The sequence below is a fragment of the Streptosporangiales bacterium genome (assembly GCA_009379955.1).
Taxonomy (GTDB): domain Bacteria; phylum Actinomycetota; class Actinomycetes; order Streptosporangiales; family WHST01; genus WHST01.
In genome coordinates this window covers 1-57,671 of the sequence record WHST01000013.1, presented here as the reverse complement: position 1 = coordinate 57,671, position 57,671 = coordinate 1, and the positions used below count along the sequence as shown (strand labels likewise).

At 69.9% G+C, this 57,671-nt stretch carries 50 protein-coding genes, 1 tRNA gene and 2 pseudogenes; 30 read left to right on the top strand and 23 right to left on the bottom strand.

The annotated features are described in order from the left end of the window. Positions 1–499: 499 nt before the first annotated feature. Positions 500–1,549, bottom strand: a complete 1,050-nt coding sequence (locus GEV10_06150; protein ID MQA78048.1) for a GntR family transcriptional regulator — start codon at positions 1,547–1,549, stop codon at positions 500–502. Between GEV10_06150 and GEV10_06145 the strand changes: the two genes are divergently transcribed. Next, the gene (locus GEV10_06145) at positions 1,537–3,048 is read left to right on the top strand and encodes an amino acid permease (GenBank protein ID MQA78047.1); all 1,512 of its coding nucleotides are present in this window, start codon (positions 1,537–1,539) and stop codon (positions 3,046–3,048) included. The genes GEV10_06150 and GEV10_06145 overlap by 13 nt on opposite strands. Before the next feature lie 63 nt (positions 3,049–3,111). Next, a pseudogene (locus GEV10_06140) lies at positions 3,112–4,250 on the top strand (agmatinase). Here GEV10_06140 and GEV10_06135 read toward each other — a convergent pair. Both GEV10_06135 and GEV10_06130 read right to left on the bottom strand, forming a co-directional pair. Then, positions 4,216–4,470, bottom strand: coding sequence for a hypothetical protein (locus tag GEV10_06135; GenBank protein MQA78046.1), 255 nt, complete (start codon positions 4,468–4,470; stop codon positions 4,216–4,218). The pseudogene GEV10_06140 and the gene GEV10_06135 overlap by 35 nt on opposite strands. Positions 4,471–4,576: 106 nt before the next feature. Next, positions 4,577–4,837: a hypothetical protein gene (locus GEV10_06130; GenBank protein MQA78045.1), complete on the bottom strand. Its 261-nt coding sequence runs from the start codon at positions 4,835–4,837 to the stop codon at positions 4,577–4,579. 351 nt (positions 4,838–5,188) lie between these two features. Between GEV10_06130 and topA the strand changes: the two genes are divergently transcribed. The 6 genes and pseudogenes from topA to GEV10_06100 all read left to right on the top strand — a co-directional run bounded on the left by topA (position 5,189) and on the right by GEV10_06100 (position 10,226). Further along, positions 5,189–7,888 (top strand): type I DNA topoisomerase, encoded by a 2,700-nt coding sequence (topA, locus tag GEV10_06125; protein ID MQA78044.1) that lies wholly within the window; start codon positions 5,189–5,191, stop codon positions 7,886–7,888. Positions 7,889–8,152: 264 nt separating this feature from the next. Then, positions 8,153–8,488: a metalloregulator ArsR/SmtB family transcription factor gene (locus GEV10_06120; GenBank protein MQA78043.1), complete on the top strand. Its 336-nt coding sequence runs from the start codon at positions 8,153–8,155 to the stop codon at positions 8,486–8,488. Continuing rightward, the gene (locus tag GEV10_06115; protein ID MQA78042.1) at positions 8,481–8,915 is read left to right on the top strand and encodes an SRPBCC domain-containing protein; all 435 of its coding nucleotides are present in this window, start codon (positions 8,481–8,483) and stop codon (positions 8,913–8,915) included. Before GEV10_06120 ends, GEV10_06115 begins: the two co-directional genes overlap by 8 nt. A 29-nt stretch (positions 8,916–8,944) precedes the next feature. Beyond that, on the top strand, positions 8,945–9,304 hold the full coding sequence (locus GEV10_06110) for a nuclear transport factor 2 family protein (protein ID MQA78041.1): 360 nt from the start codon (positions 8,945–8,947) through the stop codon (positions 9,302–9,304). A 7-nt stretch (positions 9,305–9,311) separates the two neighbouring features. After that, positions 9,312–9,665 carry a hypothetical protein gene (locus GEV10_06105; GenBank protein MQA78040.1) on the top strand — a complete coding sequence of 118 codons (354 nt, stop codon included), beginning with the start codon at positions 9,312–9,314 and terminating at the stop codon, positions 9,663–9,665. After that, positions 9,662–10,226: pseudogene (locus tag GEV10_06100) on the top strand (DUF2461 family protein). The gene GEV10_06105 and the pseudogene GEV10_06100 overlap by 4 nt, the downstream one beginning before the upstream one ends. A 55-nt stretch (positions 10,227–10,281) precedes the next feature. Here GEV10_06100 and GEV10_06095 read toward each other — a convergent pair. From GEV10_06095 to GEV10_06070, 6 genes are all read right to left on the bottom strand, one after another. Continuing rightward, the gene (locus GEV10_06095; GenBank protein MQA78039.1) at positions 10,282–11,016 is read right to left on the bottom strand and encodes an alpha/beta fold hydrolase; all 735 of its coding nucleotides are present in this window, start codon (positions 11,014–11,016) and stop codon (positions 10,282–10,284) included. A gap of 192 nt (positions 11,017–11,208) precedes the next feature. Then, complete coding sequence (locus tag GEV10_06090) at positions 11,209–11,640, bottom strand: protein phosphatase (protein ID MQA78038.1); 432 nt, start codon at positions 11,638–11,640, stop codon at positions 11,209–11,211. Positions 11,641–12,728: 1,088 nt separating this feature from the next. Beyond that, positions 12,729–13,556: an ABC transporter permease subunit gene (locus tag GEV10_06085; protein ID MQA78037.1), complete on the bottom strand. Its 828-nt coding sequence runs from the start codon at positions 13,554–13,556 to the stop codon at positions 12,729–12,731. Positions 13,557–13,560: 4 nt separating this feature from the next. Continuing rightward, the gene (locus GEV10_06080) at positions 13,561–14,358 is read right to left on the bottom strand and encodes an ABC transporter permease subunit (protein MQA78036.1); all 798 of its coding nucleotides are present in this window, start codon (positions 14,356–14,358) and stop codon (positions 13,561–13,563) included. Positions 14,359–14,478: 120 nt separating this feature from the next. Then, complete coding sequence (locus GEV10_06075) at positions 14,479–15,873, bottom strand: extracellular solute-binding protein (protein MQA78035.1); 1,395 nt, start codon at positions 15,871–15,873, stop codon at positions 14,479–14,481. Between the two features lie 281 nt (positions 15,874–16,154). Beyond that, on the bottom strand, positions 16,155–17,468 hold the full coding sequence (locus GEV10_06070; GenBank protein ID MQA78034.1) for an extracellular solute-binding protein: 1,314 nt from the start codon (positions 17,466–17,468) through the stop codon (positions 16,155–16,157). Positions 17,469–17,943: 475 nt separating this feature from the next. Here GEV10_06070 and GEV10_06065 point away from each other — a divergent pair, with 475 nt between their 5' ends. Beyond that, entirely contained in the window at positions 17,944–20,031 is a 2,088-nt protein-coding gene (locus GEV10_06065) for a dTMP kinase (protein ID MQA78033.1), read from the top strand. Positions 20,032–20,074: 43 nt separating this feature from the next. On the opposite strand, the gene GEV10_06060 is transcribed toward GEV10_06065, so the two are convergent. From GEV10_06060 to GEV10_06020, 9 genes are read right to left on the bottom strand one after another with little or no spacing between them, the layout of a single operon-like run. Then, complete coding sequence (locus GEV10_06060; protein MQA78032.1) at positions 20,075–20,470, bottom strand: cupin domain-containing protein; 396 nt, start codon at positions 20,468–20,470, stop codon at positions 20,075–20,077. Positions 20,471–20,473: 3 nt separating this feature from the next. After that, positions 20,474–21,529, bottom strand: coding sequence for a gfo/Idh/MocA family oxidoreductase (locus GEV10_06055; protein ID MQA78031.1), 1,056 nt, complete (start codon positions 21,527–21,529; stop codon positions 20,474–20,476). A 7-nt stretch (positions 21,530–21,536) separates the two neighbouring features. Next, entirely contained in the window at positions 21,537–22,427 is an 891-nt protein-coding gene (locus GEV10_06050) for a creatininase family protein (protein ID MQA78030.1), read from the bottom strand. After that, positions 22,424–23,389 (bottom strand): C-terminal binding protein, encoded by a 966-nt coding sequence (locus GEV10_06045; protein ID MQA78029.1) that lies wholly within the window; start codon positions 23,387–23,389, stop codon positions 22,424–22,426. The genes GEV10_06050 and GEV10_06045 overlap by 4 nt, the downstream gene beginning before the upstream one ends. 29 nt (positions 23,390–23,418) lie before the next feature. Further along, positions 23,419–24,450 carry a hypothetical protein gene (locus tag GEV10_06040; protein MQA78028.1) on the bottom strand — a complete coding sequence of 344 codons (1,032 nt, stop codon included), beginning with the start codon at positions 24,448–24,450 and terminating at the stop codon, positions 23,419–23,421. A 54-nt stretch (positions 24,451–24,504) separates the two neighbouring features. Next, the gene (locus tag GEV10_06035) at positions 24,505–25,065 is read right to left on the bottom strand and encodes a hypothetical protein (protein MQA78027.1); all 561 of its coding nucleotides are present in this window, start codon (positions 25,063–25,065) and stop codon (positions 24,505–24,507) included. Then, complete coding sequence (locus GEV10_06030; GenBank protein MQA78026.1) at positions 25,062–26,609, bottom strand: hypothetical protein; 1,548 nt, start codon at positions 26,607–26,609, stop codon at positions 25,062–25,064. The genes GEV10_06035 and GEV10_06030 overlap by 4 nt, the downstream gene beginning before the upstream one ends. 49 nt (positions 26,610–26,658) lie before the next feature. Next, positions 26,659–26,955 carry a 4Fe-4S dicluster domain-containing protein gene (locus GEV10_06025; protein MQA78025.1) on the bottom strand — a complete coding sequence of 99 codons (297 nt, stop codon included), beginning with the start codon at positions 26,953–26,955 and terminating at the stop codon, positions 26,659–26,661. Continuing rightward, positions 26,952–28,664, bottom strand: a complete 1,713-nt coding sequence (locus tag GEV10_06020) for an FAD-dependent oxidoreductase (GenBank protein ID MQA78024.1) — start codon at positions 28,662–28,664, stop codon at positions 26,952–26,954. Before GEV10_06020 ends, GEV10_06025 begins: the two co-directional genes overlap by 4 nt. Before the next feature lie 233 nt (positions 28,665–28,897). On the opposite strand from GEV10_06020, the gene GEV10_06015 reads away from it, so the two are divergent. From GEV10_06015 to GEV10_05985, 7 genes are all read left to right on the top strand, one after another. After that, the gene (locus GEV10_06015) at positions 28,898–29,941 is read left to right on the top strand and encodes a substrate-binding domain-containing protein (GenBank protein MQA78023.1); all 1,044 of its coding nucleotides are present in this window, start codon (positions 28,898–28,900) and stop codon (positions 29,939–29,941) included. A gap of 151 nt (positions 29,942–30,092) precedes the next feature. Further along, on the top strand, positions 30,093–30,911 hold the full coding sequence (locus GEV10_06010; protein ID MQA78022.1) for an ATP-binding cassette domain-containing protein: 819 nt from the start codon (positions 30,093–30,095) through the stop codon (positions 30,909–30,911). 2 nt (positions 30,912–30,913) lie between these two features. Further along, entirely contained in the window at positions 30,914–31,732 is an 819-nt protein-coding gene (locus GEV10_06005) for an ABC transporter permease subunit (protein MQA78021.1), read from the top strand. Next, a complete protein-coding gene (locus GEV10_06000) occupies positions 31,729–32,556 on the top strand; it encodes an ABC transporter permease subunit (GenBank protein MQA78020.1) in 828 nt (275 codons plus the stop codon). The genes GEV10_06005 and GEV10_06000 overlap by 4 nt, the downstream gene beginning before the upstream one ends. Next, a complete protein-coding gene (locus tag GEV10_05995) occupies positions 32,553–33,671 on the top strand; it encodes a hypothetical protein (GenBank protein MQA78019.1) in 1,119 nt (372 codons plus the stop codon). Before GEV10_06000 ends, GEV10_05995 begins: the two co-directional genes overlap by 4 nt. Before the next feature lie 4 nt (positions 33,672–33,675). Continuing rightward, on the top strand, positions 33,676–34,845 hold the full coding sequence (locus GEV10_05990) for a hypothetical protein (GenBank protein ID MQA78018.1): 1,170 nt from the start codon (positions 33,676–33,678) through the stop codon (positions 34,843–34,845). Between the two features lie 29 nt (positions 34,846–34,874). After that, positions 34,875–35,885: an amidohydrolase family protein gene (locus GEV10_05985; GenBank protein ID MQA78017.1), complete on the top strand. Its 1,011-nt coding sequence runs from the start codon at positions 34,875–34,877 to the stop codon at positions 35,883–35,885. An 86-nt stretch (positions 35,886–35,971) separates the two neighbouring features. Here GEV10_05985 and GEV10_05980 read toward each other — a convergent pair whose 3' ends face one another. Further along, on the bottom strand, positions 35,972–37,048 hold the full coding sequence (locus tag GEV10_05980) for a substrate-binding domain-containing protein (GenBank protein MQA78016.1): 1,077 nt from the start codon (positions 37,046–37,048) through the stop codon (positions 35,972–35,974). A 136-nt stretch (positions 37,049–37,184) separates the two neighbouring features. Next, a complete protein-coding gene (locus tag GEV10_05975; GenBank protein ID MQA78015.1) occupies positions 37,185–38,378 on the bottom strand; it encodes a M24 family metallopeptidase in 1,194 nt (397 codons plus the stop codon). Between the two features lie 40 nt (positions 38,379–38,418). Between GEV10_05975 and GEV10_05970 the strand changes: the two genes are divergently transcribed. From GEV10_05970 to GEV10_05915, 12 genes are all read left to right on the top strand, one after another. Next, the gene (locus GEV10_05970; GenBank protein ID MQA78014.1) at positions 38,419–39,480 is read left to right on the top strand and encodes an alpha/beta hydrolase; all 1,062 of its coding nucleotides are present in this window, start codon (positions 38,419–38,421) and stop codon (positions 39,478–39,480) included. 64 nt (positions 39,481–39,544) lie between these two features. Next, the gene (locus tag GEV10_05965) at positions 39,545–40,600 is read left to right on the top strand and encodes a hypothetical protein (protein ID MQA78013.1); all 1,056 of its coding nucleotides are present in this window, start codon (positions 39,545–39,547) and stop codon (positions 40,598–40,600) included. Positions 40,601–40,613: 13 nt separating this feature from the next. After that, positions 40,614–41,399 (top strand): ATP-binding cassette domain-containing protein, encoded by a 786-nt coding sequence (locus tag GEV10_05960; protein ID MQA78012.1) that lies wholly within the window; start codon positions 40,614–40,616, stop codon positions 41,397–41,399. Further along, entirely contained in the window at positions 41,392–42,159 is a 768-nt protein-coding gene (locus GEV10_05955) for an ABC transporter permease subunit (GenBank protein ID MQA78011.1), read from the top strand. The genes GEV10_05960 and GEV10_05955 overlap by 8 nt, the downstream gene beginning before the upstream one ends. 106 nt (positions 42,160–42,265) lie before the next feature. Next, positions 42,266–43,066 (top strand): ABC transporter permease subunit, encoded by an 801-nt coding sequence (locus GEV10_05950; protein ID MQA78010.1) that lies wholly within the window; start codon positions 42,266–42,268, stop codon positions 43,064–43,066. Between the two features lie 82 nt (positions 43,067–43,148). After that, entirely contained in the window at positions 43,149–44,408 is a 1,260-nt protein-coding gene (locus GEV10_05945) for an extracellular solute-binding protein (GenBank protein MQA78009.1), read from the top strand. Positions 44,409–44,418: 10 nt separating this feature from the next. Beyond that, positions 44,419–45,381 carry an ABC transporter permease subunit gene (locus tag GEV10_05940; GenBank protein ID MQA78008.1) on the top strand — a complete coding sequence of 321 codons (963 nt, stop codon included), beginning with the start codon at positions 44,419–44,421 and terminating at the stop codon, positions 45,379–45,381. A gap of 10 nt (positions 45,382–45,391) precedes the next feature. Next, positions 45,392–46,255: an ABC transporter permease subunit gene (locus GEV10_05935; protein MQA78007.1), complete on the top strand. Its 864-nt coding sequence runs from the start codon at positions 45,392–45,394 to the stop codon at positions 46,253–46,255. A 57-nt stretch (positions 46,256–46,312) separates the two neighbouring features. Beyond that, positions 46,313–47,470, top strand: coding sequence for a DNA polymerase III subunit delta' (locus tag GEV10_05930; protein MQA78006.1), 1,158 nt, complete (start codon positions 46,313–46,315; stop codon positions 47,468–47,470). Between the two features lie 16 nt (positions 47,471–47,486). Next, the gene (locus GEV10_05925) at positions 47,487–49,766 is read left to right on the top strand and encodes a penicillin acylase family protein (GenBank protein MQA78005.1); all 2,280 of its coding nucleotides are present in this window, start codon (positions 47,487–47,489) and stop codon (positions 49,764–49,766) included. A 50-nt stretch (positions 49,767–49,816) separates the two neighbouring features. Beyond that, a complete protein-coding gene (locus GEV10_05920) occupies positions 49,817–51,223 on the top strand; it encodes a selenium-binding protein (GenBank protein MQA78004.1) in 1,407 nt (468 codons plus the stop codon). Between the two features lie 4 nt (positions 51,224–51,227). After that, a complete protein-coding gene (locus GEV10_05915; protein ID MQA78003.1) occupies positions 51,228–51,848 on the top strand; it encodes a hypothetical protein in 621 nt (206 codons plus the stop codon). Positions 51,849–51,852: 4 nt separating this feature from the next. Here the strand turns inward: GEV10_05915 and GEV10_05910 are convergent, their stop codons facing one another. After that, positions 51,853–53,076, bottom strand: a complete 1,224-nt coding sequence (locus GEV10_05910) for an amidase (GenBank protein ID MQA78002.1) — start codon at positions 53,074–53,076, stop codon at positions 51,853–51,855. A gap of 166 nt (positions 53,077–53,242) precedes the next feature. On the opposite strand from GEV10_05910, the gene GEV10_05905 reads away from it, so the two are divergent. After that, positions 53,243–53,318: transfer RNA gene (locus tag GEV10_05905), tRNA-Thr, on the top strand. A 317-nt stretch (positions 53,319–53,635) separates the two neighbouring features. Here GEV10_05905 and GEV10_05900 read toward each other — a convergent pair. Both GEV10_05900 and GEV10_05895 read right to left on the bottom strand, forming a co-directional pair. Continuing rightward, a complete protein-coding gene (locus GEV10_05900; GenBank protein MQA78001.1) occupies positions 53,636–54,040 on the bottom strand; it encodes a DUF4440 domain-containing protein in 405 nt (134 codons plus the stop codon). Continuing rightward, positions 54,037–55,593, bottom strand: a complete 1,557-nt coding sequence (locus GEV10_05895; protein ID MQA78000.1) for an MFS transporter — start codon at positions 55,591–55,593, stop codon at positions 54,037–54,039. The genes GEV10_05900 and GEV10_05895 overlap by 4 nt, the downstream gene beginning before the upstream one ends. A 646-nt stretch (positions 55,594–56,239) precedes the next feature. Between GEV10_05895 and GEV10_05890 the strand changes: the two genes are divergently transcribed. Further along, positions 56,240–57,508, top strand: coding sequence for a lipase (locus GEV10_05890; GenBank protein ID MQA77999.1), 1,269 nt, complete (start codon positions 56,240–56,242; stop codon positions 57,506–57,508). Positions 57,509–57,671 lie beyond the last annotated feature (163 nt).

Below are 57,671 nucleotides of genomic sequence, written 5' to 3'. Positions count from 1 at the left end.
ACCTCGTCGTCGTGACGGTGGCGCCGGATCCCGGCGCCGACGGCATTATCGTGGTCGTGCGTGCGGTTGGCGACCGGCAGGCTCATGCGGAGCCAGACGGCGACGACACCGGGTCCGGTTCCCGCAGCCGGGTGAGGTCAGGAGGCTGTCGCGTGGTGATGACGCCCGATCCCGGTGACGAGGGCGGCGACGCCGCCTGCTGGGCCAACCGGGTCTGTCCGGCCTGCGGCCGGCTCGCCGACGACGAGCCGCCGACCCGGTGCGCGGACTGCGGCACGGAGGTCCCCGGGCCCGACGACTGAGGGTCACCGGTCACGCAGCGTGTGTATCGATGTTTCCTCTGTGAGCATGACGCCGGAGCCGTAAGCTGCCGCAACCGAGGAGCCGCCATCAGGTGGCCTCTCGGTCGCCGCCGCGTGAGGTGTCTCCGCGGTCGGAGGTGGGGCCGTGCGCTTCTCGGGGCCTTGCGGCGCACGGCCCCACGGGGCTTCCCGCCCGGTCAGCGGACGGTCAGGCCGGTGCTGAACCAGCACGCCTCGGTGTTGCTGCACAGCCGGAACTGCACCATGTCGCCGCGGTACTCGGCGCGGGCGAACTCCAGCGGTCGGCTGCCGCCCGGCGTGGGGACGTACTCCGTCGAGTGCACGAGGAAGACGCCGGACCGCACTGCGATGCCGAAGCGGTCGGCCTCGAACTGGCCGCAGTGGCTCGTCTCGATCGAGACGTGGGAGGTCGACAGCTCGAGATCGTGCTCCGCGAGCGTCAGGTCGGACGCGAGCGCCCGGCCCGCCTGCGTACGCCGGTCGAGCCAGTCGACGTCGTCGCGCCGGAAGAACGAGTAGGTGATGGCCAACGGCTTGTCGCGCAGGGAGAGCAGCGTGGTCACCCGCAGGATGTCGTCGTCGTCGCGCGCGTCGAGGTGGGTGCGGATGCTCTGCTCGACCACCGGGTGGCTCTTGTCGAGCACGAGGATGCACAGCTCCGGGTCGCGCGCCTCGGTCAGCAGCCGCGACAGGCCGCCGGCGGGCATGTCGATCTTCGGCTCGGTGACGAACGTGCCGCGACCCCTGATCCGGACGATCTGGTGGTCGTCCTCGAGGATCGCCAGTGCCTGCCGGACGACGACGCGGCTGACCTGGTAGCGGGTGGCGAGCGTCGGCTCGGACGGGAGCGCGTCGCCGGGACCCCAGACGCCGGATTCGATCTGCTCCTTGAGGATCTCCTGCAGCTGGTAGTACAAGGGGACGAAGCTCGACCGGACAAGGGTGTTCTCGGTCGCCGGCCCCGGTCGCTCCTGCCTGGTCGTTCGCACACCGGCACCTCCCGGCTCGGTTAGGACAACCGGACAAGTCTCCATCGGACAGGCCGCGATGTCACGTCGCGGGCGCCACGTCAGCTGGCCATTCCAGGTATTGACGCCGGATTCCGGCTCCCGTAGACAGAGCCACCAGACAACTGGTCCCAGTTGTCTGCAGCAGGTGACAGGCCCGAAGTGACAGGACACAGCGGGGGCCATGACGAAGGCCGGGTGCAGCCATGGACCGCTCACGTGAACGCGCGACCGCCGAGGCGACCGCCGCCCCCGACGACGAGAGGCTCCTGGAGGAGCTGGGTTATCGACAGGAGCTGCCCAGGATCCTGCGTTTCTGGACAAGCTGGGCGCTCGGGTTCGCGTTCATCTCGCCGATCGTCGGCCTGTACACCGTGGTCGCGCTCGGCGCGCAGACGGCCGGCCCGGCCTGGGTGTGGGCGATCCCCGTCGTGGTCGTCGGCCAGATCCTCGTCGGCCTGGTGTACATGGAGCTGGCCAGGCGCTGGCCGATCGCCGGCGGCATCTACCAGTGGTCGCGCCGCCTCGCCGGTCCCGCGTACGGCTGGTGGTCCGGGTGGATCTACCTGTGGGCGCTCATCCTGACCCTCTCGACCGTGGCGTACAGCGGCGGCTTCTTCCTCGGACACCTGATCGGCTGGCAGGACGACGCGCCCTGGGTCGGCGTGGTCCTCGCGCTGATCGTGATGGCGCTCTTCACGACGGTGAACGTGATCGGCCTCAACCTGCTGCGGTGGGTCGTGAACATCGGCATCGCCTGCGAGCTGGTGGCGAGCGTCGGCATCGGGATCGCGCTGATCTCGTTCTTCCGCGAGCAGCCGTTCGGCGTCCTCGTCGACACGCAGGCGACGCCCGGCAACGCGCCGTTCCTCCCCGCGTTCATCGCCGCGGTGGGCATCGCCGGCTGGGTGATCCTCGGCTTCGACTCGTGCGGCAGCGTCGCGGAGGAGACGCGCAACCCGACCCGCGAGGTGCCGCGAGCGATCCTCATCTCGCTGGTGACGGTCGGCCTCGTCGACCTCCTGGCCGCCGTGGCGCTGATCCTCGCCTCGCCCGACATCGGTGCCGTGCTGTCCGGCGCGGTCGCCGACCCGGTGTCCGTGGCGGTCGTCGCGGGTCTCGGGTCGTGGGCGGAGAAGCCGTTCCTCGCCGTCGTGGTCGTGGCGTTCGTCGCGTGCGGGATCGCCGTCCAGGCGACCGGCGTGCGCGTCGTGTACTCGTACTCCAGGGACGGCATGATCCCGCTGTCGAAGGTGTGGCGCCGCGTCTCGCGCGTCAACCAGTCCCCGGTCTACGCGGTGCTGCTCGTCGCGGCGCTCGCGTCCCTCGCCTTCGTCTACGCCAACGCACTGTCGGTGCTCGTCGCGTTCGCCACCGGCGCGTACTACGTGGGGTTCCTGAGTCCGGTCGTCGCGCTGCTCGTCCGGCGGCTCCGGGGGACCTGGCAGGGAACGGCGCGGAGCCGGGCGGGCAACACCGTGGCCTTCGTGGTGAACGTCGCCGCCGCCGTCTGGCTGACCTTCGAGCTCGTGAACATCGCGTGGCCGAGGACTCCCGACGCGCCGTGGTACCAGAACTGGGCCGTGCTCGTCGGCATGGCCGTGTTCGGCGTGGTCGGCGCGGTCTACTTCGCGGCTCGGCGGCCCGACCTGGCGCACGGCGGCGGCGTCGAGCCGGGTGTCGCGATCACGGACGAGGCGTCCGCGGGGACGCCGTGAAACGGAGGAGAGATGGCTGACCATCGCACCAGGAGCGGTTTCGACCGCAGTCAGCTCCAGGGAATGCGCGGCCTGCGCAGGCTGGCGGACATCAGCGACCGCAAGCAGCGCGAAGAGGTCGAGCGTGGGCTGGACTACGGTCTCGAGGCCGCGCCCTCGGTGCAGGACCGCCGGATCTCCACGTTCTCCCGCGGCGCCCAGCCGGCGTTCGCGGGCATCAACACGTTCCTCAAGGCGCCGTACTGCGAGGACGTCCACGACATCGGCAGGTACGACGTCGCGTTCCTCGGTGCGCCGTTCGACATGGGCACGACCTACCGGTCCGGCTGCCGGTTCGGACCGCAGGCCGTCCGCCGAATATCGGCGCTCTACGACTCCTACAGCCTCGACCTCGCCGTCGACCTGTGGAGGAGCTGTCGCTGTGCGACGCCGGTGACGTGTTCGTCATCCCCTCGAACATCGAGAAGACGTTCGACCAGATCGACCGCGCCGTCTCGCACGTGGCGTCGGAGAACGTGTTCCCCGTGATCGTCGGCGGCGACCACTCGATCGGCTATGCCGACGTCAGGGCGCTAGCCAAGCACGTCGACGGCAAGGTCGGCATCATCCACTTCGACCGCCACATCGACATCCAGGAGTCCGACATGGACGAGCGGATGCACACCACCCACTGGTTCCACGCGACGAACATCCCGAACGTCCCTCCGGGCAACCTCGTGCAGATGGGCATCGGCGGCTGGTACGGGTCGCGCCCGGGCATCGCGTCCGCCCGCGAGAAGGACACGACCGTCATGACCATCGGCGACATCGAGGAGCTCGGCATCGAGAAGGCCGTCGAGATCGCGCTCGAGGTCGCGTGGGAGGACGCAGACGCGGTGTTCCTGTCGTTCGACATCGACTCGGTCGACGGCGGCATAGCGCCGGGTACCGGCTCGCCCGAGCCAGGTGGGCTGTTGCCGCGGGAGGCCCTCAAGGCACTGCGGATGATCGCCAAGGAGGGGATCTGCGGCATGGAGGTCGTCGAGATCGCTCCGCCGTACGACGTCAGCGACGTGACCGCGCAGCTCGGCTGCCGCGCGATCATGGACGTCCTCGGCACGCTCGTCGCCGAGGGCAAGATCGGCGAGCGGCACCGCGCGCTGCAGGCGGGACGCACGCCGAAGCCGGCTACCGCTCCTCCGACCCCGGACGGGGGCGCCTGAGCTGCCTGAGGATGCTCCAGGTCGTCACGATGGTCCAGACGCCCTGCAGGATCACGAAGCCCCACTGGTGGTGGAGTACTGCCACGATGGTGAGCAGGCTCGACCCGAACAGGTTCAGCCAGAGGTAGAGCCGCGAGTGCTGCGACGTCCTGCCCAGCTGGAACAGCGCGAAGGGCACGAGGATGCCGAGCGCGCCGACGAACTCGAGCGCAATAATCACGAGCCGTCCTCCAGAGTGAGCATCGCAGCGAGAACGCAACCCACAGGTCCGGCGGTCGCCGTCAGTGAGTGAGGAGCGGAGCGGCGGAGGGCGGCGGGGTGCACAGTCACGAGCCGTCCTCCGTACGTCTCGGATCGACTCCGCGCAGTCGCTGCACGATGCCGACGACCGAGACGATCGCCCAGACGCCCTCGAGGAAGACGAAGCCCCAGTCCCCGGAGAGCGTGCCGGTCACGGTCATCGCGGCCGAGCCGGCGAGGTTGGGCACGAGATAGGTGTACGAGCGCTGGTCGAGCACGTCGAGCTGTGCCAGGACGAACCCGGAGAGCACGAGCAGTGCGCCGACGATCTGGACGGCCTGCGCCATCGATCCTCCCCGCGCGTCGTCTTGGCCGTCCGGGTACGGCGCGCATCTCGTCCGGGGCGCGTGGCTCTGATCACGTCCGCCGTCCACAGTAACGGGAGCGGGCGGGACCTGCCGCGGCCCAGGCAGTACGCTGGACGGGCACCCCCTGGCTTCCGCTCGTGTAGCGGGACGACCACGTCTCGCCATCCGGACCATTTCGCGGGCTCCGCGCCTGTCGCCGGGTCATCATGGAACACACCCCCGTCCGCGAAACGTTGCCAGGAATCCGGGCCCCGGTGCGTCGAGTACCGACGCGCCCGAGGTACCGTCTCGTGTGGCCGGAGGGGGACGGCAGACAGAACAGGAGAAAGAGTGGCAAGTTCGCGCCAGACCAATGGCGCCGGCCGGCGTCTGGTCATCGTGGAGTCGCCAGCCAAAGCACGGACGATCGCGGGATACCTCGGCAAGGGCTACGTCGTCGAGTCGAGTGTGGGTCACATCCGCGACCTGCCCGACACGGCCGCCGAGATCCCGGCGAAGTACAAGAAGGAGGCGTGGGCGCGTCTCGGCGTCAACGTCGACGACTCGTTCGAGCCGCTCTACGTCGTCAGCAGCCAGAAGAAGCAGCAGGTCACCCGCCTGAAGAAGGCGCTCGCCTCGGCCGACGAGCTCTACCTCGCGACGGACGAGGACCGCGAGGGCGAGGCCATCGCGTGGCACCTGTCCGAGGTGCTCAACCCCAAGGTGCCGGTGCGCCGGATGGTCTTCCACGAGATCACCAGGGACGCCATCCGCGAGGCCATCGACAACCCGCGCGACATCCACCAGGGACTCGTCGACGCCCAGGAGACCAGGCGCATCCTCGACCGGCTGTTCGGCTACGAGGTCTCGCCCGTCCTGTGGCGCAAGGTCATGCCGCGACTGTCCGCCGGACGCGTGCAGTCGGTCGCCGTCCGCCTGGTCGTCGAGCGCGAACGCGACCGCATCGCGTTCCGTGACGCGTCGTACTGGGATCTGCAGGCGACGTTCGACACCGGCAGGGACGAGGATCTGCACGCCTTCCAGGCGACGCTCACGTCGGTCGACGGTGAGCGCATCGCGCAGGGACGCGACTTCGACAGCCGCGGGCAGCTCAAGTCCGCCGGCGTACGCCATCTGGACGAGCAGACCGCGGGTGCACTCGCGGAGCGGCTGACCGGTGCCCGCTTCCACGTGGCGTCGGTCGAGCGCAAGCCGTACCGGCGCTCGCCGTACGCGCCGTTCCGCACCACGACCATGCAGCAGGAGGCGGCGCGCAAGCTCGGCTTCAGCCCGGCGCGCACCATGCAGGTGGCGCAGCGGCTGTACGAGAACGGCTACATCACCTATATGCGTACCGACTCCGTCACGCTCGCCGAGCAGGCGATCGCGGCGGCGCGCACACAGGCCGCCGAGCTGTACGGCTCGGAGTACGTGCCCGACCAGCCGCGCCGGTACCAGTCCAAGGTCAAGAACGCGCAGGAGGCGCACGAGGCGATCAGGCCCGCGGGCGACAGCTTCCGTACGCCCGCGCAGACCGGTCTGCACGGCGACGAGTTCCGCCTCTACGAGCTGGTGTGGAAGCGCACGGTCGCCTCGCAGATGAAGGACGCCACCGGCCAGTCGGTGTCCGTGCGCGCCGAGGGCGCGAGCAGCGCGGGGGAGCGGTGCACGTTCTCCGCGTCCGGCAAGGTCATCTCGTTCCACGGGTTCCTGCGCGCGTACGTCGAGGGCTCCGACGACCCGAACGCCGAGCTCGACTCCAGCGAGCGCCGGCTGCCCGACGTCGCGGAGAACGACCCGCTCACGGCCGTCGGGCTCGCCGCCGAGGGCCACCAGACCAAGCCGCCGGCGCGCTACACCGAGGCGAGCCTCGTGCGCGAGCTCGAGGAACGCGAGATCGGCCGGCCGTCGACGTACGCCTCGATCATCGCGACGATCCTCGCGCGCGACTACGTCTTCAAGAAGGGCACCGCGCTTGTGCCCACCTGGCTCGCGTTCGCGGTGGTGCGGCTGCTCGAGGAGCACTTCGCCAACCTCGTCGACTACGCGTTCACCGCACGGATGGAGGACGTGCTCGACGACATCTCGCGCGGCGAGGCCGGCATGGTCGACTGGCTCACCAAGTTCTACTTCGGTGACGCCGAGGCCGACGACGCCGGTACCGTCGAGGGCCTCAAGGAAATGGTGTCCGATCTCGGCGACATCGACGCGCGCGAGATCAGCTCGTTCCCCGTCGAGGGCACCGACATCGTCGTCCGCGTCGGACGTTACGGCGCCTACCTCGACCGCGATGGCCAGCGCTCCAACATCCCCGACGAGATGCCACCCGACGAGCTCGACGCCGCGAAGGCCGAGGAGCTCATCAGCGCCGGCAACGGCGGCCGCGAGCTGGGCACCGACCCTGAGACCGGCCGCGAGATCGTCCTCAAGAGCGGCCGGTACGGACCGTACGTCACCGAGGTGCTGCCCGAAGGCGCGAAGGAGAAGCCGCGCACCGGCTCGTTGCTGAGCTCGATGACGCCCGACACCGTGACCCTCGACGACGCGCTGCGGCTGCTCTCGCTGCCCCGCGTCGTCGGCTCCACGCCCGAGGGCGACGAGATCACGGCCCTCAACGGCAGGTACGGCCCGTACCTGCGCAAGGGCACCGACTCGCGCTCACTCGACAGCGAGGAGAAGCTCTTCACGGTCACCCTCGACGAGGCCCTCGCGATCTTCGCCCAGCCGAAGCGGCGCGGCCGCAACGCCGCGGCGCCGCCGCTGCGCGAGTTCGGCAACGACCCCGTCACGGGCAAGCCCGTGGTGGTCAAGGACGGCCGGTTCGGTCCGTACATCACCGACGGCGAGACCAACGTGACCGTCCCGCGGGGGGATGATCCCGAGTCCCTCACCGCGGAGCGGGCGTACGACCTGCTCGTGGAGAAGAGGGCCAAGGGGCCGGCGCCGCGGAAGAAGGCTGCGAAGAAGACGGCGAAGAAGGCTGCCAAGAAGACTGCGGCTAAGAAGACCTCGAAGAAGGCGGCGGCCAAGAAGCCTTCTAAGAAGGGCTGACGGGCTGCCTCTTGTTGGCCGCTGCCTCGCTGCCTGGCTCGTCTGCGATGCTGGCTTGTGCGCGAATTCCCCTTGCCACGTAAGGGAATCAGGGCACCCCGCTCCAAGGCTGCGGTGATCAGAGCATGGTCAGGGCCCCCGGGGTGGTCAAGGGCCACTGTTCTCCGGCCCGCCGCCGCCGAGGCCTTACACTCATCGCTGTAAGTACAAACCTTGACTTGTGTTAGGCTGATCTTGTCGTTGAGACTGAGCGAGAGGACGGTCGTGAACGCAGAACCTGCTGTCGATCTCGACCTGGCGCTGCGGGCGCTGGCCGACTCGAACCGTCGGGCGATCCTGGCCGTGGTGCGGACCGGGCCGCGCACCGTAGGCCAGATCGCCGAAGAAGTCGGCCTGTCGCAGCAGACGACCTCTCACCACCTCGGCGTCCTTCACTCGGCGGAGTTGGCGAGCCGCACCAAGGACGGCACTCGGCATCTGTTCGTGGTGAACACGGACGGGCTGGCGGCGGTGCGGTCATATCTGGACGACTTCTGGCCGACGAAGCTTTCGGCCCTCAAGACCGCGATCGAAGCACGCGAGAAAGACGATCATGGCTGAGTACGAGACCTCGATCGAGGTCGATGCGCCGCCGGAGGTGGTGTTCGAGTATCTGACCACCGACGTCGGCATGACCGCGTGGATGGGCCAGCACGCCAGCCTCGACCCGCGTCCAGGGGGAGGGTTCGCCGTCGATATCGCGGGGTATGCGATCAGGGGCGAGTACCTGCACGTCGAACCGCCCACCCGCGTGGTCGTTTCGTGGGGCATCGTGGGAACCTCGGACCTCCCGGCTGGAGCCTCGACCGTCGAGTTCCGGCTGACCGCGATCGAGCACGGCACGCGCGTCGAACTGATCCACTCGAACCTGCCCGACACCGCACTGGCCGGCCACAAGGACGGTTGGGAGCACTTCGTGCCCCGGTTGCGGATCGCCGCCTCCGGTGGAGACCCCGGCCCGGACCCCTGGCACCCGGTCGACGGGTGAGCCTGAGCCCCAAGTCAAAGGAGTACGCCATGACACAGACCTCCACGCGCGCGATCGTTCAGGAATACCACCGGGCATGGACGAGCGGTGACATCGACGGGGCCATGGCTCTGGTTGCGGTTGACGTCACCTGTCGTGCCCCGGGTGAGGACCTTACCGGCAAGGATGCCTACCGCGAATACATCGCAGGCTTCGCTCCCATGCTCACGAGAGTGGCGGATATCGCCGACTTCGCGGACCGAGAGCGCGTCGCCCTGTTCTACTACCCGCAGACCGCCACGACCACGACCGCGCCCGCCGGTGAGTGTTTCACCGTCCGCGACGGCAAGATCGTCGAGAGCGTCCTGGTGTTCGACCGCCTCTCGTTCGGACCGCCGACAGAGGCGTAAGGATGTGATGACGGTGACGACACCGCAATCCGAGCTGATCGAACGCCTGCGTACCCTGCTCGCGGACGAACCATCGACCCGCGAGGTGGCGATGTTCGGCGGACGGTCGTTCATGGTCAACGAAAAGATGGTCGTCAGCGCGTTGAAAACGGGCGATCTACTGGTCCGCATTCCAGCCAAACGGCACGACGAGCTGACCGCACATCCCGGCGCCACACAAGCCGAGATGGGAGCCGGCCGGTCGATGGGGCCCGGCTGGATATCGGTGTCCGCGCAGTCCATCGACACCGAGGCGCGCCTGTCCTTCTGGCTCGACGTCGCTCTGGACTACAACCGGACTACAGCAGGGAACCGAAGATGAGCGGGTGCCGAGGGTTCCCACCCGAACTGTTCTCGTTCTTCGAGGAACTGGAGAAGGACAATTCGAAGGCGTTCTGGGACGCGAACAAGACCGAATGGGAACAGAACGTCCGCGACCCCATGCGAGCCCTGCTCGACGTACTCGAGGACGAGTTCGGCCCGCTGAGGATGTTCCGCCCACATCGTGACGTGCGGTTCTCGAAGGACAAGTCTCCCTACAAACTGTGGATCGGCGCGACCAGCGAATCGCGAGCTGTCGGCGGCATCGGCTACTACATCGAGGTCTCCGCGACTGCGTAGGGCGCTTGCCGCGGTGCCACTCCCGCTCTCGCCCGGAATCGAGTCACCGTCGAAAGACGTGCCACGCGGATACCCGGCCGACCATCCCCGCGCGGAGCTCCTCCGCTGGAAGGGCGCCGCCGTCATCGCGGAGAACGACAGGGCCGACTGGATGCACACCCCCGACGTTCTCGACAGGGTCCGCTCGATCTGGCGCGCGGCGACGCCGGTCAAGGCATGGCTCGATACCCATGTCGGAGCATCTGAGATCCCGGCCAGATGACAAGCTCAGCACGTACCATGTGATCCTGCTCGTCCGAACGTGCCCCCAGTCGCTCTTAGACTCTCAGCCCACTGACCTCACGGAGAAATGGGCGGATGGCCTCCGCGAGCTCGTGAGGGTGGTCGTGATAGGTCGCGTGCGTGCCCGGGACGGTGGCGACATCCACGCCAAGACGCTTGCCGAGACGGCCGGCGATCTCCGCGAAGACGGGAAGACCGTCCTCGCTGACGATCAGGCGCACCGGCACGGCGATGGCGGCCAACGTCTCACCGTCGGGCATGTACAGCTCGTAGGTCCCCAGCTCGATCCCGAACAACGTGCTGGCGGTGTCGCGCAGGCGCTCACGAAGGGCAGGTGCGAGCCGGTCCCAGCCGTCGTCCCCGGCCACGTGGCACCAGAACTGCTCCACCGCAGCGGGCGGCCCGCCGACTTCCATCGCTTTCTGGACCAACGCCCTCACCGGGGCTGGAACCGCGTCGATGTTGTCGACCAAGGCAAACAACCCCGGCTCGTGCAGGATTGCGCCGCGCACCGATCCGGGGTGACGGATCATGAGACAGAGCGCGAAGTTCCCGCCACCGCTCGTACCGAGGACCGCCGCAGGACCGGTCCCGAGCGCGTTCAACAGGGCCGCCGCGTCGTCGGCCTGCTCCTCTGGCGATGTCGTCTGCCAATTGTCGGGAACGGAACTACGCCCGTTGCCGCGCCGGTCATAGCTGACGACCATGAACTCATCGGCCAACTGGTCGGCGAGCGCGTCGAAATGGCCGCCGTCTCCCGTCGCTCCCATGATCAGCAGGACGGGCGGCCCCGCCCCCTGATCTCGTAGTAGAGCGTGGTCCGGTTGGCATCGATTGTCGGCATCTCCGCTCCTGAGCAGTCGGGGCTGAATCACATTACATACTCCCGGCCGGTACGAGCCCCAGACGGACCGTCACCTGGACCTCACCCGCCCGACGTACCTACACCCAACGACCCATGACTACGGCGACACCTGAAAGTGGGAGACGAAGCGGCGTTGCCAAGGTGTCTCGACGGCGTGCCGGTCGTAGTGCTCGCGGACGTAGGCGACGGCCTCGTGGTGGGGTACTCCGTCGAGCACGGCCAGGCAGGCCAGCGCGGTGCCGGTGCGTCCGCGGCCGCCGCCGCAGGCGATCTCGACGCGTTCGGTCTCGGCGCGGGTCCAGGTCTCGCGCAGGGCGGCGATGGCTGCCGGGCGGTCGGACGGGAGCCGGAAGTCGGGCCAGCGTAGCCATCGGCTCTCCCAGGCGACGGGCGGCGGCCGGCGGCCTGACAGGTAGAGCGCGAAGGCGGGCTGCGGGCCGGCGGGGAGCGGCCGGCGCAGGGTGCGGCCACGGACGAGCCGGCCGGAGGGCAGGCGCAGCACCCCTGCCGCGGTGGGCTCCCATGTCACGGTACGAACGTAACCGGCCGGTGGTGGGTCGGTCGATCGGCCGACAGGAGGTCGGTCGTGCGAGGGAGGTCGCGTGTGCGCCCGTCCTGGAGAGTCGTCATGGACGCGTCCGCGGTGGGCGCGTGGAGGAGGCGGTGATGACAGGACGGTGGGCGCGGGCGGCGCTCGTGGTGTGGGCGCTGGGGTACGGAGGGCTGCGCACGTACTGGGCGCTCGGGCACCGGCCGCAGCTGCCTCCGGTGGGGGACGACCTCATGGTGTTCTCGGACTGGGGCGTGGTCGCGCTCTGTGCCTTGGCGTTGGGGCTGGGTGCGGCATCGTTCGCGCGGTCGACGTCCCGCGGGCTCGGGTGGGTCCGTGTGGTCGCCGGCGCGGTGACCACGGTGGGGTTGACGGTGGCGCCGGTCCTGCTGCTGCTCGACGTGGTGGGTCTGCTGTTCCCCGGCATCCTGGCCGTGCATCCGGGGGCGTTCGCGAGCCGCGGGGCCTGTCTGGTCGGCGCCGTGCTCGTCGCGGTCGTGACGCGCGCCGACCTGCGAGAGGTGCGCGGTGCATGCGTGCGGTGCGGCAGGACGCGGTGGGTGCCGGGCGTGCCGCGCGGGTCGCGGGTGGCCGTCGCGGCGCCGTGGTGGGCCGTGGTCGCGGCGTACGCGGCCGTCGCGGGGTGCGTGACACGGTTTGCGGCGCAGTACGCGGTGGGCATGCGCAGCGTCCCTGACGGGTTCGCCACGGGCGGGGCATCGGTCGTCGCGTTCCTCGTCTGCATCGCGCTGGCGGGGACGCTGCTGCCCGTCGCGCTGGTGCACGGGTTCGGTCAGGTGCTGCCGCGCCGGTTGCCGGTGCTCGGCGGGCGGCGCGTGCCGCGGCTGCTGTCGCTCGTCCCCGCGCTCCTGGTGTCCGGTGCCCTCACCACCTACTTCGGCACCGGTGTGGTGCAGATGGTCGCGGAGGGTGGCCTCGAGATGGCGGGGCTCCCCGCGTGGTTCGGCTGGGTCGCCGAGCCGGCGTACCTCGTGTGGGGCATCGGGCTCGGCGTCGCCGCCCTGTCGTACCGCGTGCGCACCCGTCCGGTGTGCGGACGGTGTGGGCTACTCGCGGATCGCGCCGGAGAGCATGCCGGCGATGAAGCGCCGCTGCAGCACGATGTACGCGATCACGACGGGCGCGGCGACGATCACCGAGGCCGCCGCGAGCAGCGCGAAGTCGGAGGAGTGCTGACCCTGGAAGAACGCCAGGCCGAGCGGCGCGGTGCGTAGGTCCTCGTTGCTCGGCACCATCACCAGGGCGAGGAAGAACTCGTTCCACGTCCACATGAAGACGAGCACGACCATCGTGGTGAGAGCCGGGCGCCCCATCGGCAGCAGGATGCGCCACAGGGTCGTCCAGCTCGACGCACCGTCGAGCCGCGCGGCCTCGATGAGCGCGCGTGGGGAGCTGCGGAAGTACGTGCGCATCCAGAACGTGCCGAACGACAGGGACTGGGCGATCTGGGGCAGGATCAGCGCCCAGTAGGTGTCGGTGAGGCCGAGGTCGCGCAGGTCGTAGAACAGCGGGACGACGATCGCCTCCTGCGGCACCATCAGGCCGAGCAGGAACAGGTAGAACAGCGGCGTCGCGAACCGGAAGCGCATCGTGCCGAACGCGTATCCCGCCATCGTGGCGAGCACCGCGGTGACCGCGACGACGGTGAGGCCGACGAACAGGCTGTTCGCCAGGTAGCGGGAGAAGTTGCCGCGCACCCAGGCCTCGGCGAAGTTCTGCAGGTGTATCCCGCTCGGGATGCTGAACCCGCCGATGGCGTCCTCGGGCGGAGCCACCGCCGACAACGCGATGCCGACGAGCGGGAACAGTGCAATCACGGTGAACAGCACGAGGATGACGTACGTCGCCAGCTGCTCGATCCGGGACGTCTGCACGGCGCTAGCTCTCTCGTTCCGCGAGTCGGTTGACCAGGACGGTCAGCACCAGGATGACGAGCGCGAGTGTGACGCCGATCGCGCAGGCCGAGCCGACCTCGTTGGTCTCGAACGCCCGGTGGTAGACCTCGAATGCGGGCACGCTCGTCTCCCTCGCCGGCCCCCCGTTGGTGGCGACGTAGACGAGGTCGAACGTCCGCAGTGCGGCGACGATGGTGAGTGTCAGCGCGACGCTGATCTCGCCGCGCAGCGACGGCAGGGTGATGGCGAAGAACTCCCGGATGGATCCGGCGCCGTCGAGGCGCGCCGCCTCGTACAGCTCGACGGGAATGCGCTGGACGCCGGCCATGAACAGGACGACGGCGAGGCCGATCTCGAACCAGGTGCCGATGAGTCCGACCGCCGGCAGCGCCCAGGTGAAGTCGCCGAGCCAGGCCCTGGTGAGGACGTCGAGGCCGAACGCGCGCAGAACGACGTTGAGCACGCCGTCGGGCGCGTAGATCGCGCTCCACGCCGTCGCGACGACGACCATGGCGATCACCTGCGGCAGGAACAGCGCGGTGCGGAAGAAGGTGAGGCCGCGTACGCGGGCGCGCGACATCGTGGCGGTGAGGCCGAGGGCGAGCACGATGGGCAGCACGGAGTAGAAGACGATGAGGGTGAGCGCGTGCCGGAACGACGCGAGCAGCTCTCCGTCGGTGACGAGGTCGACGTAGTTGCCGACGCCGACCCAGGTCGCGAGGGTCTGGCCGTTCCAGTCGAACAGCGAGATCCAGAAGCTGTGGCCGAGCGGGAACAGCATGAACCCGCCGTACACCAGCAGCGCGGGGATGAGGTACAGGTAGCCGATACGGCGCGGCTCACCCGGGGGTTCGGCGGTGTGGGTCGCGCTCCGCCGCGGATGGGTCACCTGGGCCGGCTCCTACTTGTGGGCCTGGAAATCGCCGTAGTCCTTCTGCATCTCGCCGATGCACTGCTGCGGTGTGGCCTTCTCGCCGATGAGGCGCTGCAGCTGCACCGAGAGCGTGTCGTAGAAGTTCGGCGTGGTGTAGTCGAGGTACGGCACGAGCCCGTTGGCGTCGTTCAGCCGCGTCCACTCGGTGAAGATCTGCGCCAGCGCCGTGCCGGCCTCCGGCTTGGCGGACTCGGGCGCGATCGCCGGTAGGCCGCCCGCCTTCGTCACGACGTCGGCCGCGTGCGGGCTGGTGATGAAGTCGAGGTACGCCCCCGCCACGTCGGAGTGCTCCGACCGCGAGGTGATCGACCACGACAGGCCCTGCCCACCGGTGGCGTACGGGACGCCGCCCGCCTTCACCGGCGGCGGCGGCATGAAGCCGAGGTCCTTCTTCATCGTCTTCGCGAGGTCGGCGTAGAGCCAGGTACCGGTCATCAGGAAGACGCCCTTGCCGTTGGCGAAGTCGGCCGCGGCCTGGTCGTAGCCGAGGCCGTTCGCGCCCTCGCTGAAGTAGCCCTTCTCGACCCAGTCCTGCATCGTGGCCGCGGCGTTCTCGTTGCCGGTGGTGTCCCACTTCTTGCCCGGCCGGGTGAAGACGGTGTCGACGATCTCCTGCTGCGGGTTGGTGCGGTTCTGGATCATGCCGTACGTGTGGATCGCGGGGAACGCATCCTTGTTGCCGAACATGATCGGCAGCTCGCCCTTGGACTTGATGGTGGCGAGCTGCTTGGTGAACTCGCCCCACGTCTTCGGCTGCGCCAGGCCGAGCGCGGCGAGCTTCTTCTTGTTGTAGTAGACGCCGACGATCTCGCCGGTCTGGCTGATCCCGTACAGGTAGCCCTGGCCGAACTGCTTGCCGTTCGGCGTGAAGCTGTTGAGGTCGAGGAGGGTCTTGGAGTAGCGCTTGCGCCAGCCGTACGCATTGGCGTACGGGTCGAGGCGCTGCAGCATGCCGGCGTCGACGAACGTGCCCATGTCGGGGTAGCCCTGGTTGGCCTGCACGACGTCGGGCGGGTTGTCGTCGGAGAGCGCGAGCTTCAGCGTGGTCTTGAGGTCGGTGAACGACTTCGCCACGCGCTTGATCGTGATGTTCGGGTACTTCTTCATGAACTCGTTGTTGAGGTTGGTCATCGCGACGTTCTGGCTGCCGCGGACCTCCTGGTCCCAGACCGTGAGCGTGACCTTGCCGGCCTTGGACGGGTCCGTCGACACCGCCGAGCGCGGCTGGCGGGGGGTCTCGCTGCCCTGGGTGGGCGACCCGGGAGTGCACGAGGCGCCGACGGCGACCGCGGTCAGCGCGGCCACGGCGGCCACGAGGCGGCGGGTGCGTGGTCGCCTACCGGGACGGACCCTCCGGTGCACGGTGACTCCTCTGGCATGGTCGTTCTCAGACTCGCGGCGAGTCGTCGTCACCCCGTGCTCAGCAGGTGACGAGACGCCGCGAGTCCTCCGCCGTCATCGGGCGGACGCTGCGACGCGAGGGGATAACGGACGTACCGCGCCTGGCGCGGGGCTAATACTGCCGCCTCGCCGGGACAGCCCCCACACCGCCCCGGCCCGACGCCCTGAGCGTGACCGGATCATCACGCTCAGGGCATCGTACGGCCGAGATGCGCCGTATGTCCGTCGTCGGCGACTTGTCGCTACTTGCCTTCCTGGAACGACGCGTAGTCCTTCTGGACGGCCGCGACGCACTGCTTCGGTGTCGCCTTCTCGCCGATGAGGCGCTGCAGCTGCACCGAGAGCGTGTCGTAGAAGTCCGGCGTCGTGTAGTCGAGGTACGGCACCAGGCTGTCGGTCTCGTTGAGCGTCTTCCAGTCGGCGAAGATCTGCTCGAGCGCGGTGCCCGCCTCGGGCTTCGCCGACTCCGGCGCGATCGCCGGCAGCCCGCCGGACTCGGTGATCACGTCCGCGGCGTGCGGGTTGGTGATGAAGTCGAGGTACGCGGCCGCCACGTCCTGGTTCTTGGACTTCGACGTGACCGACCAGGACAGGCCCTGGCCGCCGGTCGTGTACGCGGGCTCGCCGGCCTTGACCGGGGGCGGGGCGATGAAGCCGAGATCCTTCTTCATCGTCTTCGCGAGGTCGGCGTAGAGCCAGGTGCCGGTCATCAGGAAGACGCCCTCGCCCTTGGCGAAGTCGGCACCCGCCTGGTCGTAACCGAGACCGTTGGCACCCTTGCTGACGTAGCCCTTCTTCACCCAGTCCTGCAGGGTGGCCGCGGCCTTCTCGTTGCCCGGGGTGTCCCACGTCTTGCCGTCGCGACTGAAGATCGTGTCGACAATCTCCTGCTGGGGGTTGTTCCGGTTCTGCAGCACGCCGAAGGTGTGGATCGCGGGGAACTGGTCCTTGTTGCCGAACACGATCGGCGTCTCGCCCTTGCTCTTCGCCGTGCCGAGCTGCTTGGTGAACTCGCCCCAGGTCTTCGGCTCGGACACGCCGAGCTTGGCGAGCTTCTTCTTGCTGTAGAAGATGCCGACGATCTCACCGGTCTGGCTGACGCCGTACAGGTTGCCCTGGCCGAACGTCTTGCCGTCGTCGGTGAAGCTGTTCAGGTTGAGCAGCGTCTTGGAGTACCTGTCGTTCCACTTGTACACGTCGGCGTACGGCTTCAGCGACGTCAGCATGCCGGCCTCGACGAACGCACCCATGTCGGGGTAGCCCTGGTTCGCCTGCACGACGTCGGGCGGGTTCTCGCCGTTGAGCGCGAGCTTCAGGGTGGTCTTGAGGTCTTCGAACGACTTCGACGTGCGCTTGATGGTGACGTTCGGGTACTTCTCCTGGAACTCCTTGTTGAGCTGCTCCACGGCCTCGTGCTGCCCGCCGCGGACCTCCTGGTCCCACACGTTCAGGGTGACCTTGCCGGCCTTGGCGACGTCGGTCGACACCGCGGACGTGGGCTTCTTGGACGGCTGCTCGGAGTTCGACCCGGGCGCGCACGCTGCTGCCAGGGTCATGGCTACCGTCGCGATGCCCGCGACGGCGAGAACGTTCCGGTTCACGGTAGGAGTGCTCCTTCACCTGGCTGCTGCCCCCGATGCCGATCATGGTAGGGGCGATCCGCGCCGACCGCGCGCCGGGTGGACCGGAGGGCATTCGCGCCACCGGCGCCGTTCCACGGAGTAACCGGTCGCGCCCCCTCGGGACGGTACGACAGGGTGGATCCATGAGGGACGAGATCGCCGACTACTACAACGAGGGCGCGGCGGCGTCCCTGTCGATCACGTTAACGTCGCGAACGTGGACTTCACCTCGTCCCTGCACGAGGTGAAGTCCCTGCTGATCACGTTGACGTGATCAGCAGGGAGGGGCCTAGGCGCGGACGGGGCACTGCGCGCGAGGGTCCGGTCACGTCACGGTGCGGTCACGCCCGCGGCGGGGTTGCAGAGCACTCCAGGCCGGCGTCTATACCCTGAAGGCGTGACCGAGAGCGTGGGAGTGCAGGGCGCCGTCGTGGCGTCCCACGACCTGCGCGGCCTGCTCAGGTTCACGTCGTTCCGCCGACTGTGGGTGTCGCTGGGCTTCTCCAGCCTCGGCGACTGGCTGGGGTTCCTCGCGACCACGGCGCTCGCCGCGTCGTACGGCGGCGAGAACTACATGCTCGCCAACTTCGCCGTCGGCGGCGTGCTCATCCTGCGCATGCTGCCCGCCCTGGTGCTCGGCCCGATCGCGGGCGTGTGGGTCGACAGGTTCGACCGGCGCAGGCTGATGGTCGTCAGCGACATCGTCCGGTTCGCCATGTACGCGTCGATCCCGATCGTGGGCACCTGGTGGTGGCTGTTCGTCGCGACGCTCGTCACCGAGTGCGCGTCGATCTTCTGGAACCCCGCCAAGGAGGCGACGGTCCCCAACCTGCTGCCCCGCGAACGCCTCGAGGCCGCCAACCAGCTCAGCCTGGTCACCACCTACGGCAGCGCGCCCATCGCCGCGGCCATCTTCACCTTCCTCGCGACCGCGAGCAGCCTGCTCGGGCGCACCTGGAACGACTTCTTCGAGACCAACCCCGTCCACCTCGCCCTGTACGTCAACGCGGCGACCTTCCTCTTCGCGGCCTTCACCGTCTTCCGGATGAAGGACATCCCGCGCACCAGGCACGAGCACGAGACGCAGCCGGGCGTGGCCAGGCAGATCACGGAGGGCTGGGCGTACGTCGGCCGCACGAGACTCGTCCGCGGGCTCGTCATCGGCATGCTCGGCGCGTTCGCCGCGGGCGGTGCCGTCATCGGCGTCGGCCGGGTGTACGTCGGCCGCATGGACGCCGGCGACGCGGCGTACGGCGTGCTGTTCGGCACGGTGTTCGTGGGCCTCGCGACGGGCATGTTCGTCGGGCCGCGGCTGCTGCGCGGGTTCAGCAGGCGGCGGCTGTTCGGCCTGTGCCTCGTCGGTGCGGGCGTGATGCTCGTCGCCGTCGCGCTCATCAACGAGCTGGTGCTCGCGGTGATCTTCGTCCTGCTCGTCGGCGCGTTCGCCGGCATGGCCTGGGTCGTCGGCTACACACTCGTCGGGCTCGAGGTCGACGATCGGCTGCGCGGGCGCACGTTCGCTTTCCTGCAGACGATGGTGCGCATCGTCCTCATCGCGGTGCTGGCGCTGGCGCCGCTGATCGCCGGCGCGATCGGCGCGCACGACATCCGGGTGCTCGACTTCCTGCTGCGCTTCGACGGCTCCAACGCGGTGATCCTGCTGGCCGCGGTGCTCGCGTTCGGCATGGGCATCGTGTCGTTCCGGCAGATGGACGACCGGCGCGGCGTGCCGATCTGGCGTGACCTGCTCGGAGCGTTCCGCGGGCAGCTGACCGCTCCGGAGGCGGAGCCGCGTACCGGGGTCTTCGTCGCGTTCGAGGGCGGCGACGGGTCGGGCAAGTCGACCCAGGTGGCGCTGCTCGGCGACTGGCTGCGCGCGGCCGGACACGAGGTCGTCAGCACGCGGGAGCCGGGCAACACCGCCGTCGGCGGCAAGCTGCGCGCGCTGCTGCTCGACCCGGCGACGGGCGACCTCGACGCGCGCGCGGAGGCGATGCTGTACGCCGCCGACCGCGCGCAGCACGTCGCCGAGGTCGTGAAGCCGGCGCTGGCGCGTGGCGCGGTCGTCGCGTCCGACAGGTACGCCGACTCCTCGCGGGCGTACCAGGGCGCGGGACGCGAGCTGTCGGAGGACGACGTCGGCCGCCTCTCGGAGTGGGCGACGAGCGGGCTCGTCCCCGACCTCACGGTGGTCCTCGACATCGCGCCCGACGTCGCGGCGGCCCGCCGGAGCGGTGCGGCCGACCGCCTCGAGCAGGAGTCGCTCGACTTCCACGAGCGAGTTCGCAGGAGCTTCCTCGACCTCGCCGGCCGCGAGCCCGAGCGCTACCTGGTGGTCGACGCGTCCCAGTCGCCCGACGCGGTCGCCGCCGCCGTCCGCGCCCGCCTCGAGCCCCGGCTGCCGGCGGTCGAGCCCGAGCCCAGGCCCGAGACTTCGCCCACGTCACATGGCACCACCTGGCCGAATGACGGGAATGCCCCACTTCGCCCCCGGTAGTGCCATGTGACGTGGCGGATCTGGTCCCGGGGGTGCCGCTGGCTCAGGGCGGCGGCGTCCAGGTCAGGAGCGGGGCGTCGAGCTCCTCGGTGTTGGTGGCGAGGTCGGGGTCGGGGAAGAAGCACACGAGCACCAGGCCGGACGGTCCCGGCAGCGTCGCGTGCGGGACGCCCGCGGGGAGCAGGATCAGGTCGCCCGCCGCCACCGGCGTGCGGGTGCCGTCCTCCCAGGCGATCCCCTCTCCCTCCGCGATCCAGGTCACCTCGGCGCTGCGCGGGTGGCGGTGGGGCGTGCGAGGGGATCCGGGCGCGATGCGGACGACACGCACGCTCGCCGAGGCGTCGTGCGCCGCATCGCGCAGGTCGCCGGCCAGCGGGTCGGCCGACAGCCGGCCGGGCAGTTCGGCGAACCGCACCGCGTCGCCCGTGACGACCGGCACGCGTCAGCCCTTCCCCGCGGCCTCGATGACCTCGGCCAGCGGCACGGCGGCGCCTGCGCGCTCCGACGACAGCAGCGCGGCGTGGACGACGGCGAGCGCGCGTACCGCCTCGTCCGCGCCGACCTCGACCTCGGCCTGCCCGCGGATCGCCAGCGCGAACTCGTCGAGCTGCTCCCGGAACATGTCGGTACGCGGCAGGTCGAGCGTCTCGCGTTCCGACTGCCCATAGTACTGCGCCTCCAGGCGCGACCAGTCGTCGGCGAGGTGCGACTCGTCCCACTTGGTGAAGTCGAGGTCGTAGTTGAGCGCGGCCTTGGTGCCGAGGACGCTCATCCGGTACACGCCGGGCGAGGCCCAGCCGGTGCCGAGGTAGCCGAGCGCGCCGCTCTCGAACTCGCAGATCGCCATGACGGCGTCGGGCACCTCGGCCTTGGTGAAGAGCCGCCGGACGTGCGCGGAGACCGTCCTGATGGGCCCGAGCAGGGCCTGCAACGTATCGGCGTGGTGGACGCCCAGCTGGATGAACGCACCGCCGGGGCTCTTGGCCGCGAAGAACCGCCAGGTGTCGGGGGTCAACTCGAGCCCGCGCTCGTTGGAGAAGTTCGCCTCGACGAGCGACACGTCGCCGAGGCGTCCGTCGGCGACCCAGCGCGCCATCTCGCGGTGCCCCGACAGCCTGCGCGCGCTGTGCCCGACCGCGAACACCCCGCCGACGTCGCGCGCCGCCGCCGCGATCGCGTTCGCGTGCTCGAGCGTGTGCGCGATCGGCTTGTCCGTGTACACGGCCTTGCCGGCCTCCAGCGCCTGCACGATGACGTCGCGGTGGGTGTCGTTGGGGGTGGTGACGATGACGCCCTCGACCTCGGGGTCGCCGAGCAGCTCCTCGTACGACGCCGCGCCGCGCGCGATGCCGAACTCGTCCTGGAACGCCGTGCGCCTCGCCTCGTCGCGGCTGAAGCAGCTCACCAGCTCGACGACGTCGCCGCGCTGCGCGCCGCGCGCGAGCACCCGCGCCCAGCGGCCCAGCCCGACGGGCGCGAGCCTGACCCGATCCTCCATGGTCTCCCTAACCTTCCGTGTCGTCAGAACGCTGTCTGGCCTTCAGCACCGACTCGACCAGCTCGACGACGCCGTCGGCGACAGTGTCGGCGAACTCCGCCGCGAGATCCGGCTTCGCCCAGTGCGGCTCGCCGTACCAGCCCTCCTCGGTCAGCTCGCCTACGTCGGTGACGTAGCCGTACACCTCGCGCGACCTGCGCATCTCGTCGAGTTCCGCCGCGCCCGGCGGGCGGTGCGGCTCGCCGGCGCGGTCGAGCCGGACCAGTGACGCGTCGTGCGCCATGACCGCGAGCGCCTCGATGCCGCCACCGTGGGTGAGCTCGCCGCCCTGCTCGCGGTAGAGCCGTTGCGCGACGTAGCAGGCCTGCGCGGAGACGAACGTCGCGCCGAGCTCCGCCTGGACCTTCGTGGCGACGGCGTCCATGGACGCGATGTTGCCCTCGTGCCAGTTGACGAGGACGAAGGCCCTCGTCCCGAGCCCGGTCAGCTCGGTGCAGACGTCGGTCAGCAGCGCCTCGAACGTCTCGCGCCGGAGGCTGATCGTGCCCGGCCACCCCGCGTGGATCGGGGTGACGCCGTACGGGGCGAACGGGACGTACAGCGCACCGAGGCGTGCCGCCACGGCCCTGGCCACCAGCTCGGCCGCGATCGTGTCTGTGCCGTTCGGCAGGTGCGGGCCGTGCTGCTCGACGCTGCCGAGTGGGATGACCGCGATGCCGTTGTCGCGCGTCACCTCGTCGGCCTCGGGACTCGTCAGCCGCGACAGGTCGTGCGCGTTCGGTGCCTCCACGCGCCCGCTTCCTCCCTCGCCTCCGGCAGGTGCCGCGGTAACGTCGATTCCGGTCACGGTCATGTCGCGGCCCCTACCTCCGGCTCGCTCGTCAGCTCCTGCGCTCATGAGTCCACCGCCTCCTGGACCGGGTCGGCAGGGGCCTCGCCACGGAGCAGCCGCACCGCCTCGCGAGCGGACTTCCTGCGCAGGTCGAGCTCGGACTCCTCGGTATACCAGGCCATGTGCGGCGACAGCAGCACCCGGTCACCCACGTCGGCGAACTCGTCGAGGCCGGGAGGCTCGGTGGGGTAGACGTCCAACGCCGCCGACGCCGGCCGCCCCGCCGCGAGCCCGGCGACCAGGGCTGCGGTGTCGACGAGCGTGCCGCGGGCGGTGTTCACCAGGACAGAGCCTGGCTTCATGCGCGCGATCTCGGCGGTGCCGAGCAGCGGGCGACCACCGGGATCGCCCGGCACGTGCAGGCTCACGACGTCGCTGGTCTCGAGCAGCTCGCCGAGTCCGGCCGGGGTGACGCCGTCCGCGTCGTCGACCTGGACGAACTCGTCGTGCGCGACGACGCGGAAGCCGAGACCGGCGAGGTTGCGTGCGGTCTGCCTGCCGATGCGCCCGTAGCCGATGACTCCGGCGGTCATGGCGCTCGGCAGGTGGAGGGGGCGTAGTCCCGCGACCCCCCAGCCGCCGTCGCGTACCGTGCGGTCGGCCTCCGCGAGACGGCGCAGGCACGCGCCGGCCATCGACACCGCGTGGAAGGCGACCGCCTCGGTGCCGTAGTCGGCGACCCGCGCGACGGTCATGCCGAGTCGTCGCGCGGCGGGCAGGTCGATGTTCTCGACGCCGATGCCGCAACGCACGATGGCGCGACAGCGCAACCGTTCGAGCACCTCTGCGTCGAGTCGGGGCCGGGAGCCGACGAGGACGACGTCGGCGTCACCCGCCGTCTCGACGATGCGCGCTGCGCTCGCGCCGTCACCCGACACCAGCCGGACGCCGAGCGGCGCGAACGCCTCCTCCTCGACGGAGAGGTCGGCGTAGCGCGTCCCGAGTATCGCCACGACGGATGTCGACATGTACGTCCCTTCCTCCCGGCGATGCCGGCTCACTGGATCGATTCGAGCGCATTCTTCAGGATCGGCGCGAGCGACGCGTTCTCGGCGTAGACCGAACCCACCTTCTCCTGTACCTCGCCTCCGTCGAGGGGTGCCAGCGGCAGCTTGGCCGTCTTGGCCTCGTCGCGCAGCTCGGGCTTGGCGAGTGCGCACGCCACCGCCTCACGGAGCTTCGTGGTGGCGGTCTCGTCCATGTCCGGCGGAGCGAAGAAGCTCCTGTGCATCTCGAGCATCGACACGATCGCCTCGACCGGGCCCTTGCCGTCTCCGGTGACCGTCTCCGTGGCGGTCGGGGTGTCCGGATAGCCCTCGGCCCGTTCGGATCCCACCATGAGTATCGGCTTCTTGTCGCCCGCCTCGATCATCGGCTGGGCGTCGGATAGCGCGGTGATCTGCCCGTCGGCCTTGCCGCTGACGACGGCCAGTGCCGTGTCGCCGTTGCCCTGGAATCCGGTCACGATCTTAAGCGGGAAGCCGAGGGAGTCAGCGAGCACGGCCATCGTGAAGAAGTCCTCGTCGGTCCCCTGTGACGGGAACACGAACGGTCTGTCGAGGCCGCGGAGGTCGTCGACGGACCCGAGTGAGGACTTGCCGCCGACGGCGAGCACCCGCGGCTCGGTCGACACGCGCCCGAGGTAGGTGAACCGCTTCGCCTCGAACGTCACGCCCTCGCTCTCGGCGAGGTCGGACAGGATGATCGACGGCACGCTCGCGAACGCGATCGTGAGCCCGTCGGCCTTGCTGCGCCACAGCTGGTTGGTGCCGCGGACCCCGCCCGCACCGGTCAGGTTCCGCACGTCGATGCGCGACGATCCCAGGCAGGTGTTGAGGTACGGGGCGATCATCCGTCCGTACGAGTCCATCGACTGCCCGGGCTGGTTGGGGATGATCAGCGTGATCCGCTTTCCCTTGAAGCCCGTGTCGCGGTCGGGCCCGCCTGCACCCTGGTTCGCGCACGCGACGAGTGCCAGGCACACGGCGAACATCAGGGCCAGGCCTCGAACGTGTGGTCGTCGCCTCATGACCCTGCTCCATTCCGGTGTTCGTTGACGGTGGACTTGGACGTCGCCGTGATGTCATCCCGACACATAGGGGATCCAGATACCGACGATTCCGCCGTACATGGGGAGACGGAGGAAGAGCACGAACAGCACGTAGAGCACTCCCCAGGTGCCGACGGCGTACGCCGCGGCCGGCAGCAGCCGTGACCTGCCGACGCGCAGGACGTAGCCGAAGACGAAGAGCAGCACCGCCGGGAGGATCCCGACGAGCACGATGCCCACCACGAACGACGCGACCACCGCTATTCCACCGGCGATCGAGCCACCCGGCTCGTGCTCCAGTTCGGGCTCGTCCGTCGCGTCGGCGTCGGCGTCGGCCTCGGGGACGGGGACGGGGACGGGGACGGGGGAGTCGTCCTCGTCGACGCCCAGGTAGCTGCGGCCACTGAGCTGGGCGCCGCGCCCCGGCAGGTTCTGCACCACGAGCTGGATCAGCATCAGCACGATCGACGCCACGGCGACGGTCGACGGGATGAGTCGCGCCTGCGAACCGTAGCCGAGGCTCACGAGGAGCACGGCGACGAACACCAGCGTCATCGCGGTCGCCGCCACGTTCTCTCGCACTCGTGTCGTCATCGGGGTGCGCCCCTCACGGACTCCGCGTCGACGTCCGACCCGTCGCCGCCACCGGTGCGTCGTCGCCGCCACGTCGCCCAGGCGGCCCGCGCGGGTGACGCGACGACCGTGCCGATCACGAAGATCAGGAGGAGAAGCGAGACCGGGCGCTCGAGCCAGAAGAGCGAGCCGTACAACGAGACCGAGACATGGAGATAGCGTTCGAGGATCGGTCCGAGGACGAGGCCGATCGCCACGCCGGCCAGCGGGTACCGGTACTTCTTGAGGAAGTAGCCCACGACGCCGAGGAGTGCGCACAGCACGACGTCCTCGACGCGCTGGTTGATCGCGTAGACGCCGGTGAAGCAGACGGCGAGGATCAGCGGTACGAGGCGGCTGCCGGGCACCGTCGTCATCCGCGCGAAGATTGGCGCCGTGAACAGGCCGGCCCCGGTCGTCAGGAGGTTGGCGAGGACGATCACCCAGATCATCGAGAAGACCAGGTCGAGGCCCGACGTCAGCAGCTCGGGGCCCGGAGCGACGCCGATCACCAGGAGTGCGGAGAGCAGGATGGCCCCGCTCTCGCCGCCGGGGATCCCGAAGCCGAGCGTCGGGAGCAGCCCGCCGCCTTCGTTCGCGCCCAGGGTGGCCGCCGGCGCGACGATGCCGCGGACGTCGCCCTTGCCGAACTGGGACGAGTCGCGAGACGAGCGCGCGACCTGGCCGTACGCCGCGATGCCGCCGACGGCCGCGCCGACACCGGGCAGCGCGCCGATGAAGACGCCGAGCGCGCTCGACTGCACGAGCACGCGCTTGTGCCGGAACACGTCGCGCACGCCGTGCCACACCGTGCTCCGCTGGTCGCTCGACGGACGACGCGTGACGATGGTGCCGCCCTTGACGTAGAGGGAGATCATCTGCGACACGGCGAAGAGGCCGATGGCGGCCACGGCGAAGTCGACGCCGTCGGCCAGGTACAGGCTGCCGAAGGTGAAGCGTTGCGTCGAGCTGACGGGGTCTTCACCGACGGTCGCGAGGAGCAGGCCGAGTCCGCCCGCCGCTAGGCCCTTGAAGACCGAGCCCTTGCTGAACAGCGCGATGACCGACAGGCCCCAGAGACCCATGATGAAGTACTCGGGAGGACCGAGGGCCAGCATCAGGGCGCGGACGACGGGGAGGATGGCGATGAGGAACGCCACGCCGACGAGGCCGCCGAGGAGCGAGGACATCGCCGTGATGCCGAGCGCGCGGGCGGCGCCGCCGCGCTGGGTCATGGGATACCCGTCGAAGCACAGGGCCACACCCTTGGCCGATCCGGGGACGCCGAAGAGGATGCCGGTGATCGCGTCGTTGTAGATCGTCGCGACGTGTGCTCCGAGCAGCAGCGCCATGGCGGCCGCGGGATCCCTGCCGAAGATGAAGGGCAGGAGCAGGGCCATCGCCACCACACCACCGACACCGGGCAGGAAACCGATCACGATGCCGAACGCGACCCCGATCGCCATGAACAGCAGCGACTGCGGGGTCAGGAGGGCCAGCAGGCCGTCCAGGGCGGCGTCCAACACGGGCGCGTCTTCCTTCCGGAAAGGCGACGGTGACTTTCCTCAGCGGGTACTACGCGGGTGGTTCCTCCTCGTCGGTCACCCCGAGAAGGCTGTGCACCGGGGTCTCGCAGCGAAGCATGTGCTCGGGGAAGACGATCGTGATCGCGTCGGTCGGGCAGGCCTGCTCGCACAGGCCGCAGTACCAGCACTCGTCGGGGAACTTGACGACCGGGAGGTCACGGTTCCTCGGCTTCTTGTGGATGATGTCCCCGGGGCAGACGTAGTCGCAGATCATGCAGCGGATGCATGCCACCGGGTCGATGCGGATCGGGTTGTGCGGTTCCGTGTCCGTCCCCTGTTCCGTCATGGTCTCCCTCCGCTCGTCATCTCGACCTGCGCCGCCTGGTGGCGCAGGACGGCCTCCCCTCGATCGTCACGGCTGAGCACGAGCAGCTTGCGCCACCGCTCGTCGTCGGTGTCGGGGAAGTCGAGGCGCCGGTGCGCCGCCGCGGAACGGGACTCGCGTCGCTCGAGCGCGGCGATCGCCATCAGCTCGACGGCGAGTCGGATGTTCTTCGCCTCGTGGACACGCATGAGCTCGTGCCGCTCGCCGGCCGCGAGATGGTCCTCCAGAGCGCGCAGCTCGGCGAACACCGCGAGTGCCTTGCGCAGTCCGCGGTCCGTCCTGCGGACGCCGACGTAGTCGGTGACGGTCTGCCTGACGCGGTCCTCGAACTCTCGCCAGCGTGTCCCCGTCCCCCGGCCCAGAGGCGCGTGCAGTCGCTCCGCGGCTGCCGACACCGCGTCCTCCGGTGGGGGCGGAAGGTCGCCGATCGTGGCGGCCTTCCTGGCGGCAGCCCTCCCCGCGACGGCGCCCATCGCGGCCGCACCCGCGATCCCACCGCTGACGATCGAGCAGTCGCCGGCGGCGAAGAACGACCCGACGTTGGTCTCCCCACCCGTGTCGACCATCAGTCCACTTCCGCGGAAGTAGACGCCGCCTCGGCGGATGGACAGCTCCGAGATCGACAGGGGGATCGGATCGGTGCGGATGTCGACCTGCCGCTGTGCGAAGTAGCCGGGCAGCGTATGGCGGTCGACGCCGAGCGTCCGCACGAAATGGTCGAGCACCTCGTCGGGCAGATGTCGGAGATCGACGCTGAGCGGCTCGTTGCCGAGGAGCACCTCCTGGATCACCCCGTCCACCAGCGCCGTCCGGCGAGCCTTCTCGCCCTTCGGGTCGTACTTGAACATGAAACGCTCGCCGTGCCGGTTGACGAAGTGGGCGCCGAGGCCCGCGTACGAGTTGGTGCCCTGGGTGGAGAATCCCTTGGGCGTGAGAGTCGCCTCGACGAACTCCATGTTGGTCAGGTCCGCGCCCGCGCGAAAGCCCATGGCGTGGCCGTCGCCGGTGTTGTACGGGTAGTGCCAGCTGTCGAAGGGCATGCCCGACGCGTTGCGCGAGATGCGGTTGACGTCACCCGTGGCCACGACGACGGATCGGGCTCCGATGACGTACCACTCGTCGTCGCGGATGTGAAAGGCGACCGCAGCGCAGACCGTTCCCGTGGACTGGTCGACGAGGACGTCGGTGACCATCGTCCGTGGGAGGAACGTGACGCCCGACCCCATCACGTGCCGGCCGATCTTGTACTTGAACCGCTTGCCGTCGAAGTTCAGGTGGTACTCGCCGGGCAGGCCGAAGGCCCGGGTGCGGAGGTACTCCCCGGTGTCGGGGTCACGGAAGTCGATGCCGATGCCCTCGAGCTTGCGCAGGATGCGAGGCATCTCGTGCACCACGCGCTCGGCGACGTCGATGTCGACCAGGCCGTCGGTCAGCTCGGGGATGTGCATGAGCAGGTACTCCGGCGTGTCCCACTCCGGGCCCGAGTTCATGGGAGTCAGGTACTGGTCGACGCCACCCCCGACGCTGCCGGCCCGTTCGAGGAAGCGGGCCTTGTCGACCACGAGGACGCGGGCGCCGGCCTCGCGGGCCTCGAGCGCGGCAAGGCACCCGGCCACGCCGCCACCGACCACCAGGACGTCGGTCTCCAGGCGAGTGGGCGCGGCACGCATCGAGCCTCCCGTGGGTGTGCAAACGTCTGCACGACGAGTGCAGCACACGCTAGGGCCGCCTCCTGCGTGCTGTCAACGCCTCAGAGGCGCGTGTGCCCGCCATCTGCGCGTAGGCAAGGCACTGTGGGGAAGCATGCACCGCGTCGAGAGATCGCCGGTGCGGCGCAACGCGAGAGCAAACGTTTGGATGATGAGCGTTGCACAGGCGGTGGCGGGTGCCTATGCTCAGCTCGATGGCGACGGGATGGCGAAGCGGCAAGCCGACGATCATCGACGTCGCCGGCCTCGCGTCCGTCCACCCCTCGACGGTGTCGCGGGCACTGAACCCCGAGGCGCGGGGCAAGGTGAGCCCTGCGACGGTGAGTCGAGTCCTCGACGCCGCGCGGAAGCTCGGCTACCAGCCGAACCCCCTCGCCCGCGGACTGAAGATCGGGAGCACGTCCACGGTCGGCATGCTGATCCCCGATCTCACCAACCCGCTCTTCCCGCCGATCGTCAGGGGCATCGAGGACCGGTTGCGCGAGGCCGGCTGGACCCTGCTGATCACGAACACGGACAACGACGTGGACAAGGAGGGCGAGCTGCTGGGGAACATGCTCGCCCAGCACGTCGACGGCCTCATTCTCGCCACCGCACGTCGGGACTACCCGCTCCTCGACGACGTGATGGGCACCGGGATGCCGGTCGTGCTCGTCAACCGGGCGAGCGAGCGCCCGTCGGTGTCCGCGGTGACCTCCGACGACTACATCGGCGTCGGACTCGCCGTCAGCCACCTCGCCTCGCTCGGGCATCGCAGGATCGCCTATGTCGGCGGTCCTCGCACCCTGTCCACCGGTCTTCATCGCCATCAGGCCTTTGTCTCCAGCATGCACGGCGAGGGCCTGGAGGTGGACGACCGAAGCATCTGCTTCGCCGAGAGCTTCCAGGAGGAACGCAGCGTCGAAGCCTTCGAGGAGCTGCTCGCCCGTGGCGTCGCGTTCACCGCCGTCGTGTGCGGCAACGACCTGATCGCGCTGGGCGGCTACGACGTCTTCAAGCGCCACGGCATCCGGGTCCCCGAGGACGTGTCGGTCGTGGGTTACAACGGCATCCCGTTCTGTGACCGGTTCGCGCCCTCGCTCACCAGCGTCCAGGTGCCGCAGTACCACATCGGGGTCACCGCGGCCGAGCTGCTGCTCGAGCTCACGACGAACAAGGACCGCCCGCCTCGCTCGGTCTCCCTGCGTCCCGAGCTCGTCGCACGTGACTCGACGGCGCCGCCCGCGGGAGCGAGATGAGTACCCGGGATTGCGGCTCGCAGGCCGCAATCGGTTGTGCACATTCGGGGCGCCGTCCCTTTACACCTCTCGCAGAGCTTCCTATACTCCACTGCAAACGATTGCTCTGGTTTGGCTCACCACGGCTCCGCCGACGGCGCCGGTAGAAGGGGTGACGCCCGTGCAGGACACGCCTCCAGCGGTGCAGGCGAGAGGGGTGACCGTCGAGTTCTCCCGGGCGCGGGAGAAGGACTCGCTGGTCGCGCTTCGAGACTTCGACGTCGAGATCGCGGCGGGGGAGTTCCTCGCGGTGGTCGGGCCGAGCGGCTGTGGCAAGAGCACGTTCCTCAACGTCGTCGCCGGTCTGGTCACCCCCACCACGGGTGAAGTACTCGTCGAGGGCAGCCCTGTCGACGGGCCGGGCCCCGAGCGGGCGGTCGTCTTCCAGGACTACGCTCTGATGCCGTGGCGCACTGTCGAGGCGAACGTCAGGTTCGGCCTCGAGATGCAGCGTCGCACTGACGACGCCACGTCCGACAGGGTCGCGCACTACATCAGGATGGTCGGTCTCGCCGGCTTCGAGCGCGCCTACCCGCGCGAGCTCTCCGGCGGCATGCGCCAGCGGGTGGGACTCGCGCGCGCACTCCTCACCGAGCCGCGCATCCTGCTCATGGACGAGCCGCTCGCGGCGGTCGACGCGATGACCCGCGAGCTGATGCAGGACGAGCTGGCCAGGATCGTGGCGACCACGGGCGCGGCCGTCCTGTTCATCACGCACAGCGTCGACGAGGCGCTCACCCTCGGCGACCGCGTCGCGGTGGTCACCAACCGGCCGGGCCGCATCAAGGAGATCGTGCACGTCGACCTCGCCAAGCCACGGGGCAAGAGCGTCCGCAACCGCAAGGAGTACATCGAGCTGCGCGAGCGCGTCTGGTCCCTGCTCGCCGCCGAGGCGCCCGCGTCCACCGCCCAGGTCGAGGCGAGCGTCTGACCATGGCCGCCGTCCCCGACCTCGCGCCCCGCGGTCCCCGACCCGCGGCCTCGGGCCGCAAGGCCGTCGTCGCGCGACTGCCAGGTCTCGCGCTGCTCGTGGCGCTCGTCGTGCTGTGGCAGGTGGTCGTCTCGGTCGGCGACATCCAGCCCGTCCTCCTGCCGGGTCCCGGTCTCGTGGCCGAGCAGCTCGGCGAGGTGTGGCAGATCGGCCTGCTGCAGTCGGCGTTCCTGTCGACGATGTACGCGCTCGGGCTCGGCCTGGTGCTCGGTGTCGTGGCCGGACTGCTGCTCGGCCTGCTGGTGGGGATGCTGCCGAGGATCGACCTCGTCGCCTCGCCGTACATGTGGGGTGTGTTCTCGACCCCCGACATCGCGCTCGTGCCGATCGTCATCCTCTGGTTCGGGTTCGGCGCGACGACCAAGGTCGGCATGGTCTTCCTCGCCGTGATGATCCCGCTCGCCCTCAGCTGCAAGGACGGCGTCCGTTCGATCGACATGTCGCTCGTCCGGGCGGCCGTGTCGTTCTGCTCGAACCGGCGCGATCTGTTCCTCAAGGTGATCGTGCCCAGCACGGTCCCGTCCATCGCGACGGGCATCCGCAACGGCATCTCGCGCGGGTTCGTCGGCGTGCTCGTGGTCGAGATGACGGTGGGCACCGACGGGCTCGGCCGCGAGGTCATGTACGCGATGCGGCAGTTCAACACCGCGCGGATGTTCGCGTTCGTCGCCGTGCTCGTCCTCATCGCGGTGGTGCTCATCACGCTGTCGAAGCGGCTGGAGTCGCTGACGTCGCGCTGGCGTGAGGAAGTGTCGCTGTGACGACGACACCGGTGCGCGAACGAGGTACGGCCACCGTCAAGTCGTTGCGCGCGCTGAACCGCCGCAGATTTACCCGCCGGCAGAAGGTCGTCTTCACGATCGTCAACTTGCTGCTCTTCTGCGTGGCATGGGAGCTGTTCGTCAGGATCACCGGCATCCCGAGCCTGCTCGTCCCGACGTTCAGCTCGGTGCTCGCCGAGATCCCGGTGATGCACCGCGAGGGCGTGCTGTGGGCCAACATCGCGGTGAGCCTGAAGATGTACGGCATCGGCATGGTCATCTCGATCGTCGTCGGTCTTCCGCTCGGCATGGTGATCGGCGGTGTCAAGGCGCTCGACCGCACCATCGCGCCGTACGTCTGGGCGCTCAACACCCTGCCCCGACTGATCCTGATGCCGCTGATCCTGCTGTGGGTGGGCATCAACGACACCGCGCGCGTGCTGCTGATCGTCCTCAGCGCGGTGCCCGCGATCATGGTGGTCGTCATGGACGGTGTGAAGACCGTCGACAGCACGCTGCTCAAGGCGGCGCGGGCGTTCTGCGCCGACCGCAGGCTCGTGTTCACCCGCGTCGTACTCCCCTCGACCGTCCCGTTCGTCGCGACGGCGGTGCGCATGGGCGTCTCGCGCGGCCTCATCGGCCTGTTCATCGGTGAGCTCTTCACCGCCGCGAACGGCGTCGGCTACGTCATGGTGACCGCGGGTCGGAGCTTCGACTCCGCGCGCGTCTACCTGATGCTGTTCGTCTTCGTCGCCTTCAGCGTCGCGGTCGTGGGACTCACCCAGTGGTTGGAGGGCAGGGCATCTCGCTGGCGGTCGGTATGAGCCAGCGATCCGTACAACGACGTAATCGAGCATCGGCACAGTACCGGGGGGACCAACGAGTGAGGTGGCTCCAGATGCCAGGGATCAAGCGAGTGAAGTTCGTCGGGTTGGCGATGGTGGTGGCCCTCCTCGGCACGGCGTGCGGCTCGGGTGGCGGTGACGACGAGGGATCGTCGTTGTCGCTCGACCAGGTGCGCATGGCGATGGACAACGACGACTTCATGAACCAGATCGGCTGGATCGCGGCCGAGAAGCGCTACTGGCCCGATCTCGGGTTCGGCGAGAAGGCAAAGGTCGTCGCCACCGCTGACTACATGGCGGGTCTGATCGGCGGCGACGTGTGGGTGGCCCAGGGCGAGAGCTCTGACATCTGGCCGGCGACCGCCGAGGGTAGCGTCGACCTCAAGATCATCGGGGTCGAGAAGGACACCGAGGCCCAGTTCCTCGGCATCCGTAAGGGCGTCGACCCGAACAAGCTCGAGGGACTGCGGATCAGCGGCGGTGCGGCGGGTGACCGCAACATCGCGGTCGGTCGGCAGGCGCTCACCGCGGAAGGCGTCGACCCGGACAAGATGAAGTGGGTCTCGGTGCCCGGTGGCGCCGACGACCGGCTGCAGGTGCTGCTCGCTGGCAAGATCGACGTTGCCGTGCTCCAGCCTCGTCACCTCACGCAGCTGAAGAAGGGTGGCGGCACGATGATCTACGAGAACTACAAGGCCCTGCCGCAGGAGGTCTGGGTCGTCACGGCAAAGACCATGAAGGAGAACAAGGACGCCGTGTGCGCGTTCGTCGAGGGCCGGGTCGCCGCGAAGCAGTGGCTCTCCGCGGGCAAGGACCACGTGACCAACAGGGACGCCGCGATCGCGCTCGGCAAGGAGTACGGACACGAGCCGTCCGCGGGCGAGGTCGAGCAGTGGGCCAACGAGATGACCAAGAACTGGTCGCTCGACGGCGGTGCGCCTGCGGAGGGGTTCGACGAGTGGACCCGCGACATGATCACCGCGGGCGACGTGCCGAAGGGCTACAAGTGGCGTGACCACGCCGATCTCAGTTGTCTCCGGCAGGCGCAGGAGAAGCTGAAGCTGAAGGTGAATCCGAAGTCGGAAGAGGGCTGACCGGGTGACGGGAACCGCCGACGCCCGCGGTCTGCGTACCGTCGGGCACAGCGACCTCGGCGGATACGGCGACGGCATGCAGGTCATGCGCGCGGGCGACGCCCTGTACGTCGGCCACTTCGGGCCGAGCGGCATGGGCACGTCGGTGCTCGACGTGACCGACCCGACCGCGCCCGTCCTCGTCGAGCAGTGGCCGGCGCCGACCGGCAGCCACTCGCACAAGGTGCAGGTCGCCGACGGCCTGCTGCTGGTGAACCACGAACGGTTCCGCGGCGGCGACCCGTACGCCGCGGGCATGGCCGTGTACTCACTCGAGGATCCGTTCTACCCGCGCCCGGTCGGCTACTTCAGGTCGACCGGGCAGGGCGTGCACCGCATCGTCTGGACGGGCGGCGACCACGCGTACGTGTCGGCGATCCCCGAGGGCTTCGACGACCGCATCTGGGTCGTGGTCGACATGCGCGACCCGGAGCGGCCGGTCGAGGCCGGGCGGTGGTGGTGGCCAGGCACCTGGGCGGGCGGCGGCGAGGTGCCCGACTCCCCCGCGGGCAAGCGCTACGCGGCGCACCATGCGCTCGTGTCAGGTGACCGCGCGTACCTCGGATACGGCGACGCCGGCATGGTGATCCTCGACATCGCCGACCCGACAGCGCCCAAGGAGGTCTCCCGGCTGAACTGGTCGCCGGGCGGTGACACGCACACCGTGCTGCCGCTGCCGGGCCGCGACCTCGTAGTCGTCACCGACGAGGTGGTGGTCGACAGGTGTGCAGCGGAGCCCCACCACATCCGCGTCGTCGACGTGAGTGACGAGCAGGCCCCTCGCGTCGTCGGCGTCTGCCCGACGCCCGAGGGCGACTTCTGTGAGCGCGGTCTGCGCTTCGGTCCGCACAACCTGCACGAGAACCGGCCGGGCAGCTACCGCAGCGAGCGGATCGTCCTCGCCACGTACTTCAACGCCGGAGTACGGGTGTACGACCTCGCGGATCCGTCGGCCCCCGAGGAGGTCGCGCACTGGGTGCCCGACACGCCGTCCGGCCAGGAGGCCGTCCAGTCCAACGACCTGTTCGTCGACGAGGACCTCCGCGTCTACGTGTCCGACCGGGTGACCGGCGGGGTCTCGATCCTCGAGCCCGACGACGGGCTCGCCGCACGCATGGCGGAGGCGCGGTCGTGACGTCGAGAGGGCGTCCGAGTTCCACTGGCATGCACAGGGCGACGACCGACGTACATGCCCACTGCATGCCGGTGGGTCTCGTGGAGGCGCTGCGACGAGACGGAGACCGCTACGGCATCGAGATCGTCACCCGCGACGGCACGCGCACGGCGCGGATCGCGGGCCGGGTCGACGCGGGCCCGCTGCGCGCGGACTTCGAGGACGTCGACGCCCGGATCGCCGCGATGGACCGCGCCGGCGTCCACACCCAGATCCTGTCGAGCTGGATCGACCTGACGGCGTACGCCCTACCCGTGCCGGAGGGTGCGCGCTACGCGCGGATGTTCAACGAGCTGCTCGCCGAGACCGCCGCGCTGCACCCGGAGCGGTTCCTCGCGCTCGGCACCGCGCCGTTGCAGTCGGGGTCGCACGCGAGCGACGAGCTCAGGCACGCCGTCGAGGTCCTCGGCATGGTCGGTGTCGAGATCGCGACGACCGTCGACGGCCGCGAGCTCGACGATCCCGAGCTCACGCCGTTCTGGCGCACGGCCGAGGAGCTCGGCTGCCTCGTACTCGTCCACCCGTACGAGTCGCTCGCCGGACGCTCGCTGCCCCGGTACTTCCTGCGCAACCTCGTCGGCAACCCGGCCGAGAGCACGATCGCCGTGGCGCATCTGGTCTTCGGCGGCGTGCTCGAACGCTTTCCCGCCCTCCGTGTCTGCGTCGTCCACGGAGGCGGCTTCCTGCCGTACCAGTCGGGACGTCTCGACCGCGGTTTCGCGGCGGTGCCGAAGCACACCGCGGCGCACCTGACCCGGCCGCCGAGCGAGTGGCTCAGGCGCCTCTACTTCGACACGGTGCTCCACGACCCGGCGCTGCTGGCGGTGCTCGTCGACATCGTCGGCGCCGACCACGTCCTGCTCGGCAGCGACTACCCGTTCGAGATGGGCGACCCCGACCCGGTGGCCACGGTCGAGGCGATCCCCGGCCTCGACGACGAGCAGCGCGCCCTCATCCTGGGCGGCAACGCCGACCGCCTGGTGAGCGAGCTCGCCTCGTAGGCACCTCACCTCGTGAACGTGGACTGCACCTCGTCCCGGCACGAGGTGAAGTCCCTGTTGATCACGTTGACGTGATCAACGTGGACCTAGCTGCGGGTGGGGGCGGCGGTGGAGCGGCGCACGACGAGGCTGAGGGGGAGCAGCACCGAGCGCGGGTGCCGGCTCGGCTGCTCGAGCTCGTCGAGCAGCAGCCGCGCGGCCTCGGCACCGATGTCGTACTGCGGGATGCGGACGGTGGTGAGCGCCGGTTGGAGCTTGTCCATCACCGGGATGTCGTTGAACCCGACGATGGAGACGTGCTGTGGGATGCGCATGCCGCGCTCGGCGAAGACGTCGTAGCAGCCGAGCGCGATCAGGTCGTTGCCGGCGAGGATCGCCGTGAAGTCGTCGGTCGCGTCGAGGAGTCGCCGCAGGCCGTCGGCGCCCGCCGTCTCCGTCCACGCGTCGCAGACGGCGATGCGCTCGGGCACGTTCGGCAGGTCGTGGTCGTCGAGCGCCTGGCGGAACGCGCGGAGCCGGTTGACGCCGGTCGAGGTGTCCTGTGGCCCCGCCAGGTGGGCGATCGTGCGGTGCCCGAGCTCCGCGAGGTGGCGCATCGCCAGCGCGACCCCGGCGGCATCGTCGGCTGTGACGGACGGGATGTCGGTCTTCGCCACGCGCCGGTTGACGAGCACCATGGGGGTGTCGGCCGCCGCGAGATCTTCGAGCAGCCGGTGGTCGAGCCGGGCGGTGGCGAACACGAACCCCTCGACGTTGCGGTCGCGCAGCGAGTCGACGGCGGCGGCCTCGCGCTCGGCGTCGTTGTCGGTGTTGACGATCCAGGCGTTGTAGCCCACGTGGGAGAGGAAGTCCTCGATGCCGCGCACGATGGGTGGGAACAGCGGGTTGGTCAGGTCGGGGATGAGCAGGCCCACGCTCGCGGACCTGGCGGTCTTGAGGCTCCGCGCGATGGGGTTGGGTCGGTAGCCCAGCGACTGCGCGATCCCGTCGACGCGGTCGGCCGTCTCGTCGTTGACCAGGTGCCGGGTCGCGGGGTTGAGAGCGCGTGACGCTGTCGCCGGGTGCACCCCGGCACGGGTCGCCACGTCGCGTAGAGTCGGTCGTCGCACGCCCGCATCGTATGCGGCCGCCTTGCGGCGGCCCTTCCGCGCCTCTGTGCTCATGCGCGCCCGCCTCCTCGCTCTGCTCCGGCGGCAGCCGCGGTGACGTTCACGCGACCTCCTGTCACATCGCGGCTCCCACCTCCGCGGCGCTCGTCGAGCTCCTGTGCTCCCGGGCCGCCGCCGCTTCCGACGCCCTTCACCGCGGGACCCGCAGGAGCCCGGGCCGGAACGCGTGCAGCGACCGGCAGCCGTCCTCGGTGACGACGACCATCTCGCCGGTCTGCACCCCGGCCGACAGGTCGGCCGTGCACACGTTCGGTTGGACGACGATCGTCATGCCGGCGCACAGCGGCTCGGCGTGCAGGCCCGTGGGCCGCGACGTACGGCCGCTCAGCACCGGCGGGAGGTAGCCGCCGCCGAGGCCGTGCACGAGGTCGTCGACGAGGGTGAGCCCCTCCGCGCGCAACGGGTCGAGGACGTCGAGCAGGTCGGCGGGCCGCACGCCGGGACGGATGCGGGCGAGCAGGTCGTCGAGGATCGTTGCGGCCGCCCAGTGCAGGTGGGCGTACAGGGGCGTCGGCGGAGAGGCGACGGTGGCGGTGCGCAGCAGCTGGGCGGGGTAGTCCGCGCCCCAGCCCGCGCTCAGCTCGAACACGACGACCGAGCCCGGCTCGGCCCTGCGGTCGCCCGGCCATTGGGCGGGGACGCACCGGTCGGGCGCCGCCATCGGCGTCGTCGTCACGTAGCAGATGTGGTGCGTGCCGCCCGCCGGCCGGTACGAGCGCTCCGCGGCGGCGACCATCTCGCGCTCGCTCGCGCCCTCGCCCGCGGCGTCGAGCAGCGCGCCGGCGGCCAGGTCGGTCAGCGCGGCGGCGTGCTCCAGCCACGCCAGCTCCTCCACCGACTTGGTCGTGCGCAGGCGGGTGTACGCCGCGTCGAGCCCGACGACGTCCGTGCCGCGTGACGCGAGAGCGGCGCGGACGGGGCCCGGTGCCGGGCCGATCACGCCGATCCTCCGCCGTGGTCCACCGTGGTTCAGCGCGTCGGCCACGACGGCCGCGGTGTCGTCGTCGAGCACGCCCACCTCATCGCCGAGACCCGCGGCCTCGACGGTCCGCCGCGCGTCCGGTACGTGGTTGGGGAAGCCGACGAACAGCCGCGCCGACCCGTCGGGATCGAGCAGGACGACGGCCTCTCTGGTGACCGGCCAGGTCGTGAGCCAGCCGACGGAGCTGCCCGCGCGGTTCGCGCCGTACGCGACGACGACGTCGGCGCCCTGCGCGGCCGCCGCCTCGCTCAGGCGTCTCCGGCGGTCGCGCAGCTCCTCCGCGCTGAACGGCGGCGGTGGTCCGCCGACCCGTGTTGTCGTCGTTGACACAGGAACGATCATCGGAAACTATGCACTCGATTGCAAGTGGTGGAGGTCATTCATGGACGAACGCGTCGCGTCGGCGATCGCGAACTGGGCACCCCGGTTCACCACGAACGGCGTGGCGGTCAGCGACTTCGAACGGGTCACGAAGGCGCTGGAGACCTGGGACGACTGGTGCTCCTCGTGGTCCGCGGTGGCGGCCGAGCACGAGGAGATCGCCGCCGAGGCGCTCGCGGAGGAGCGGCTGCGGTCGGCGGGCCAGCACTACGCGCAGGCCGCCGTCTACTTCCACTTCGCCAAGTACCTCTACGTGCACGACGTCGACCAGATGCGCGTCGCCCACGCCTCCGCGGTGCGCTGCCTCGACCTCGCGCTGCCGCATCTCGACCCGCCGGGCCGGCGCGTCGAGATCCCCTACCGCGGATCGACGCTGGTGGGGATCCTGCGACTGCCGGCGGGTGACGGGCCGCATCCGTTGGTGGTCATGGTGCCCGGCCTCGACTCCGCCAAGGAGGAGTTCAGGTCGACGGAGGCGCTGTTCCTCGAGCGCGGCCTCGGCACGTTCAGCGTCGACGGACCCGGCCAGGGTGAGGCCGAGTACGACCTGCCCATCCAGGGGGACTGGGAGGTCCCCGGTGCCGTGATCCTCGACGCCGTCTCCGCGCTCGACGGGGTCGACGCGTCGCGCATCGGTGTGTGGGGCGTGAGCCTCGGTGGCTACTACGCGCCGCGGATCGCGAGCGGCGACCCGCGCGTACGGGCGTGCGTCGCCCTCGCGGGTCCGTACGACTTCGGCGCCTGCTGGGACCAGCTGCCGGCGCTGACGCGTGACGCGTTCCGGGTGCGGTCGTGGTCGGCGGACGACGACGAGGCGCGCGGGGTGGCGCACACGCTGAGCCTGGACGGGCGCACGGCGTCGATCCGCTGCCCTCTGCTCGTCGTGACCGGCAGGCTCGACCGGCTGATCCCGTACCGCGACGCCGAGCGTCTCGCGAGCGAGGCGGCCGGCCAGACGACGTTGCTGCTGCTCGACGACGGCAACCACGGCTGCATGAACGTCGCGGCCAGGCACCGGCAGAAGACGGCGGACTGGATGACGGTCCAGCTTTCGGACCACTGACACTTGACGGTCTCCGGCGGCGTCGACTACCGTCACATAGCAATCGATTGCAAAGAGGCATCCGATGGACGCAGGCGACGGATCCGGCAGGACGTGGTGGCGGCGGCACCGAGGGGTGGCCCTGGTGGCGGCCGGGCTGCTCGCCCTCGTCTCGGCGTGCTCGGGGGGTGGCGACGACGGCGGCGGTGAGCTCGAGCCGATCAAGGTGAGCATGCCCGTCATCCCGCCGAACTTCGTGCACGTGATGGTGTGGGTCGCGCAGGAGCAGGGCTTCTACGAGGACTTCGGCCTCGACGTCGAGATCGTCAGCCTCGACACCGGTGTCACGGCCTTGCGCGGCGCCGAGGCCGGCTCGGCCGACATCGCCGCCGTGCCGACGCCCACGCTCATCAACGCGGTGGCGAAGGGTGGCACGGCGAAGGGCTTCTACACCTACTCGCCGAAGCTCGACGCGCAGCTCGTCGTCTCGCCCGACATCAAGAAGTGCGCGGATCTGCGCGGCAAGGTCGTCGGCGTCGACGAGGTCGGCGGGTTCGCCGAGGTGCTGACCAGGAAGTACTACAGCTCCTGCGGGCTGAGGCAGTCCGACCTCAAGTACGGCAACTTCCCCGGCGCCGAGGGGCAGGCGATGGCGCAGGGGCAGGCCGTGTCGGGAATCCTGCACATCGACGAGGCCAAGGGCGTCATGCAGCAGTTCCCCAAGGCGAAGCTCCGGCCGCTCGTCAACCTGTGGGACACCGACCCCGACTGGCACTACGCCGGCTACGCCGCGCCGCAGAAGATCCTCGACGACAAGCGCGACGAGATGGTCGCGTTCACCGCGGCCAACATCAAGGCCAACGCGTTCATGCGCGACACGGCCAACAAGGCGAAGGTGCTCGACACGGCGGTCGAGGTCACCGAGCTCGACCGCAAGATCCTCTCGACCACGTACGACACGTTCATCGAGGACGAGATGTGGCCGACCGACAACGGGTACCCGCGGAAGATGGTCGACTACACCGCCGACCAGCAGGTGGAGCTGGGCACGCTCGACGAAGGCGAGAAGCCGTCGTACGACGACCTCGTCGACGGCACCATCTTCGACGACGCGAAGAAGCTCGTCGACCAGCAGAGCTGAGGAGCCGCGAACAGTGGCGAGTGTGGCGATCGACGGGCTCGCGAAGCACTTCGGGGCCCTGCGGGTCTTCGACGACCTGCACCTCGACGTCGCCGACGACGAGTTCGTGTCGATCCTCGGCCCGAGCGGTTGCGGCAAGACCACGCTGCTGCGCCTGGTCGCCGGGCTCGAAGACCCCACTGCGGGCTCGTTGCGGGTCAGCGACGAGGAGGTGACGGGTCCGCGCCCGAACATGGCCGTGGTGTTCCAGAACTTCCGGCTGCTGCCGTGGCGCACCGTCGAGGACAACGTCGCGTACGGCGTGCGGCTGCGCGGTGGCGGCAGGAAGGCCGCGCGCGAGCAGGTCGGGCGCTACATCGCGATGGTCGGCCTCGAGGGCTGGGAGAAGAAGTATCCGTACCAGCTCTCCGGTGGCATGCAGCAGCGCGTGGGTCTGGCCAGGGCCCTTGCCATCGACCCCGCGCTGCTGCTGATGGACGAGCCGTTCGGCGCGCTCGACGCGCAGACGCGCGAGCAGATGCAGGAGGAGCTGCTGCGCATCTGGCACACCGACCGCAAGACCGTCCTGTTCGTCACGCACGCCATCGACGAGGCGATCGTGCTGTCCGACCGGGTCATCGTGATGCAGGCGGGGCCCGGCCGGATCGTCGACGACATCGCCATCCCGTTCGAGCGCCCGCGCGACGCTCCGCGGATCAGGCTCGACCCGAGGTTCACCGAGCTGAGGGCGCGGATGTGGTCGCTGCTGCGCCAGGAGCCCGCTCCCGAGCACGCGGCCGGGGGGATCTCGGGTGACTGACCGGCGCATGTCGAGGCGCCGGCTGTGGACCCTGCGGATCTGCTTCGCCGCCCTGCTCCTCGTCGCGTGGTACGTCCTCGCGAACACGACGAGCAGGCTGTTCCTCGCGACGCCGGACAAGATCGGCGCCGGCATCGCCGAGTCGGTACGCGCGGGCGAGTTCCTCGCCTTCCTGAAGCCGACGGCCCACATCCTCGGCATCGGCGCGGGGTTCGGCGTGCTCGTGGGCGTGCCGATGGGGTTGCTCGTCGGAAGGTTCCGTCGCCTCTACTGGCTGACCGAGGCGCCGGTCAACATCCTGTACACCACGCCGCTCGTCGCACTGATCCCGTTCATCCTGGTGATCGTCGGCTTCAACACCACGGCGAAGGTCATCATCGTCTTCCTGTTCACGGTGCTGCCCGTGCTCATCAACACCACGGTGGGCGTCCGCACGGTCGACGCCGACCTCTTCGAGCTCGCGCGGTCGTACTGCGCCAGGGAGTGGACGGTCTGGCGCGACGTCATCGTCCCCGGCGCGCTGCCCGCGGTCATGACCGGACTCCGGCTCGGTCTCGTCCACGCGCTCGTCGGCGCCGTGCTCGCCGACTTCTACGCGGGCGCCAGCGGCTTCGGCTACCTGATCATCAAGTACTCCAACCAGTTCGACATCGCCGCCGCGCTCGGGCCTGTGGTGGTGCTCGCCGTCACCGGGATCGCGGTCGCGGGCCTCCTCAAGTGGTTCCAGCGCCGGCTCTCGCCCTGGCAGGCGGGACCATGACTGTGCCTCCCGCCGCCCTCCTCCGCTCCGCTCCTCGCTCAGGCGCGCTCAGCATCGGGCGTGCGGGCTCCGTCCTCGCTGCGATGCTCACTTTGGAGGGCGGCTCATGACGCAGCAGGTCGCGGTACGACCGCGCCGCCGCGCCGAGAGCGCGACCCAGCGACGCCTGCTGTGGTGGGCAGGGCTGTTGCTCATCCCGGTCGTCTGGCAGGTCTTCTCGTGGTTCTCCGAGAGCCCGCTGATCGTCGGGCCCGCCGAGGTCGCGGTCGCCGCGGTCGACCTCGTCGCGCGCGGTGAGCTGCTGTCCGCGGCGTCGTCGAGCATGCTCGTCTTCGTCCTCGGCATCGGCTGCGGCACGGCGGTGGGCCTGCTCGTCGGCATCCTGGTCGGCCGGTTCCGTTCCGTCGATGTCGTCCTCGACCCGTACATCTCCGCGCTCTACGCGACCCCGCTCGTCGCGGTGATCCCGGTGCTCATCGTGGCCCTGGGCTTCGGCCTGCAGGCCAAGGTGGTCATCGTCGCGATGTTCGCGTTCTTCCCGGTGGCGCTCAACGCCGCCACCGGCGTGCGCAGCGTCCCGCGCGACCTCGACGAGCTCGCCAGGTCGTACTGCTCGACCGAGCTGCAGGCGTGGCGCGACGTCCTCATCCCCGGCGCGCTCCCGTACATCGTCACGGGCCTGCGGCTCGCCGTCGGCCGGGCGCTCATCGCGGTCGTGGTCGCGGAGTTCTCGACGGCCGTCACCGGTCTCGGGTCGTTGATCCTGCGGTTCTCCCGGCGCTTCGACATGGCGGAGTCGCTGGTCCCCGTCGTCCTGCTGATGGCCGTCGGCTTCGCCCTCTACACGCTGCTGAAGCGCGTGGAGGCACGCCTGACCCCGTGGTTGGTGCGGCCCGAGGCGTCGTAGCCCTTGACTTGACCGTTCGCGTTGCCTAGAAATCTCCCATGGGTCTGTACAACGTTGTACGACCAACCCCTGGAGGCATCCGATGACGGCGCAGCACTCCCTCCCCGGCCCCAGCCGACGTGACGTCCTCCGTGGAGCGGGTGGGCTCGCGGCGCTCGGCGCGCTCGCGGCCTGTGGCAGCAACACCGGGCGGCCCCAGGAGGACACCACCGGCCTCTCGCAGTGGTACCACCAGTACGGCGAGGCGGGCACGCAGCAGGCGGCGAAGCGCTACGCGAAGGCGTACAAGGACGCGAGCGTCTCGGTGCAGTGGGTGCCGGGCGACTATGCCAAGAAGCTGTCGTCCGGCCTGCTGTCGAGCGACGGTCCCGACGTCTTCGAGTACCAGTTCAACCAGAGCCTGGCGAAGGCGAAGCAGGTCGTCGCACTCGACGACGTCGTCGCGGACGTCAAGGACGACTTCAACGAGATCGACCTGGCGACGAACACGTACGAGGGCAAGCTGTACGGCATCAGGATGATCGACGACCCGCAGCTGATCTACTACCGCAAGAGCCTGCTGAGCAAGGCGGGCATCGAGCCGCCGGACACCGTCGACAAGCTCGTCGCCGCGGCGAAGGCCCTGACCAGGGACAAGCGCAAGGGCCTGTTCGCCGGCAATGACCCAGGGTTGCCACTCGGCCAGGTGGCTCTGGTGGCGGCCGGGCACGACCTGCTGACCGAGGGAGACCGGCCGGAGCCCGACCTCGCCAACGCGCGCACGGCGAAGGCGCTGTCGGCGTTGCGGCAGATGTACGTCGACAAGAGCCTGCTGGTCGGCAACCCCACCGACTGGACCGACCCGTCCGCGTTCACCCAGGAGCTCGTGGCGATGCAGTGGCTCGGCCTGTGGGCGATGCCGGCGGTGCAGAAGGCGTTCGGCGACGACTTCGGCGTGCTCCCGTTCCCGGCACTGGACGATGAGGGAAAGGCCAGCGTCTACTCGGGCGGCTGGACGGCGTTCGTCTCCGCCAAGGCCAAGGACGTCGACGCGGCCAAGGCGTACCTCAAGTGGCTGTGGGTCGACAAGACCGACTTCCAGGAGGACTGGTGCCTCAGCTACGGGTTCCATATCCCGCCGCGCAAGAGCCTCGCCGAGAAGGCCGAGAAGCTGCAGAGCGGGCCCGCGGCCGAGGCCGTGCGGCTCAACTCCGAGCGGGGCATCGCCGACTTCCCCGCGTGGACCCCGACCATGCGTACCGCCTTCAACGACGCGGTCAACAGGATCGTCCGCAAGGGCACGAAGCCGCAGACCGAGATGACGAAGGTGGCCGCCAAGGTGCGTAAGGAACTCGCGGGCTGACGGCGGCGTCATGAGTCAGATCGCCGCCAAGCCACAGCCTGTCACCCCTCCGCCCGCGCCGTCGCGGGTGCGCGGCAAGGGCATCCGCGGCAACACCCTGTGGTTCTGGATCTTCGTCGGGCCGTTCCTGATCGGGCTGCTCGTCTTCACCTACGTGCCGCTGGTGTGGAGCGCGGTCCTGAGCTTCTTCGAGGCGCAGAACACCGTGACCCCGACCGAGTTCGTCGGCGTGCGCAACTACGTCGACATGCTGACGAACGGCAACTTCATCTCGTCGCTCGTCACGTTCAGCCTGTTCGCGCTGTTCATCGTGCCGGGCACGTTCGCGCTGTCGCTCGCGCTCGCGCTGCTGCTCCACCGGGCCCGGTTCCTGCGCGGGTTCTTCCGGTCGGTGTTCTTCCTGCCGACGGCGTGCTCGTACGTCGTCGCGTGCCTGGTGTGGAAGCTCTCGATCTTCAACGGGGTGCGGTTCGGGCTCGCGAACACCGTGCTCGGCTGGTTCGGCCAGGAGCCCGTCGCGTGGCTCGCCACCGTCGACCCGCCGCTGTACTGGCTGCCGATCCTCACCGCGCGGCTGTGGCTGCAGTCGGGCTTCTACATGATCCTGTTCCTCGCCGCGCTGCAGCGCATCCCGCGCGAGCTGTACGAGGCGGCGTACGTCGACGGCGCGAAGCCCGGCTGGCAGACGTTCTGGAACATCACGCTGCCGCAGATCCGAACGACGTCGGTGGCGGTGCTGCTGCTGAACCTGATCGCGGCGTACCAGGCGTTCGACGAGTTCTACAACCTGCTCGGCAACGTGCCGTTCGCGCGGCCGCCGCTGGTCTACCTGTACTACACCGCGCTCGGCGACGTGCAGGACTTCGGCCACGGCAGTGCCGGCGCGCTGATGCTCGGGCTGCTGATCGTGCTGATCAGCCTGCTCCAGGGCAGGGTGCTCGGGCTCGGGCGCACCCCGGACGCGGAACGGTGAGGTGGGCGCGATGACGGCGGAGACCGGCGGAGTGACCGGACGGTCGCGCTCGGGCGCGGTCGCCGCGGGGGTGGCGAGGTACTCGGCGCTCGTGGTCGCCCTCGTGCTGTTCCTCGTCCCCTTCTACCTGATCGTCCGCAACGGCCTGTCGACCGACCGCGACATCACCGCGCCCGAGTGGCAGCTCTTCCCGACCGACCTGCACTGGGAGAACGTCACCGCGTTGTTCGGTGGCGAGATCCCGTTGCTCACGGGGTTGAAGAACTCCGCGATCATCGGCGTCGTCCAGACGGTCGGCCAGCTGTTCTTCGCCGCGCTGGCGGGGTACGGCCTCGCGCGGATACCATTCCGGCACGCAAACAAGATCTTCTACATGGTGCTCGCGACGCTGATGATCCCGAGCGCGGTGACGTTCGTGCCGACGTTCGTGCTGGTGTCGTCGCTCGGCTGGGTGAGCTCGCTGCGCGGCCTCATCGTGCCGGGGCTGTTCAGCGCGTTCGCGACGTTCCTCTTCCGGCAGTACTTCCTCAGCTTCCCCAGGGAGCTCGAGGAGTCGGCCCGCGTCGACGGCCTCGGCTACTGGGGGGCGTTCTGGCGGATCGTCATCCCCAACTCACTGAACTTCGTGGCGGCCATCGCGGTGATCACGTTCATCGGCAGCTGGAACGCCTTCCTCTGGCCGCTGGTCATCGGCCAGGAGGAGTCGTCCTGGACGGTGCAGGTCGTGCTGTCGACGTTCCTCACCGCGCAGACGATCAACATCAGCCAGCTCTGCCTCGCGGCCGCCGTGTCGATCCTGCCGCTCGTCCTGGTCTTCGCGTTCCTGCAGCGCTGGCTCGTCCAGGGCGTCGCCCAGACCGGCATCAAGGGCTGAGCCCCGACACATCGCGGGGGTGACGGCGGCGCCGGTTACGCTGACGCCGTGGGCAGCGTGTTCGACGACCTCGTGGGTCAGGAGTCCGCCGTCGCCGAGCTCCGGGCCACCGCGACGGCAGCGGTGGAGGTGCTCGGTGGCGCCGACGGGCGCGGCATGACGCACGCCTGGCTGTTCACCGGCCCGCCGGGGTCCGGCAGGTCGACGGCCGCGCGGGCGTTCGCCGCGGCGCTGCAGTGCGAGTGGTCGGGCTGCGGCGAGTGCGACTCCTGCCACACGGTGCTCACCGGCACCCACGCCGACGTCCAGGTCGTCCGGCCGGAGGGCCTGTCGTTCTCGGTGGCCGAGGCGCGCCAGCTCGTTCACCGCGCCGCGATGTCGCCGTCCGGGCGCCGCTGGCAGATCGTCCTGTTCGAGGACGCCGACCGCATGACCGAGCAGGCGGCCAACGCGCTGCTCAAGGCCATCGAGGAACCCCCCAGGCGCACGGTCTGGCTGCTCTGCACCCCGGCTCCCGACGACCTCGTCGTGACGATCCGGTCGAGGTGCCGCCTGGTGACCCTGCGCACCCCGCCCACCGAGGCCGTCGCCGAGGTGCTCACCCGCAGGGACGGCGTCGAGCCCGAGATGGCCGCGTTCGCCGCCCGCGCCGCGCAGGGGCACGTCGGACGCGCCCGCCGGCTCGCGACCGACGAGCGCTCCCGCTCCCGCCGGTCCGCCGTGCTCGGCGTACCGCTGCGGGTGCAGGGCATCGGCAGCAGCTTCGCGGCCGCGGCCGGGCTCGTCGACGACGCGCAGGTCGACGCCTCGACGACCTCCGGCGAGCTCGACGCCCCCGAGACCGCGGCGCTGCGCCGCGCCCTGGGGGAGGGCACCGAGGGCCGGGCGATGCCCCGCGGCACCAAGGGCGCACTGAACGATCTCGAGCGCCATCAGAAGTCGCGCGCCACCCGCGTCAAGCGCGACAGCCTCGACCGCGCGCTCCTCGACCTCGCGTCGTTCTACCGCGACGTCCTGATCCTGCAGGTCGGCGCGCGGGTCGAGCTGTGCAACGAGGAGATCCACGACGACCTGCGCACCGTCGCCGAGTCGTCCACCCAGGCGGCCACCCTCCGCCGCCTCGAGGCGATCGTGCTGTGTCGCGAACGCATCGACCTCAACGTCAACCCGCTCCTCGCCGTCGAGGCGCTCACGCTCTCCCTGCGTGCGGCCTGACGTCGCGGCATCCCCGATGGCTGAGTCGTACGAGGTCCCCGGCCTGACCGGTCCCGCCGAGATCCTCGTCGACCGCTGGGGTGTCCCGCACGTCTACGCGTCGTCGCGGTACGACGCGTTCCTCGTGCAGGGCTTCAACGCTGCCCGCGACCGACTGTGGCAGCTCGACTTCTGGCGCCGGCGCGGCCTCGGTCTGCTCGCCGATGCGTTCGGCGCGGCGTACGTCGAGCACGACAGGGCGGCGCGGCTGTTCCTCTACCGCGGCGACATGCACGGCGAGTGGCTCGCGTACGGGTCCGACACCAAGCGCGTGTGCACCGCCTTCGTCGCCGGCGTCAACGCCTACGTCCGGCTGACCCGCGACGACCCGGCGCTGCTGCCGCCCGAGTTCCGCGACCTCGCGTACGAGCCGGCGCTCTGGTCACCCGAGGACGTCGCACGCATCCGCAGCCACGGCCTGTTCCGCAACCTGCGGCACGAGGTGGCGCGGGCGCTGGTGCTCCGTGACTTCGGTCCCGAGGTGGAGGAGCTGTGTCGCCACTGGGAGCCCGCGGGCGACCTCGTCGTCCCCGAAGGGCTCGACCTCGACGCCATCCCCGGCGACGTGCTCCGCGTGTACGACCTCGCCACGCTGCCGCCGATGTTCCCCGCCGAGTCGCCCGAGGGCAGCAACAGCTGGGTGCTGTCGGCCGCGCGCACCGCGACGGGACGTCCGATGCTCGCGAACGACCCGCACCGCGCGGTGTCGCTGCCGTCGCTGCGCTACCTGGCCCACCTGTCGGCACCCGGCCTCGACGTCATCGGCGGTGGTGAACCCGCCCTTCCCGGCATCTCCATCGGCCACAACGGGCACGCGGCGTTCGGCGTGACGATCCACCCGATCGACCAGGAGGACCTCTACGTCTACGAGACCTGTCCCGACGACTCGCGGGCGTACCGGTACGACGGCCGCTGGGAGCCGATGCGCGTCGTCCGCGAGAGCGTCCCGATCAGAGACGCCGCGCCCGTGGACGTCGAGCTCGTGTTCACCAGGCACGGTCCGGTGATCCACGCGGACGCCGACCGCGGCACCGCGTTCGCCGTCCGCGCCGCATGGCTCGAGCAGGGCATGGCGCCGTACCTCGGCAGCATGGACTCCTTGAGCGCCACGAGCTGGGACGGGTTCGTCGCGGCGATGAACCGGTGGGGCGCGCCGCCGGAGAACCAGATCTACGCCGACACCGGCGGCGCGATCGGCTGGAAGGCGGCCGGACTCACGCCGATCAGACCCAACTGGGACGGCGCGCTGCCGGTGCCAGGCGACGGCCGTTACGAGTGGGCCGGCTTCTACGACATGGACCAGCTGCCGGAGGAGTCCGACCCCGCCCGCGGCTGGATCGCGACGGCGAACGACGAGAACCTGCCGCCCGACTTCCCGCCGGAGCGGACGATCACGGTCGACTGGTACCCGCCGTTCCGGCATCGGCGCATCGACGAGGTGCTCGCCACGGCGACCGGGGTAACGGTCGACGACATGGTGCGGCTGCAGACCGACTACGTCAGCCTGCCGGCACGGCGCATCGTCGAGCGCCTGCGCGGCGTGCCGGTCGACGACCCGTCCGCGGCGCGGGCCCGCGCGCTGCTACTCGACTGGGACGCCGACCTGCGCCCCGACTCAGCGGCGGCCGCGCTGTTCGAGGTCTGGTACCGCAGGCACCTGCGTCCCGCCCTGCTGCGCAGGGCGCTCGAGCCGCTCGTCCCCGCCGATCGCCTCGACGACGCGCTGCGCAGGTGCATCCCGGGGGACGACTCGCAGCACGCGGACGCGCGCGTCGACCTCGACCTGGTCGAGCGTCCGGCGTTCGAGGATGTCGCCGGTCCGACGCTGCGCGACGCGGTGACCGACGTCGAGGCACTTCTCGGCACCGATCCAGCCGGGTGGGCGTGGGGACGCCTGCACGTGGCCGCACCCGCCCACCCGCTGGCGGCACTCCTCCGTACGGTGCCGCGGGACAAGGCTGTCCTCCCGCCGCTGGCTCGCGGCGGCAGTGCTGACACCGTCGGGCACACCGCGTACGACACGACGTTCACCCAGACGGCCGGCGCGACGTTCCGGATGGTGATCGACGTGGGCGAGTGGGACCGCTCGGTGGTGATGAACGCGCCCGGCCAGTCGGGTCGGCCGGACAGCGCCCACTACGACGACCTCGCCGATGCGTGGGCGCACGACGGCGCCTTCCCGCTGCTCTACACCAGGGCCGCGGTGGAGGCCGAGGTCGAGCACCGGATCACTCTTACTCCCGTCAAATCCTACTGACTCAGTAGGATAACCATTGAATTGATCTTGCTGTCGTGTGAAAGTGAACTGTGCCCTTCCTCAAGCCCGACCCCACGTTCTACCCGTCGCCGCGTGATGCGGCCGAGGCTCCGCCGGAGACCCTCGCCTACGTGGCGGCGTTCTCCCGCTCGGCCGACCGGCCCGACGCGATCGCGGTGCTCGACACCGACGAGGCGTCCGACCGGTACGGGCAGGTGGTCGGGTGGACCGACCTGCCCAACGTCAGCGACGAGCTGCACCACTTCGGCTGGAACGCGTGCAGCAGTGCGCTGTGCCCGTACGCGCCGCACCCGCACGTCGAACGCCGCTACCTGGTCGTGCCCGGCCTGCGGTCGTCACGCATCTACATCATCGACATCAAGGGCGACCCCCGCGCGCCGACGATCGTCAAGACGCTGGAGCCCGAGGAGCTGGCCAAGCGGGCCGGCTACTCCCGCCCGCACACCGTGCACTGCGGGCCCGAGGGGCTGTACGTCTCCGCACTCGGCGGCGCCGACGGCAACGAGGGCCCTGGCGGCGTGGCAATCCTCGACCACAACTCGTTCGAGGTGCTCGGCCGGTGGGAGGTCGACCGCGGTGACCAGTACCTCGCGTACGACCTGTGGTGGCACATCGCCCACGACGTCGCCGTCACGAGCGAGTGGGGCACGCCGTCCATGATCGAGGACGGCATCGTCCCCGAGCTGCTGCTGAACCGGAAGTACGGACACCGGCTGCACTTCTGGGACCTGCGCAGGCGGCGCAACGTGCAGACCGTCGACCTCGGTGACCAGTACCAGATGCCGCTGGAGCTGCGTCCCGCGCACGACCCGACGAAGCAGTACGGGTTCGTCGGTGTCGTCGTCAGCGTCGAGGACCTCTCCGCGTCGGTCTGGCTATGGTACAAGGACGGCAAGGAGTTCGCCGTCAAGCGGGTCATCGACATCCCGGCCGAGCCCGCGGAGACCGACGACCTGCCGCCGGCGCTCCAGCCGTTCGGCGCCGTCCCGCCGCTCGTCACCGACATCGATCTCTCGGTCGACGACCGGTTCCTGTACGTCTCGGCGTGGGGGACCGGCGAGCTGCTGCAGTACGACGTGAGCGACCCGTTCGAGCCGCGCAAGGTGGGATCCGTCCACCTCGGCGGTGTCGTGCGCAGGACGGCTCATCCCGCGGCACCCGACCTGCCGCTCGCGGGTGGTCCGCAGATGGTCGAGGTGAGCCGCGACGGCAAGCGCGTCTACGTGAGCAACTCGCTGTACGGCGCGTGGGACGACCAGTTCTACCCCGATGGTGTCGGCGCCTGGGTGGCGAAGCTCGACGTCGACACCGAGCTGGGCGGCCTCGTCCCCGACGGGCGGTTCTTCCCGCACGGCGACGACTTCCGCGGCCTGCGGGTCCACCAGACCAGGCTGCAGGGCGGCGACGCGTCGTCCGACTCGTACTGCTACCCGTGACCAGGTGGACGCGCGGACCTACCTGGAGCTCGTGGGGCTGGGCTCGTTCCACGGCCTGAACCCCGCGATGGGCTGGCTCTTCGCGGTCGCGATCGGCCTGCAGGAGCGGCGCAGGTCCGCTGTGATCCGCTCGCTCGTCCCGGTGGGCGCCGGCCACCTGGTGTCGATCGCCGTCGTCTCGATCGCGGTGCTGGTCGGTGCGTCGGCGTTCACCACGCGGGTCGTCGCCATCGGCGGCGGCGTCCTGCTCGTGGGTTACGGGATGTGGCTGGTGCTGTCCAAGCGGCACTTCCGGTGGGTGGGCATGCGGCTGAACCCGTTCCAGCTGGCGAGCTGGTCGTTCCTCATGGCGTCGGTGCACGGCGCCGGTCTGATGCTGCTGCCCGTCCTGCTTCGCGGGCGGGACGAGGGCGGTCTCGGGTTCGGGACCGCGGTGGTCGACGGCGTCACGGCGGCGCTCGTCCACACAGTCGCCATGGTCGTCGTCGCGGCGGTGATCGCGCTCGTGGTGCACCAGTTCGTCGGCGTGCGCATCCTGCGCAGCGCCTGGCTCGACCTCGACCGGGTCTGGGCCTGGGTGCTCGTGCTCGCCGGCGCCGGCACAGTGGCCGGCGCGTTCGTCTGAGCACTCAGCGGAGGTGCGTGGCGAGCCAGCGGGCCGCGGCGAGGAGCGAGCCGTCAGTGTCGCGGGCGCCGACCAGCTGCACGCCGAGGGGCAGGCCGTCGACGTCTCCGGCCGGCAGGGCGACGGCGGGCAGCCCGAGCAGGTGCCACGGCCGGCTCATCGCGGGATCGCCGGTCGCGCGGATGCCACGCGGCGCCGGGCCGACCGCGCCTGGCGCGAGGATCACGACGTCGGCGCCGAGCGTGGGCGCGAGCTCCTCGTGGGCCGCGTCCGCGGTGGCGAGGGCCTCGCGGAAGCTCGCCTCTGGGGTCGCCGCACCCGCGTCGAGCAGCTCGAGGAGCGGCGCACTGAGCTCTCTGCGGTGCTCGGCCACCACATCGGCCAGGGTGCGCGCGGCGTCGTACGCCATCACCACCTGCTGCGCGGCGGCGCAGCGCCGCATGAGGTCGGCGGCGTCGAGCGGGGCGACGGGGACGCCGAGGCCGGTCAGCGTGTCGGCGACGCGACGGACCGTCGCACGCATCGCGGGGTGGACGTCGGCGAGCTCGCTGCCGTCGGTTACGAGCACCCGGGCCGGCGGCCGCAGAGGCGAAGGGTGGGCAATGCCGGAGAGCACCTGGTAGAGCGGTACGAGGTCGTCCACGGTCCGCGCGAGCAGCCCGAGCCGGTCGAGCAACGGCGCGAGATGCTGCGTGCCGTCGATCGGTAGTGCGCCGTACGTCGGGACGAACCCGGCGATGCCGCAGAACGACGCGGGCCGGACGGTGGATCCCGCGGTCTGCGTGCCGAGGGCGCACGGCACCATCGTGTCGGCGACGGCCGCCGCGGACCCGCTCGACGACCCGCCGGGCGTGTGCTCGAGCGCGTGCGGGTTGCGTGTCTTTCCCGGGGAGAAGTACGCGAACTCCGTCGTCACCGTCTTGCCGAGCACGATCGCGCCGGACGCGCGGAGCAGCCGTACGCACGTGGCGTCGGTCGTGGCCATCCGGCCGATGCGGATCGGCGTCCCGCACCGGACGGGCAGCCCGGCGACGTCGATGATGTCCTTGACCGCGACGGGAACCCCGTGCAGGAGCCCGGCAGGCCCGCTCACGTCGGCGCGTACGGCCTGGCGGCGGGCACCGACCGCGTCGAGATGCTCCCACGCCCCGACCTCGGGCTCCCGGCGCTCGATGCGTTCGAGACAGTCGCGCACGAGCTGGGACGAGGTGAGCGCGCCCTCGCGCATCCGCTCCGTCGCCGCCGTCAGAGTGAGCTCGTTCGACGCCACGGCGAATGCCACCTCCGGCTGCGGACGGACGGGGTCCCGTCGATCATAGTGGCGACGGGCAGGTCCCCCACCGAAGCGGCGAGCCCGGCCGTACCGTTAGACTGTGACACCGCCGATCCGGCACGCCGCCTTAGCTCAGTCGGCAGAGCGATTCACTCGTAATGAATAGGTCGACGGTTCGATTCCGTCAGGCGGCTCCACGCATCACCCCAGGTCAGAAGCCTGACCTGGGGCTGAGAGCACCTCGATTCCCTCGTTCCATGGCCCGCTGCGCGAGCGTCGATTTGGCGCGATTCTGATCCGCGTGTGCCTGGGCGAGCGCGGCGCGGGCCGCGGCGATCCGGCGGGGCAGTTGCTCGAGGAGCGCTCTACGCCTGTCGGGATCCGCGGTCATAGACCCCACGCTCTCAGATCCCGGCCGGGCAGCATGTACGCGGCCAACGACGGCGTGCGCGCCCATTCCACGACATGCGGTCGGCCTGGCGGACTCAGTAGCGGTGTCACGTGATCGCGGTGCTCATCGCAATGGATATGAGTGATGCTCATGAACGACGATCCATTGCCCTCCCCGCTTCTCGAGTCCGACGGTGAGTCGGAGACGGTTCTCGGGGTCCGCGGCCAGCTCATCGGCGGTCCCGCAGCGGAGGAGGGCGTGGGCGAAGGCGACATTGACCCCGGCGGTGACATCGAGTGAGACGATTTCGAAGATGCCGCCGGCGCGTTGATGCTCGAAGAACGGTGCCCAGGAGTCGCGGTAGGCGGCGATGCCTCGGACTCCGTCAGTGGGTGGTGGGACGTCGAACATGACGATGTCCTCGGCATGGTCGGTGAGCACGCCGTCCAGTTCTTGCCCGCGTACGGCCGCGGCCCAGCGCTCGATCAACGTGGCTATCGTGCGTTCGTCTGTCTGGTTCGAGCTCATGGCTGAGTGAATCCTTCCTCGGTGCGTGCGGGGTCCTCAGTCGGCGTCGGGGCGACACCGGCTCTGCGGAGCGCAACGGCGGCGAAGCATGCGCCCGCGATCGCGATGAACGCGCCGCTGAGGGCAGCGATCTCGAGGCCGTTGGCGAAGGCGTGGCGAGCCGCGGCGAGCAGCGGTTGCGCGGTTGCGGCGGGGAGATCGGCTGCGGTCTCGGCGGCGCCGGCCAGGGTTTCGCGGGCTACCTCGGCCTGCTCGGCATCGAGTCCGACGAGCGAGGCAGGCAGAACACCCCGGTAGACCGCGACGCTGATGCTTCCGAGCAGCGCGATGCCGAGCGCGCCGCCCAGCTCGCTGCCCGTCTCGGACACCCCAGAGGCGACGCCAGCGCGCTCGGGTGGCACGGTCCCGACGACGAGGTCCGTGGCGAGCGTGATCACCGGCGCCACGCCGAGGGCCAGCAACACTGACCCGGACACGACGACGGCGAGCCCTGAGCTGGCGCCGGCCTGACTGACCGTGGTCAGACCGACCGCCGCGACAGCCAGTCCGGCCGCGACGACGAACCCCGGCCGGAGACCGCGAACCAACAATGGCACCACCAATGCTCCCGCGATGAACCCGAGCGCTGAGGGCAGCATCCACAGTCCGGCGACGAGCGGTGACTGGCCGAGAACGAGCTGCAAATACTGCGCGATGAGCAGGAAAGTCCCGAAGTTCACGATGAAGGACAGCGTGTTCACGCCCAGGGCGGCGACGAACGCGGGCCGCCGGAACAGCTTGAGATCGATCATGGGATCCGTCAGGCGCCTCTGGCGCCGAGCAAACACGACCGCGAGCGCGACACCCGCGACGATCGGGATTATCGGCGCAACGCGCCAACCGTTCTCGGCGAAGTCCTTGAGGCCGTAGATGACGGCGAGAACGGCGACGAGGCAGATGACCGCGCTCACCGCGTCGAACCGGCCGGCCGCAGGGTCCCGAAACTCCGGAATGAGTCGCGGTCCGAGGATGAGCAACAAACCCATCACCGGCACGGCGATCAGGAACACCGATCCCCACCAGAACGCCTCCAGCAGCGCCCCGCCGACCAGCGGCCCGATCGCCGCGCCCGTCGAGAAGCTCATCACCCAAATGCCGATAGCGGTGGTCCGCTCGCGCGGATCGAGGAACATGTTCGAGATGAGCGACAGAGTCGACGGTGCGAGGGTCGCCGCGGCGATCCCGAGCAGCGCGCGCGTGGCGATGAGCATCCCCGGTGTCGAGGAGAACGCCGCGAGGATTGACACGACACCGAAGGCCGCCGCCCCGATCAGGAGCAGCCGTCGTCGGCCGATCCTGTCGCCGAGGCGACCCATGGGGATCAACCAGCCCGCAAGCATGAAGCCGTAGATGTCGGTGATCCAGAGCAGCTCAGTCCCCGACGGGTGAAGGTCCTGCGTGAGCGCGGGCGCGGCGAGGTAGAGGACGACGAGGTCCATCGAGTACAGGATGCAGGGCAACGCGATCACCGCAAGGCCGTACCAGCGCCTCGGATCCGGTGTCACCTGGCTCATCGCGTCGCGCGGAGGCGCTCCTCGGCGCCTGTGGCCGCGGATCCACTGTGGAGGTTCGGGGGCCTCACGGCATTCGCCGGCGCCGGGACGGTGGTTGTGTCGGAGAGCGCCTCGGTCATGGGTTGTCCCTTCGGTCGCGTGCTTGTTGGGCAAAGGCGTTCCCGTCCCCGAGTAGAGAGACCCGCCCCGGCCCCGGAACTCATCGGCCGAGCGCACGTCAGGCGCTGCTCACCTGAGCTCCCGCGCCTGTCAGTGCAGGTTCGTACGGTGAGGTCATGCCCTTGACCGACTAAGAGTTGGGGTCTGGGGTGCAGCGGTACAGGATTCTCCGCTAAGGCTGCTGGTCTTGGGTGTCGCGCTGTTCTCTAGGTTTGACCGCCATGCTGGTGGAATTCCTCAGTGATGAGCAGGTGGCGGCGTACGGCCGGTTCGACGGGCCGCCGTCGCGGTCGGAGATGGAGCGGTTCTTGTTCCTCGACGACGTGGACCGGCGGGCCATCGGAGACCTGTCCGCTGTGCCGCGCCGGCATCCCGATCGGCGAGACCGGCCGAGTTCTAGGACTACTTCTCGGGTGGTGCTGGCCCTACCTGCAGTCGGGCATAAGGCCTCTGGGAGACGGACCGCCACGACCCTAACGTCGCCGGTATGAAGCCCTCACAGCGAATCCTCCGTACCCGACGACCCCGCACCCGCATCGCCGCTTGCGCATGCGCACTGCTGCTCGCTGCCCTACCAGTGGGCTCGGCAGCGGCGAGCCCACACACCGGGACGACGACATCGAGCAAGGTGGCTACACCTGACCGCGGTGACCTGGTGTCTGCCACCCCGCTGCACACCTGGTCTGCCCGCGAGGCGGCTCGATACCTCACCAAGGCTGATTTCGACTCCAGCATGGTGAAGCACGGCGTGCGCACGTACCGCATCGTCTACCGAACCGTCGACGCCGCCCGCAGACCGACGACGGCCAGCGGTCTGCTGGTGCTGCCGCGAATCGGTGACCGGCGGCTGCGCGTGGTCTCGTACGGCCATGGCACGTCCGTGCACCGCGCGGACGTGCCCTCGACGCCCGATGGCTTCGCCGCATCGCCCGGCGTGCTCTATGGGGCTGCCGGCTTCGCCTCGGTTTCGCCGGACTACCTGGGGCTCGGCTCGGGACCCGGCACCCATCCGTGGATGCACGTACGCACAGAAGCGTCCGCATCGCTCGACCTGCTGCGGGCGGCACGGGAGTTCACGGCACGTACCGACCGGACGCTGGACAGGGACGTACTGGTGACCGGATTCTCCCAGGGTGCGAGCGCGGCACTCGGTCTTGCGCGTGAGCTGCAGCGCCGCGCCGACCCATGGTTCAGGCTGGGGGCACTGGCGTCGATCAGCGGTGCCTACGCGCTGCGTGACGCGGAGATCCCAGCGCTGCTGGCCGGTGAAGTGCAGCAGCCGTACGGCGTCGTCTACGCGAGCTACCTGTTCGTCGCGTGGAACCGACTCTTCCATCTCTACCGGGACCCGTCCGAGGTGTTCCAGCAGCCGTACGCCGACAAGGTCGAGAAGCTGTTCGACGGTTCGACGCCGGGCGAGGAGATCGTCGCCGCGCTGCCCAACGACCTGGACAAGTTGCTCACCGAACGCGGCTTCGAGCTGCTGCGGAAGCCGACCGGACAGATGGCTGTGGGCCTACGGCAGGCGGACAGCGTCTGCGAATGGGCGCCGCGGACTCCGCTTCGGCTGTACCGCGCGACGGGCGACGAGCAGGCGGTCACGGCGAACACGGACCACTGCCGCAGCTCCCTGCTGCGTCATGGCGTACGCGCACCGATCGTCGAGCTCGGTGAACCCGAGTATCAGGGCTCGCGCCACCTCGGTTCCGCCGTCGCGGGTGTCACGGCCACGGCCCGCTGGTTCCAGCAGCTATGACCAACCGCACGGATGGCCCCCGTCCCTAGTAGTACTTTGTTATGTCGAGTCTGCGGGGGTGGGTGGGCGTGGCAGGACGGGTTGCAGGCAGAGACGGCAAGCGCCGGTCCAGACGCCGAGTAGGGCCTGGAGTTCGCGGAGGACGGCGTAAAGAGTCAGGCCG

Excerpts from the sequence above, each read along its gene's own strand:
- GEV10_05895 (MQA78000.1), bottom strand. The coding sequence starts at position 55,593 with ATGAGCCAGGTGACACCGGATCCGAGGCGCTGGTACGGCCTTGCGGTG.
- GEV10_06050 (MQA78030.1), bottom strand. The coding sequence starts at position 22,427 with ATGAGCGCAGGAGCTGACGAGCGAGCCGGAGGTAGGGGCCGCGACATG.
- GEV10_06130 (MQA78045.1), bottom strand. The coding sequence starts at position 4,837 with ATGGCGCAGGCCGTCCAGATCGTCGGCGCACTGCTCGTGCTCTCCGGG.
- GEV10_05995 (MQA78019.1), top strand. The coding sequence starts at position 32,553 with ATGAGCCAGCGATCCGTACAACGACGTAATCGAGCATCGGCACAGTAC.
- GEV10_06105 (MQA78040.1), top strand. The coding sequence starts at position 9,312 with ATGACGGTGACGACACCGCAATCCGAGCTGATCGAACGCCTGCGTACC.
- GEV10_05965 (MQA78013.1), top strand. The coding sequence starts at position 39,545 with ATGGACGCAGGCGACGGATCCGGCAGGACGTGGTGGCGGCGGCACCGA.
- GEV10_06035 (MQA78027.1), bottom strand. The coding sequence starts at position 25,065 with ATGACGACACGAGTGCGAGAGAACGTGGCGGCGACCGCGATGACGCTG.
- GEV10_05925 (MQA78005.1), top strand. The coding sequence starts at position 47,487 with ATGGCTGAGTCGTACGAGGTCCCCGGCCTGACCGGTCCCGCCGAGATC.
- GEV10_05900 (MQA78001.1), bottom strand. The coding sequence starts at position 54,040 with ATGAGCTCGAACCAGACAGACGAACGCACGATAGCCACGTTGATCGAG.
- GEV10_06055 (MQA78031.1), bottom strand. The coding sequence starts at position 21,529 with ATGGAGGATCGGGTCAGGCTCGCGCCCGTCGGGCTGGGCCGCTGGGCG.
- GEV10_06080 (MQA78036.1), bottom strand. The coding sequence starts at position 14,358 with ATGCTGTTCCCGCTCGGCCACAGCTTCTGGATCTCGCTGTTCGACTGG.
- GEV10_05910 (MQA78002.1), bottom strand. The coding sequence starts at position 53,076 with ATGCGCGAGGGCGCGCTCACCTCGTCCCAGCTCGTGCGCGACTGTCTC.
- GEV10_05950 (MQA78010.1), top strand. The coding sequence starts at position 42,266 with ATGACGCAGCAGGTCGCGGTACGACCGCGCCGCCGCGCCGAGAGCGCG.
- GEV10_05980 (MQA78016.1), bottom strand. The coding sequence starts at position 37,048 with ATGAGCACAGAGGCGCGGAAGGGCCGCCGCAAGGCGGCCGCATACGAT.
- GEV10_06115 (MQA78042.1), top strand. The coding sequence starts at position 8,481 with ATGGCTGAGTACGAGACCTCGATCGAGGTCGATGCGCCGCCGGAGGTG.
- GEV10_05970 (MQA78014.1), top strand. The coding sequence starts at position 38,419 with ATGGACGAACGCGTCGCGTCGGCGATCGCGAACTGGGCACCCCGGTTC.
- GEV10_06015 (MQA78023.1), top strand. The coding sequence starts at position 28,898 with ATGGCGACGGGATGGCGAAGCGGCAAGCCGACGATCATCGACGTCGCC.
- GEV10_05985 (MQA78017.1), top strand. The coding sequence starts at position 34,875 with ATGCACAGGGCGACGACCGACGTACATGCCCACTGCATGCCGGTGGGT.
- GEV10_05945 (MQA78009.1), top strand. The coding sequence starts at position 43,149 with ATGACGGCGCAGCACTCCCTCCCCGGCCCCAGCCGACGTGACGTCCTC.
- GEV10_06070 (MQA78034.1), bottom strand. The coding sequence starts at position 17,468 with ATGACCCTGGCAGCAGCGTGCGCGCCCGGGTCGAACTCCGAGCAGCCG.
- GEV10_06025 (MQA78025.1), bottom strand. The coding sequence starts at position 26,955 with ATGACGGAACAGGGGACGGACACGGAACCGCACAACCCGATCCGCATC.
- GEV10_05890 (MQA77999.1), top strand. The coding sequence starts at position 56,240 with ATGAAGCCCTCACAGCGAATCCTCCGTACCCGACGACCCCGCACCCGC.
- GEV10_05975 (MQA78015.1), bottom strand. The coding sequence starts at position 38,378 with ATGATCGTTCCTGTGTCAACGACGACAACACGGGTCGGCGGACCACCG.
- GEV10_06095 (MQA78039.1), bottom strand. The coding sequence starts at position 11,016 with ATGGGAGCGACGGGAGACGGCGGCCATTTCGACGCGCTCGCCGACCAG.
- GEV10_05935 (MQA78007.1), top strand. The coding sequence starts at position 45,392 with ATGACGGCGGAGACCGGCGGAGTGACCGGACGGTCGCGCTCGGGCGCG.
- GEV10_06110 (MQA78041.1), top strand. The coding sequence starts at position 8,945 with ATGACACAGACCTCCACGCGCGCGATCGTTCAGGAATACCACCGGGCA.
- GEV10_06005 (MQA78021.1), top strand. The coding sequence starts at position 30,914 with ATGGCCGCCGTCCCCGACCTCGCGCCCCGCGGTCCCCGACCCGCGGCC.
- GEV10_06045 (MQA78029.1), bottom strand. The coding sequence starts at position 23,389 with ATGTCGACATCCGTCGTGGCGATACTCGGGACGCGCTACGCCGACCTC.
- GEV10_06020 (MQA78024.1), bottom strand. The coding sequence starts at position 28,664 with ATGCGTGCCGCGCCCACTCGCCTGGAGACCGACGTCCTGGTGGTCGGT.
- GEV10_06040 (MQA78028.1), bottom strand. The coding sequence starts at position 24,450 with ATGAGGCGACGACCACACGTTCGAGGCCTGGCCCTGATGTTCGCCGTG.
- GEV10_05940 (MQA78008.1), top strand. The coding sequence starts at position 44,419 with ATGAGTCAGATCGCCGCCAAGCCACAGCCTGTCACCCCTCCGCCCGCG.
- GEV10_06145 (MQA78047.1), top strand. The coding sequence starts at position 1,537 with ATGGACCGCTCACGTGAACGCGCGACCGCCGAGGCGACCGCCGCCCCC.